General features: G+C 69.6%; 52 protein-coding genes and 2 pseudogenes. 35 read left to right on the top strand and 19 right to left on the bottom strand.

All coding sequences use genetic code 11. The features are described 5' to 3' along the window. Nucleotides 1–254: 254 nt before the first annotated feature. Nucleotides 255–389: a hypothetical protein gene (locus tag ACEPPI_RS19155; RefSeq protein ID WP_362856132.1), complete on the bottom strand. Its 135-nt coding sequence runs from the start codon at nucleotides 387–389 to the stop codon at nucleotides 255–257. Nucleotides 390–921: 532 nt separating this feature from the next. On the opposite strand from ACEPPI_RS19155, the gene ACEPPI_RS19150 reads away from it, so the two are divergent. The 3 genes from ACEPPI_RS19150 to ACEPPI_RS19140 all read left to right on the top strand — a co-directional run bounded on the left by ACEPPI_RS19150 (nucleotide 922) and on the right by ACEPPI_RS19140 (nucleotide 3,884). Further along, nucleotides 922–1,803, top strand: coding sequence for an amino acid--tRNA ligase-related protein (locus ACEPPI_RS19150; RefSeq protein WP_373916440.1), 882 nt, complete (start codon nucleotides 922–924; stop codon nucleotides 1,801–1,803). A gap of 29 nt (nucleotides 1,804–1,832) precedes the next feature. Further along, nucleotides 1,833–2,675 carry a TauD/TfdA dioxygenase family protein gene (locus tag ACEPPI_RS19145; protein WP_373916439.1) on the top strand — a complete coding sequence of 281 codons (843 nt, stop codon included), beginning with the start codon at nucleotides 1,833–1,835 and terminating at the stop codon, nucleotides 2,673–2,675. Between the two features lie 81 nt (nucleotides 2,676–2,756). Then, nucleotides 2,757–3,884, top strand: coding sequence for a hypothetical protein (locus tag ACEPPI_RS19140; protein ID WP_373916438.1), 1,128 nt, complete (start codon nucleotides 2,757–2,759; stop codon nucleotides 3,882–3,884). Nucleotides 3,885–4,067: 183 nt separating this feature from the next. Here ACEPPI_RS19140 and ACEPPI_RS19135 read toward each other — a convergent pair whose 3' ends face one another. Further along, nucleotides 4,068–4,448 (bottom strand): HIT family protein, encoded by a 381-nt coding sequence (locus tag ACEPPI_RS19135; RefSeq protein ID WP_373916437.1) that lies wholly within the window; start codon nucleotides 4,446–4,448, stop codon nucleotides 4,068–4,070. A 236-nt stretch (nucleotides 4,449–4,684) separates the two neighbouring features. Between ACEPPI_RS19135 and ACEPPI_RS19130 the strand changes: the two genes are divergently transcribed. The 17 genes and pseudogenes from ACEPPI_RS19130 to ACEPPI_RS19050 all read left to right on the top strand — a co-directional run. After that, complete coding sequence (locus ACEPPI_RS19130; RefSeq protein ID WP_373916436.1) at nucleotides 4,685–5,635, top strand: LD-carboxypeptidase; 951 nt, start codon at nucleotides 4,685–4,687, stop codon at nucleotides 5,633–5,635. 37 nt (nucleotides 5,636–5,672) lie between these two features. Further along, on the top strand, nucleotides 5,673–6,389 hold the full coding sequence (locus ACEPPI_RS19125; RefSeq protein WP_373916435.1) for a 2'-5' RNA ligase family protein: 717 nt from the start codon (nucleotides 5,673–5,675) through the stop codon (nucleotides 6,387–6,389). A 604-nt stretch (nucleotides 6,390–6,993) separates the two neighbouring features. Then, complete coding sequence (locus ACEPPI_RS19120; RefSeq protein WP_373916434.1) at nucleotides 6,994–9,009, top strand: ATP-binding cassette domain-containing protein; 2,016 nt, start codon at nucleotides 6,994–6,996, stop codon at nucleotides 9,007–9,009. 152 nt (nucleotides 9,010–9,161) lie between these two features. Next, the gene (locus ACEPPI_RS19115; protein WP_373916433.1) at nucleotides 9,162–9,821 is read left to right on the top strand and encodes a PolC-type DNA polymerase III; all 660 of its coding nucleotides are present in this window, start codon (nucleotides 9,162–9,164) and stop codon (nucleotides 9,819–9,821) included. 428 nt (nucleotides 9,822–10,249) lie between these two features. Beyond that, a complete protein-coding gene (locus tag ACEPPI_RS19110; protein ID WP_373916432.1) occupies nucleotides 10,250–10,810 on the top strand; it encodes an NUDIX domain-containing protein in 561 nt (186 codons plus the stop codon). Beyond that, on the top strand, nucleotides 10,807–12,180 hold the full coding sequence (locus tag ACEPPI_RS19105) for an MFS transporter (protein ID WP_373916431.1): 1,374 nt from the start codon (nucleotides 10,807–10,809) through the stop codon (nucleotides 12,178–12,180). Before ACEPPI_RS19110 ends, ACEPPI_RS19105 begins: the two co-directional genes overlap by 4 nt. Continuing rightward, nucleotides 12,177–13,436: a protein-L-isoaspartate O-methyltransferase gene (locus ACEPPI_RS19100; RefSeq protein ID WP_373916430.1), complete on the top strand. Its 1,260-nt coding sequence runs from the start codon at nucleotides 12,177–12,179 to the stop codon at nucleotides 13,434–13,436. Before ACEPPI_RS19105 ends, ACEPPI_RS19100 begins: the two co-directional genes overlap by 4 nt. Then, a complete protein-coding gene (locus tag ACEPPI_RS19095; protein ID WP_373916429.1) occupies nucleotides 13,433–14,284 on the top strand; it encodes a trans-aconitate 2-methyltransferase in 852 nt (283 codons plus the stop codon). The genes ACEPPI_RS19100 and ACEPPI_RS19095 overlap by 4 nt, the downstream gene beginning before the upstream one ends. Next, nucleotides 14,281–15,672 (top strand): phosphotransferase, encoded by a 1,392-nt coding sequence (locus ACEPPI_RS19090; RefSeq protein ID WP_373916428.1) that lies wholly within the window; start codon nucleotides 14,281–14,283, stop codon nucleotides 15,670–15,672. The genes ACEPPI_RS19095 and ACEPPI_RS19090 overlap by 4 nt, the downstream gene beginning before the upstream one ends. Nucleotides 15,673–15,701: 29 nt before the next feature. After that, entirely contained in the window at nucleotides 15,702–18,071 is a 2,370-nt protein-coding gene (gene fxlM / locus ACEPPI_RS19085) for a methyltransferase, FxLD system (protein ID WP_373916442.1), read from the top strand. Continuing rightward, complete coding sequence (locus ACEPPI_RS19080; RefSeq protein WP_373916427.1) at nucleotides 18,068–18,307, top strand: hypothetical protein; 240 nt, start codon at nucleotides 18,068–18,070, stop codon at nucleotides 18,305–18,307. The genes fxlM and ACEPPI_RS19080 overlap by 4 nt, the downstream gene beginning before the upstream one ends. 16 nt (nucleotides 18,308–18,323) lie before the next feature. Then, a complete protein-coding gene (gene hemC / locus ACEPPI_RS19075) occupies nucleotides 18,324–19,277 on the top strand; it encodes a hydroxymethylbilane synthase (protein ID WP_373916426.1) in 954 nt (317 codons plus the stop codon). 122 nt (nucleotides 19,278–19,399) lie between these two features. Further along, nucleotides 19,400–20,206: a hypothetical protein gene (locus ACEPPI_RS19070; RefSeq protein ID WP_373916425.1), complete on the top strand. Its 807-nt coding sequence runs from the start codon at nucleotides 19,400–19,402 to the stop codon at nucleotides 20,204–20,206. 58 nt (nucleotides 20,207–20,264) lie between these two features. Continuing rightward, nucleotides 20,265–21,149, top strand: coding sequence for a glycosyltransferase family 2 protein (locus ACEPPI_RS19065; protein ID WP_373916424.1), 885 nt, complete (start codon nucleotides 20,265–20,267; stop codon nucleotides 21,147–21,149). Nucleotides 21,150–21,199: 50 nt separating this feature from the next. Beyond that, a complete protein-coding gene (locus tag ACEPPI_RS19060) occupies nucleotides 21,200–21,964 on the top strand; it encodes a PIG-L deacetylase family protein (RefSeq protein ID WP_373916423.1) in 765 nt (254 codons plus the stop codon). A gap of 107 nt (nucleotides 21,965–22,071) precedes the next feature. Beyond that, nucleotides 22,072–23,124: an NUDIX domain-containing protein gene (locus ACEPPI_RS19055; RefSeq protein WP_373916422.1), complete on the top strand. Its 1,053-nt coding sequence runs from the start codon at nucleotides 22,072–22,074 to the stop codon at nucleotides 23,122–23,124. A 251-nt stretch (nucleotides 23,125–23,375) separates the two neighbouring features. After that, nucleotides 23,376–23,633, top strand: a pseudogene (locus ACEPPI_RS19050) (dipeptidase); the annotation flags it as partial. A gap of 74 nt (nucleotides 23,634–23,707) precedes the next feature. Here the strand turns inward: ACEPPI_RS19050 and ACEPPI_RS19045 are convergent. The 9 genes from ACEPPI_RS19045 to ACEPPI_RS19005 form a co-directional block, all read right to left on the bottom strand. After that, entirely contained in the window at nucleotides 23,708–24,115 is a 408-nt protein-coding gene (locus ACEPPI_RS19045; RefSeq protein ID WP_373916421.1) for a DUF6527 family protein, read from the bottom strand. Continuing rightward, nucleotides 24,112–25,275, bottom strand: coding sequence for a ThiF family adenylyltransferase (locus ACEPPI_RS19040; RefSeq protein WP_373916420.1), 1,164 nt, complete (start codon nucleotides 25,273–25,275; stop codon nucleotides 24,112–24,114). Before ACEPPI_RS19040 ends, ACEPPI_RS19045 begins: the two co-directional genes overlap by 4 nt. After that, nucleotides 25,250–25,510 carry a multiubiquitin domain-containing protein gene (locus tag ACEPPI_RS19035; protein WP_373916419.1) on the bottom strand — a complete coding sequence of 87 codons (261 nt, stop codon included), beginning with the start codon at nucleotides 25,508–25,510 and terminating at the stop codon, nucleotides 25,250–25,252. Before ACEPPI_RS19035 ends, ACEPPI_RS19040 begins: the two co-directional genes overlap by 26 nt. Before the next feature lie 106 nt (nucleotides 25,511–25,616). Then, on the bottom strand, nucleotides 25,617–25,901 hold the full coding sequence (locus ACEPPI_RS19030; RefSeq protein ID WP_373916418.1) for a DUF3892 domain-containing protein: 285 nt from the start codon (nucleotides 25,899–25,901) through the stop codon (nucleotides 25,617–25,619). Between the two features lie 152 nt (nucleotides 25,902–26,053). Next, a complete protein-coding gene (locus ACEPPI_RS19025) occupies nucleotides 26,054–27,079 on the bottom strand; it encodes an ImmA/IrrE family metallo-endopeptidase (RefSeq protein ID WP_373916417.1) in 1,026 nt (341 codons plus the stop codon). A 23-nt stretch (nucleotides 27,080–27,102) separates the two neighbouring features. Continuing rightward, nucleotides 27,103–28,008, bottom strand: a complete 906-nt coding sequence (locus ACEPPI_RS19020; RefSeq protein WP_373916416.1) for a hypothetical protein — start codon at nucleotides 28,006–28,008, stop codon at nucleotides 27,103–27,105. A gap of 80 nt (nucleotides 28,009–28,088) precedes the next feature. After that, the gene (locus tag ACEPPI_RS19015) at nucleotides 28,089–29,039 is read right to left on the bottom strand and encodes a hypothetical protein (protein ID WP_373916415.1); all 951 of its coding nucleotides are present in this window, start codon (nucleotides 29,037–29,039) and stop codon (nucleotides 28,089–28,091) included. Between the two features lie 264 nt (nucleotides 29,040–29,303). Then, entirely contained in the window at nucleotides 29,304–30,500 is a 1,197-nt protein-coding gene (locus ACEPPI_RS19010; protein WP_373916414.1) for a DUF3800 domain-containing protein, read from the bottom strand. 522 nt (nucleotides 30,501–31,022) lie between these two features. Next, nucleotides 31,023–32,078 (bottom strand): hypothetical protein, encoded by a 1,056-nt coding sequence (locus tag ACEPPI_RS19005; protein WP_373916413.1) that lies wholly within the window; start codon nucleotides 32,076–32,078, stop codon nucleotides 31,023–31,025. A gap of 132 nt (nucleotides 32,079–32,210) precedes the next feature. Here ACEPPI_RS19005 and ACEPPI_RS19000 point away from each other — a divergent pair. Beyond that, nucleotides 32,211–32,369, top strand: a pseudogene (locus ACEPPI_RS19000) (transposase); the annotation flags it as partial. A gap of 123 nt (nucleotides 32,370–32,492) precedes the next feature. Here ACEPPI_RS19000 and ACEPPI_RS18995 read toward each other — a convergent pair. Both ACEPPI_RS18995 and galE read right to left on the bottom strand, forming a co-directional pair. Continuing rightward, on the bottom strand, nucleotides 32,493–33,056 hold the full coding sequence (locus ACEPPI_RS18995; protein WP_373916412.1) for a hypothetical protein: 564 nt from the start codon (nucleotides 33,054–33,056) through the stop codon (nucleotides 32,493–32,495). A gap of 585 nt (nucleotides 33,057–33,641) precedes the next feature. Beyond that, a complete protein-coding gene (galE, locus tag ACEPPI_RS18990) occupies nucleotides 33,642–34,637 on the bottom strand; it encodes a UDP-glucose 4-epimerase GalE (protein WP_373916411.1) in 996 nt (331 codons plus the stop codon). A 530-nt stretch (nucleotides 34,638–35,167) separates the two neighbouring features. Between galE and ACEPPI_RS18985 the strand changes: the two genes are divergently transcribed. From ACEPPI_RS18985 to ACEPPI_RS18970, 4 genes are all read left to right on the top strand, one after another. After that, the gene (locus tag ACEPPI_RS18985) at nucleotides 35,168–36,079 is read left to right on the top strand and encodes a hypothetical protein (protein ID WP_373916410.1); all 912 of its coding nucleotides are present in this window, start codon (nucleotides 35,168–35,170) and stop codon (nucleotides 36,077–36,079) included. A gap of 979 nt (nucleotides 36,080–37,058) precedes the next feature. Next, the gene (locus ACEPPI_RS18980; protein WP_373916409.1) at nucleotides 37,059–38,162 is read left to right on the top strand and encodes a sporulation protein; all 1,104 of its coding nucleotides are present in this window, start codon (nucleotides 37,059–37,061) and stop codon (nucleotides 38,160–38,162) included. Nucleotides 38,163–38,803: 641 nt separating this feature from the next. Further along, nucleotides 38,804–39,193, top strand: coding sequence for a hypothetical protein (locus tag ACEPPI_RS18975; protein ID WP_373916408.1), 390 nt, complete (start codon nucleotides 38,804–38,806; stop codon nucleotides 39,191–39,193). Nucleotides 39,194–39,453: 260 nt separating this feature from the next. Beyond that, nucleotides 39,454–40,032 carry an AAA family ATPase gene (locus ACEPPI_RS18970; protein ID WP_373916407.1) on the top strand — a complete coding sequence of 193 codons (579 nt, stop codon included), beginning with the start codon at nucleotides 39,454–39,456 and terminating at the stop codon, nucleotides 40,030–40,032. Nucleotides 40,033–40,115: 83 nt separating this feature from the next. On the opposite strand, the gene ACEPPI_RS18965 is transcribed toward ACEPPI_RS18970, so the two are convergent. Then, on the bottom strand, nucleotides 40,116–41,399 hold the full coding sequence (locus ACEPPI_RS18965) for a multiprotein-bridging factor 1 family protein (protein ID WP_373916406.1): 1,284 nt from the start codon (nucleotides 41,397–41,399) through the stop codon (nucleotides 40,116–40,118). A gap of 231 nt (nucleotides 41,400–41,630) precedes the next feature. Between ACEPPI_RS18965 and ACEPPI_RS18960 the strand changes: the two genes are divergently transcribed. The 3 genes from ACEPPI_RS18960 to ACEPPI_RS18950 all read left to right on the top strand — a co-directional run bounded on the left by ACEPPI_RS18960 (nucleotide 41,631) and on the right by ACEPPI_RS18950 (nucleotide 43,426). After that, the gene (locus ACEPPI_RS18960; protein ID WP_373916405.1) at nucleotides 41,631–41,783 is read left to right on the top strand and encodes a hypothetical protein; all 153 of its coding nucleotides are present in this window, start codon (nucleotides 41,631–41,633) and stop codon (nucleotides 41,781–41,783) included. 9 nt (nucleotides 41,784–41,792) lie between these two features. Continuing rightward, nucleotides 41,793–42,908, top strand: a complete 1,116-nt coding sequence (locus tag ACEPPI_RS18955; RefSeq protein WP_373916404.1) for a methyltransferase domain-containing protein — start codon at nucleotides 41,793–41,795, stop codon at nucleotides 42,906–42,908. A gap of 200 nt (nucleotides 42,909–43,108) precedes the next feature. Continuing rightward, nucleotides 43,109–43,426: a hypothetical protein gene (locus ACEPPI_RS18950; protein WP_373916403.1), complete on the top strand. Its 318-nt coding sequence runs from the start codon at nucleotides 43,109–43,111 to the stop codon at nucleotides 43,424–43,426. Nucleotides 43,427–43,602: 176 nt separating this feature from the next. On the opposite strand, the gene ACEPPI_RS18945 is transcribed toward ACEPPI_RS18950, so the two are convergent. The 3 genes from ACEPPI_RS18945 to ACEPPI_RS18935 are packed head-to-tail and all read right to left on the bottom strand — an operon-like array spanning nucleotide 43,603 to nucleotide 45,281. Next, complete coding sequence (locus tag ACEPPI_RS18945) at nucleotides 43,603–44,340, bottom strand: restriction endonuclease (protein ID WP_373916402.1); 738 nt, start codon at nucleotides 44,338–44,340, stop codon at nucleotides 43,603–43,605. A gap of 54 nt (nucleotides 44,341–44,394) precedes the next feature. Further along, the gene (locus tag ACEPPI_RS18940; RefSeq protein ID WP_373916441.1) at nucleotides 44,395–45,027 is read right to left on the bottom strand and encodes a restriction endonuclease; all 633 of its coding nucleotides are present in this window, start codon (nucleotides 45,025–45,027) and stop codon (nucleotides 44,395–44,397) included. A gap of 50 nt (nucleotides 45,028–45,077) precedes the next feature. Beyond that, nucleotides 45,078–45,281, bottom strand: a complete 204-nt coding sequence (locus tag ACEPPI_RS18935; protein ID WP_373916401.1) for a hypothetical protein — start codon at nucleotides 45,279–45,281, stop codon at nucleotides 45,078–45,080. A 1,409-nt stretch (nucleotides 45,282–46,690) separates the two neighbouring features. Here ACEPPI_RS18935 and ACEPPI_RS18930 point away from each other — a divergent pair. The 6 genes from ACEPPI_RS18930 to ACEPPI_RS18905 all read left to right on the top strand — a co-directional run bounded on the left by ACEPPI_RS18930 (nucleotide 46,691) and on the right by ACEPPI_RS18905 (nucleotide 51,030). After that, nucleotides 46,691–47,869, top strand: coding sequence for a hypothetical protein (locus ACEPPI_RS18930; RefSeq protein WP_373916400.1), 1,179 nt, complete (start codon nucleotides 46,691–46,693; stop codon nucleotides 47,867–47,869). A gap of 44 nt (nucleotides 47,870–47,913) precedes the next feature. Next, a complete protein-coding gene (locus ACEPPI_RS18925) occupies nucleotides 47,914–49,089 on the top strand; it encodes a NucA/NucB deoxyribonuclease domain-containing protein (RefSeq protein WP_373916399.1) in 1,176 nt (391 codons plus the stop codon). Nucleotides 49,090–49,106: 17 nt separating this feature from the next. After that, nucleotides 49,107–49,637 (top strand): hypothetical protein, encoded by a 531-nt coding sequence (locus ACEPPI_RS18920; RefSeq protein WP_373916398.1) that lies wholly within the window; start codon nucleotides 49,107–49,109, stop codon nucleotides 49,635–49,637. A gap of 91 nt (nucleotides 49,638–49,728) precedes the next feature. Next, entirely contained in the window at nucleotides 49,729–50,280 is a 552-nt protein-coding gene (locus ACEPPI_RS18915) for a tetratricopeptide repeat protein (protein ID WP_373916397.1), read from the top strand. 96 nt (nucleotides 50,281–50,376) lie between these two features. Next, nucleotides 50,377–50,724, top strand: a complete 348-nt coding sequence (locus ACEPPI_RS18910; protein WP_373916396.1) for a hypothetical protein — start codon at nucleotides 50,377–50,379, stop codon at nucleotides 50,722–50,724. A gap of 3 nt (nucleotides 50,725–50,727) precedes the next feature. Continuing rightward, nucleotides 50,728–51,030, top strand: a complete 303-nt coding sequence (locus ACEPPI_RS18905; protein ID WP_373916395.1) for a hypothetical protein — start codon at nucleotides 50,728–50,730, stop codon at nucleotides 51,028–51,030. On the opposite strand, the gene ACEPPI_RS18900 is transcribed toward ACEPPI_RS18905, so the two are convergent. Beyond that, nucleotides 51,014–51,247, bottom strand: a complete 234-nt coding sequence (locus ACEPPI_RS18900) for a glutamate ligase domain-containing protein (protein ID WP_373916394.1) — start codon at nucleotides 51,245–51,247, stop codon at nucleotides 51,014–51,016. The two genes, ACEPPI_RS18905 and ACEPPI_RS18900, sit on opposite strands and share 17 nt — an antisense overlap. Before the next feature lie 188 nt (nucleotides 51,248–51,435). On the opposite strand from ACEPPI_RS18900, the gene ACEPPI_RS18895 reads away from it, so the two are divergent. Beyond that, nucleotides 51,436–52,329 (top strand): carbon-nitrogen hydrolase family protein, encoded by an 894-nt coding sequence (locus ACEPPI_RS18895; RefSeq protein ID WP_373916393.1) that lies wholly within the window; start codon nucleotides 51,436–51,438, stop codon nucleotides 52,327–52,329. Between the two features lie 936 nt (nucleotides 52,330–53,265). Here the strand turns inward: ACEPPI_RS18895 and ACEPPI_RS18890 are convergent. Continuing rightward, nucleotides 53,266–54,255 carry a phosphotransferase gene (locus tag ACEPPI_RS18890; protein ID WP_373916392.1) on the bottom strand — a complete coding sequence of 330 codons (990 nt, stop codon included), beginning with the start codon at nucleotides 54,253–54,255 and terminating at the stop codon, nucleotides 53,266–53,268. Nucleotides 54,256–54,347 lie beyond the last annotated feature (92 nt).

Genomic DNA, 54,347 nt, shown 5'->3' with positions numbered 1-54,347 from the left:
TCTGATGCTCTATCCGGTCCGGCACCCGGGGGGGGGGGGGGGGGGGGGGGGGGGGGGGCCCCCCCCCCGCGCGGCCCCCGCCCCCCCGCGGGCCCGCCCCCCCCGCCCCCCGCCCCCCCCCCCCCCCCCCCCCCCCCCCCCCCCACCCGGGGCCGTCCCCTTCATCCGGTTCCGAGCCCCGCACGGGCCACGCCGTCAGGCGCGCCCGCCCCAGGCGACAGCTTCACGAAGGAAGGGGGTGGAGGTGTTGCTGATCAGGCGGCGTCCGGACGGACACCGGTCTTCAGCGAGGCGTCCGGGCGGACCCCCGTCTTGAGGGCCGCGTCCGGGCGGACACCGGTCTTCAGCGGGGCGTCGGGGCGCACACCGGTCTTCAGTTCGACGTTCATGACTCTCCCTTCAGGGCACAGGCGTGCCCTGGGTTCCGTGGTGATCGGGTGGGATCCGTGCACTACGGACCGCAGGTGGATCCCTGGAGGTCCTCGGCACGGGACAGCACGCGGAGGGTGGTGCGTTCACGCGGAGAGCTGGGGCGAAGGGGGCAGGCCCACTCGTACAGGCCGCGCCCACAGTCCGGAGCGGTCCATGTGACCGCGGTTCCCGCCGGGCGCCGAGCCATCAAGCTAGGGCGGCCCTGTCCAGCCCGGCAACACCTCGCGGTGTCGCGCCGGACGCACGGCTGTCGCATCGAGTGCATCCGTGTGTTGCACGGGTGTTGCACGCTCAGCCCCTGCGACCAGGCCATGCAACACCGCCGGTCCATCCGCGTGCCGGTCGAGGCGGAGCCAGGCCGCCCGGCGCCGATTTCGCAGGGTTCTGCGCGACGCGGCAGCGCACTAGCGTGCCGGTGCCGACGACGTGCCGCGGAGCGCACCAACCCGCAGACGCCGGCCCTACAGCCCTGGGACCAAGGAGTGCTCCGTGTCCGGCGAGATGATCGCTCTCAAGTCAGACGTCCTGTTCAGCCTGCGCAGCACCCTTCACGCGCAGGGCTTCGTCGAAGTCGTCACCCCGACGGTCCGCAAGGCCGACCTCGGCGCCGGGCGCCGCCTTACGGTCGGACTCGACGAGGGCCGGTTCCTGAGGGCGATGATCGGGCCCGCACTGCGCGTGAACCTCGAACATCACCAGCGGGTCTTCGAGATCGGCCCGTGCTACCGGCCCGAAAAGCCCGACGAGCTCCACGCCAACGAGTTCACGATGCTCGACCTCTACGCCGCCAACCAGGACTTCGAGTTCCTCTTCAACCTGGCGGAGCAGCTGGTCACCCCGCACCTCCGCTACACCCCCCAGCGGGTCTCGGTCGCCGACCACATCCAAGACCTCTTCGGCACCGACCTGCGCAGCGAGGCTCTCGGTGATCTGCCGGCGCGAATGGCCAGCCACCTGCACCTGCCGGCCCAGACGCCGTTCAAGACGGTCCTGGGGCAGTTCGTCGAACGCGAGCTGGAGACGCAGAGCGCGGGGGCCGCGCTCTTCCTCACCGACTACCCGCTCGGCGGAGACGAGCCGTGCGCGCGCCTCACCCCGGGCACGACCGGCATCCTGAACCGCTTCGAGCTCCTGGTCGACGGCATCGAGGTCATCCACGGCTACGAGGACGAACCCGATGGCCAGGCCTTCACCGAACGCGCCCGCGCGGTGGACCTGTACGACGACGAGCAGGCCCTGGCCCGGGAGGCGATCGACGCCGGGCGGGTCCCCGCCGCGAGCGTCGGCCTCGGAATCGGCATCGAGCGCCTGTGCATGGCCATCGCCGGCATCAAGGACATCAGCCGCTTCCAGCAGTCCCGCCAGTTCTGAACAGCCCCCGCCTGCCCGGAGGACCCGCGATGCTCTCTGCTCTTCGTCCACTCCACGCGGACGGCTTCGGAGCCGTCCTCGACACGGACCTCACCGACCCGCAGACGCTCGGCCTGGCCGCGGACCTGAAGGAGGCCCTTCACCGCCACCGGGTGCTCGTCGTCCCAGGCCAGCACCTGAACCACGCCGACCTCCTGGCCACCGCCGCCTGCTTCGGCGAGGTGGACACCGACGTCGACCGCCGCTACGCCGTCGGTGGCTTCCCGGGCTTGACCACGATCAGCAACATCCTCGAGGACGGGCACCGCGTCGGGGTCTACGACGGCGACCATGAAGAGGAGTGGCACGCCGACAACTGCTTCAAGCCCAACCTGACCGGCGTGACCCTGCTGTACTCGGTCATCGCACCGAACCAGGGCGGGCAGACCCGGATCGCCGACGCCACCGCGGCCTACGCAGCCCTGCCCGCAGACGTGCGGCAGCGCATCGAGAATCTGCGCGCCGTCCACTCCATCCAGCACCTCGCCACCCTCCAGTACCAGGCCAGCGGCCAGTCCTCCGTAGCCGCCGGCACCCTGGCCCTCCAGCCCGAAGTCGAGCAGCCCCTCGTCCTCACCCATCCCGCGACCCGGGCCCGCTCGCTGCTGCTGGGCTCCATGGCCGTCCGCCACGTCGTCGGTCTCACCTCGCAGGAGTCCAGCAACCTGCTGGCCGAACTCCTCGCACACGTGACCAGTCCCCGGTACATCTACTCCCACCAGTGGAAGGCCGGTGACCTCCTGGTCTGGGACAACCGGGCCGTCCTGCACACCGCCTCGCCCTGCGACAGCTCCCGGAACCAGCGGCTCCTCTACCGCGCCGCTGTCCGGTGAGAACGGCCAGCCCGGCCACCGCGGCACGGCCCACGGCCGGAACCCGCATCCCGGTCCGCCCCTGGTCACTAGGGTCTGCGCATGACTGAGAAGGTCCCCCTGAAGGAAGCCGCGATCAACGCGGAACGCGTCACCCGAATCGGCCACGAAATCCAGGCGGTGTGCCCCGCTTTCGACGCCGACCAGTTCGCGCGTGAGGTGATCGCGGATCTCCCGCCACTGGCGCTCAAAGCACGGATCGCGCGTACCAGCGCGGGCCTGCACAAGCACCTACCCGTATCCGGAGCACAGGCGATCGACGTCCTGCTCCGGTCACTGCCCGCCACTCCGGAAGAGGCGGGCATCACCACGGACTTCGGCCTGCACCTCTACTCCCCGCACTCCGACTACGTCGCCCGGTACTGCCGCACTCACGACAACCTCACCAGCTCGCTGGACGCCCTCGCGCGAATGACCCGCTACTTCACCGCGGAGGACGCTGCCCGGTACTTCATCGCCGACTTCCCCCAGGAGACGATGGCGACCGTCAACGGCTGGGCGCAGCACCCTGATCACCGGGTCCGGAGGTTGGCCAGCGAGTCCACCCGTCCCACCCTCCCGTGGTCCATCCGCATCCCCCTCGCGATCGACGCAGCCATGCCCGTCCTCGACCAGCTGCACACCGATCCCAGCCGGTACGTGACCCGCTCCGTCGCCAACCACCTCCACGACATCAGCGCCGAGCGCCCTGACATCGTCCTTGCGACACTGCAGCGCTGGAAGGACGCCGGGCGCGCCACCGGCAAGGAGTTCGAGTTCATCGCCCGCGAAGCCCTCAGGACCCTGCTGAAGACCGGAGACACCGCCGCCTACGAGTTCCTCGGATACCCGGCCGAGCCGCCCATCACCCTGCCCTCCCTCCACCTGGAGCGGCATGAGCTACGCGAAGGCGAGACCTTGGCCTTCACCGCGGAACTGTCCGCCACTGCGCCGGCGAAGCTCCGCGTGAGCTACGTCATTTCCTCCACCACCCTGACCGGAAGCCAGAGGAAGAAGGTGTACTTCCTCAAGGACACCAGCGCGGAAGCCGGACAGGCCCTGAACCTGTCAAAGGCCCACCGCGTGCGGACCACCGCGACCAACACGATCCGGCCCGGCACCCACACCCTCACCCTCCAGGTCAACGGCCGCCGCTTCGCGCCCACCAAATTCCAGGTTCTCGAACCGTGACACCGACCGCCATAGGCAGGGCCGCGGCTACGGTCACGGCCCATAGCGCGGCCCATCCCCGAAACGACCCCGTGCACCGGGCGAGCCGTCCGCTCAGACCGGCCCGGTGCACACCCCCGCGCCCGCCTCCGTACGGTCGCGGTGGTCCGCGATATCACCCGCTGTCACGGTCGGGCGTTGGGGTCAGCGGTCGTGATGGCCGTAGGCCGCGAGGATTTCACTCTCGCTCTCACCCCGATGGAAGAGGTGCCAGTGCATGTGCTTCGACTCCTGGTAGAGGCCCAGATTGGTGTTGACCGAGCACGCGCCGTGCTCCTTCTCCACCATGGCCGCGACCTCTTGGACCACGGCCAAGACCTCGGCGAGCAGATCAGATCCGGCGCTTCCGAGGTTCGTGAGGGACGGGACGTGCTCCTTGGGGATCACCACGATATGCACCGGGTAGGACGGACGGGTGTGGTGGTAGGCCAGGACACGCTCCGTCTCCACGACCCGTTCGACTTCGACCCGGCCGCTGAGGACCTGGTTGCAGTAGAAGTCGCTGACCGCCGCACCTGTCGTCACAGTGAGCCGCCTTCGTCGTCAGGGTGTGATTGGACGCCACGGTACTGCCCTACGACGGCCAACACCGCACCTCCGTCAGGGCAGTACCGATCGCACACCAGTACTCATCTCGCCCCGCGGAGGGCCAGGCTCTCTCCGTCGTACAAGGCCTGGGCGACGAGGCCCTCACCCACCGCTTTCCGCCCCTGGCCTCGGCCTTCGGACGAGCCGCGCAACCCACTGAAGGAGACCACCGCTTGAACACCACACCCCGGCTTCCCGCTCGGCTGGGAAAGGGCGACCGGATCGGCATCGTCACCCTCTCCGCCCCCGAACCTGCTGCCGACCCGGCCGCCTTCGAGCGCGGGGTCGCCGCGCTCATGGCCCGAGGGTTCGAGCCGGTCCTCGGCGCCCACGCCTTGGGCCGGTCCGGGTATCGGGCCGGCAGCACCACCGACCTCCTGGACGATTTCCACGCCATGATCGCCGACGACACGATCGCGGCGGTGGTGTGCGCGGGCGGCGGCAAGAACGCCAACCGGCTCCTGTCCGGCCTGGACTACCCGCTCATCGCCGCGCACCCGAAGGCGATCGTCGGGGTCAGCGACCCCAGCCTCCTCCTGAACGCGATCACCGCCCGCACCGGGCTCGTGACCGTCCACGGGCCGTCGGTGATGTGGGACTGGGCGCAGGACGGGCCTGCCAAGACCTTCGAGCACTTCACCGCGGTGCTGTCCGGACGGCCCGACGCGGCCCGGATCGACGCACCCCTGACCTGGACGCGGGCCGGCGTGGCCGAAGGTCACCTGGTGGCCGGCTGCTTGTCCTCGCTGCGGTGCCTGCTCGGCACCCCGTGGGAGCCGCTCTGGGATGGTGCGCTCCTGGTGATCGAGGACGCCTTCAAGCCCACCGATCTCCTCGACCAGGCCCTGACCCACTTCCAGGACTGCGGTGTCCTGGACCGGATCGCCGGACTGATCGTCGGGGAGAGCGTGGGCTGCGAGCCCACGGCGGGGATCACGGTCGCGCAGATGGTCGACGAGGTGTGCCGGGACTACGGGTGGCCTCTGGCCCACGGGCTTCCGTACGGGCACACCCCGCTCAAGGTCACCCTGCCCATCGGGGCAACAGCCCGCCTGGACGCGGACGCCGAGCGCCCGCTCACGCTCACGTCCCCATGGACCGCTACCCGACAGGAGTCGCGATGACCACCAGCGTCCGAAGGAACTCCCGCAGGAGGCCGTGATGATGCTGGAGAAGGACCCCAAGGCGTTCCCGCCCGCGCCTCCGGCGTCGCTGGATGATGCGCGTGCGGTGCTGGAGGCCGACTGGTCGGCGTTCACCCGCATCGGCCGTATGAGCGACCACTGGGACCGGCCCGGATGGACGGCCGGTCACCACGCCTACTACTGGATGGTGACCTTCGCCGGCGCCAGCGGGCTGGTCGATGAGGCACTCTCCTGCCAGAACGCCCTGGCCGAGCTCGCAATGGACCCGGTGCCTGCGGACGGTCTCCACATCACCATGGCCAAGATCGGGAACCGTGACCAGGTCACCGGCCCCCAGCTGGGCGCTCTGGCCGGGGTCGTGCGCGGCACTCTCGGACGCCCTTTCCGGCTGCTAGCCCATCCGATGGCCGGGTCACGGGGCGCGATCCGGTTCACGCTCACGCCGTGGACGGAGCTGGTGGCGCTGCATGCGGCCCTGACGCAGGCCGGAGCAAGGGCAGGCGTGCCGGGAGGCCGAGGAACGCCTCTTTTCCGTCCTCACCTTGGCATTCTCTACAACAACCGTGACCGCGAGGCCGCCACTCCCATCCAGGCTGTTGCCGCACTGCGTAGCCGTTCACCCGTCGAGCTGACGGTGAACGCGGTGCAGCTGGTCGAGCTCCGCCGGGACGCACGCGCATACAGGTGGGACACCCTGCACGAGCTCGCGCTGGACGGTGCCGTGCAGCCGTAGTCGGGGAGCCGGTCACGCGCCGACTTCGCGCCCGCAAGGCGCGAGCTCGACCTGTCCGACAGCGGCCCGATCCAACCTGCGAGCGCCCGCCTCACGGTCTACGGACGCAGACCCAGTCCCCACCATCGCCCATGCCCACAGCCAAGAAGCCTTGGACCAGACGGCCCGCGGTCCGAAACGACCCGGCACACCATCCACAAGGGATTTCCCAAGGACCGGCCCCGCACCATCGGGTTCAGGCCAACCTCTCGTCTGCGCCGGCCTGGGAAGCCGGCGGCAGCCGGAAACGATCAGCGGCCATGGGAGGGGCCTCCGCGTCGCAAGGTCGGCCAGATCGCGCTGCTCCTCCCACCGGCCTGCGCTGTACTCACTGCCTCCACCTCATTCGCTCAGCAACCGCCACCTCCACAACCCGAGGAGGCGGCCTCCAACACGCCCTCCCGGAGGACCCCATGCATCCCACCCAGATCCCCCTTGCACCCCGAACCGTGCCCAGGCATCCCAAGAACAGCTGCGGTACCCCGCGCGCTCTGCTCCAGCACCACGCCGACGACGCGGCCGTTCAGAACCACCGCTCACCACGACCGGATACGGGGCGAAGCGAATGACCACACACAAGGACCCGGCACCGCAGGACGCGGCGGCGCAGAGCGTCTCGGACTCCGAGCGGCTGCTGTTCGGCGGGGAGCTCGCCTACGACGTCGGCTGGGACCAGCACGAGGGTGCCTGGCTGAAGCTGGGCCTGTGGACCATGGCCAAGGCCCTGCCCAGCATGGCCGCCACCGGCCTGAAGCTCGCCCATCTCGCGGACGCCCGCGCCCTTCGCGTGGTGCTCGGCGCCGAGGTCGGACGCGGCATCACCCAGGCTGTCGGGCTGGTCGCGGTCAACAGCGTCCTGGGCCACATTCTGGCCGGCGGTACGACGAACGACCGCCTGGCCCGGGCCGTGCCGGCACTCGTTGTGGTCGCGCTGACAGCGCTGCTGGGCTCGCTCCTTCGGTCCGCGTCGACGGCGGCGACCGGTGAGCTGGAGCCGAAGGTGCAGCGGGTCGCAACGGAGCGCTACTTGGGGCTGGTCCACCAGGTCGAGCTCTCGGCGATCGAGGACGACGAATTCCACCGCCTCCTGGATGCCGCCCGCTACGGCGCCGACTCCGCCCGCCGGATGATCCGCTACTGCACCAACACCCTCAACTCGGGGATCTCGCTGATCGCGGCGGCGGGCGTGCTGACCGTGCTGCACATCGCGCTCCTGCCTCTGCTGGTCCTGATGACGTTGCCGAGCGCTTGGAGTTCGCTGACGATCTCCAAGCAGCGCTACATCTCCTTCCACACCTTCGTGCAGCACGCGCGGGCTGGACACCTGCTGGGGCAGCTGCTGACCCAGCGCGAAGCCGCCGCCGAGGTCCGGGTCCACGGCGTCGGTCCCTTCCTTCTGGAGCACTTTAGGGAGATGGCCGAGACCAGCGAGCGCGAGCAGACCCGCCTCGCACGCAACGCGGCCCGGATCGGACTGATCGCCGACGCAGGATCCGGCGCCGCGACCCTGCTCACGTACAGCGCACTCGGACTGCTGCTGTGGAGCGGGAGGATGGACCTCGCTGTCGCCGGCACCGCGGTCCTCGCCATCCGCACCGGCGCCTCCAGCCTCGACGGGCTCGTCCTGCAGATGGCAGATTTGCACCAAGAGTCACTCTTCGTAGCGGATTTCGATCGTCTCTGTGTGGAGGCGAAGGCGCGGGCGATCCCGGCGACCGGCGAGGACCTTCCCGAGACCGTGCGGGAAGTCCGCTTCGAGAAGGTCACCTTCACTTACCCGGGCAGCAGCGGCGAAGTGCTGGAGCCGACCCTGCGGGAGGTGTCCCTGTCCTTCCCCATGGGCAAGGTCATCGCCCTCGTCGGGGCCAACGGATCCGGCAAATCCACGTTGATCAAACTCCTTGCCGGCCTGCACCTGCCCGACGAGGGCGGCGGCACGATCTGGTGGGACGGCGTCGATGCCGCCAAAGCCGACCGCAACCAGATCTTCGCCCGTATCGCTCTGATGTCGCAGAGCTTCTTCAGGTGGCCGTTTACGGTGAGGGTCAATATTGGCATCGGCAGGCCCACCGTCCCCATCGAGGACCAGGCGGTGCACGAGGCGGCGGCCTTCTCCGGAGCCAGCCGCTTCATCGATGCCCTGCACCGCGGCCTCGGCACGCTCCTCGGACGCGGCTACAAGGGAGGCAAAGACGCCTCCGGCGGGGAATGGCAGATGCTGGGGATCTCCCGATCTGTGTACAGGCACGCGAAAATCCTGGTGGTCGACGAGCCGACCAGTGCCCTCGACGCGGTCGCTGAGCAGCGGGTATTTGATCAGATCCGTGCGCTGGCGGCGGAGACGGGCCAGACGATCGTGCTCATCACTCACCGTCTCCATTCGGTGCGCCACGCGGATGTCATTCACGTCATGAAGGACGGCCAGGTCGCCGAGTCGGGCAGTTTCTCGGAGCTGATGGATGAGGCCACCGGTACGGGGGACTTCCGAACCGCTTACCTCGTACAGGCCTCCGCGTTCACCGACAGCCTGCCCGGCCAGCGTGATGCCACCACCGGCACCAAGACCGTCGGCCGGGGGTGACCACGCTGACGGACAGGCCTGGGCGCGCACTCGCCCCGGTGTCCGCAGCGGTTCGCCCCGGCCCTGGCCTGCGCCCTGGCGGATCACGCGGCGGGTGCCGCGTCCGAACCCGTCGCCGCCGTGACCATCAGGTACTTCAAGGAGGCCATCTCATGGGAGCTTTGACAGCCGACTGCCCGCAGTTCCGGGAGATCACGTTCGTGATCATCGACTTTGAGGGGACCACGCCCCGCGGGTATCCGCCCCAGCCGATCGAGGTCGCGGCCCTCGCCTTGTCCTTCCGGGCCGCGGGAGGGTGGGAGCGGACCGGGGCGTTCGAGTCGCTCATGAGGCCGCCCGCGTTCGCCCCGATCACACCGCTCGGGACCCGGCAGACCGGCATCACCGCCGAGATGGTCGCGGGCGCGCCCCCAGCCGGCGAGGCACTTGCAGCGCTGGATGCCCGCTTGACGGCTGGCCCGTATCTCCTGGTCGCGCACCACGCCAGCGTCGAGAGCGGCATGATCTTCCGCCATCGCGAGGCCTGCCCCGTGCTGGCCGCCACCGATCTGATCGACACGATCCCGCTGGCCAAGTACCTCCTGCCCGACCTCGGGAACTACAGGCTCGACACGCTCCTGGCCCACTACAAGATCCCCAGGCCCGCGGACCGGCACCGGGCGATGGCCGACGTCAAGGTCACCGCCGAGGTCTTTGGCCGGCTGATCGACGACGCCGACGCCACGGGCGCCTTCAAGACCCTCAGCGCCGTGAAGGAGACCGCGGGGTGCCGGGCCAAAGCCACGGAACCCGCCCAGAGCGGACTGTTCTGACCACCCCGGCCGCCACACGAGGAGGACCCCCGGGCCGGGACGCGGATCCAGGTCCGCCTTCCCGTATCAACAGCGGCGTTTCGGCCATCACCCCAGGGTGGCGGGACCCGCGCACGGAAAGGGTCGATGCACCCTGCACCAGGCCACGGCCCCGGCCGGATACGGAACCCCCTTCGGCTGGAACACGCACGTTCGATCATGCGGGTGTCGTCGTTGAACCCGACATCATCAGTCCCACGACAACAACCCCTCAGCACAAGAGCAGTTGACGCCTCACACAGCCGCGCACACCGGGCGCGCTAATCCCCTGGCGAGGCCGGCAGTTCACGCCACGCACGCAACCCTGCCTTCCCTGACACCGCCCCCGCACCGGCCCCAGTGCCGGACCGCACCGCGCTTCGCCCACCACCAATCCCCAGGAGTCCGGCATGACTGAAAACCCCGAGGAACCGCGCGGAACTGCCGCGCTCCTGGCTAACGGCGCCGGCCAGCACCTGGTCCGTCTCCGCGATGACGACAAGCCGCCGGCAGCCGGGGGCAGCCGCGCCCGGCTGAATGTCCTCGGTGTTCACCTCTACCTCGAGCGGGAGGACGGTCGGATCCTCCTCGGGCTGCGCCACCCCGACGTCGCGTTCGCAGGCCGGCACTACCACTTCTTGGCAGGGCACTGCGAGAGCGAAGGAGCGGTTGCCTGCTTGGTCCGCGAGGCGGAGGAGGAGGCCGGCCTCACCATCGACCCGGGGGACGTCGAGCTGGTGCACACCGTGCACATGGTCGACGAGGGCGGGGACGACCAGCCCCGGATCGGCCTCGTCTTCCGGGCCCGGACATGGGCGGGAGAGCCGCAGCTCCGGGAGCCGGACAAGTGTCTGGAGTGGGTGTGGGCGGACCCGGCCCAGCTGCCCGAACCCGTCGTCGCGTACACGCGGACCGCGATCGAGGCGATCGGCCGCGGCGTGCCGTACTCCGAACTGGGATGGTCGGCATGAAGCCCTCCCCCGGCTCCCCGGCCGCGGCGACAGGGGGTGACGTCAGGCCTTCGTTGTGGCGGCACCGCGACTTCCGCTGGTACCTGACCGGGCAGAGCGCCAGCGTGGCGGGCAGCTCGATCAGCTCCATGGCCCTGCCGGTACTGGCCGTCCTCGAACTCGACGCCACGCCCGGCCAGGTCGCCATGCTCGCGTTCCTCGGCCAGCTCCCGCCCGCGCTCCTCGCCCTGCACGCGGGGGCGCTCGCTGACCGGTACGCCAAGCGCAAGCAGATGATCACCGGTGATCTGGTCAGCGCTGCGGCGCTGGCGACGGTCCCGGTGGCCGCGGCCCTGGGGACGCTGAGTCTGGCGCAGCTCATGGCCGTCGCCGCCGTGCAGGGCGCTGCGGGGGTACTGCACGACGCGGCGGCGATCAGCTTGCTGCCGGGGCTGGTCGACCGGTCGCTGATCCAGCGGAGCAACAGCCGCGTCGGCGCGCTGTTCGCGGTGGCGGCGACCGGCGGCAGCAGCCTCGGCGCCGCCCTGACCGCACTGCTCGGCCCGGCCCGGGCCCTGCTCGGCGACGTCGGCTCCTACCTGTTCAGCGCCTGGTGCACGGCCAGGATCCAGGCCCGCGAGAGCGTGCCGGCGCCAGCCGCACGGCGCCGGCTGGGGGCGGAGATCGCAGAGGGCTGGAGGTACGTTCACGGCGATCCCCGTCTTTCGGTGCTCACGTGGGTCAACGCGACGACGTCCCTGGCGCTGGCCATCCTGAACACCTTGTGGGGCCTGTACCTGCTGCGATCCTTGGCGATGCCCCCGGCCGTCTTCGGTATGGTCCTGGGCTTCGGAGCCCTCGGCGCGGCCACCGGGGCCCTGTCCGCCCCGGCCGTCGCGCGTCACGTCGGGCCCGGGCCGATGATGCTCGGCGCGCTCGCACTCACCCCGCTGACGCAGATCCCGCTGCTGCTCGCGTCCCCCGGCACCGGCTGGGAGATCACGATCGGCGCCACCCTGTTCGTCCAGCTCGCGTGCGCGGGGGCGGCCGGAACGACCCAACGTTCGATCAGGCAGATGATCACCAACCGGAGCATGCAGGCCCGGATGCAGTCCGTGAGTACCTGCCTGACCTCCGGGGCCCGGCCACTGGGCGCACTGCTCGCCGGCGGCCTCGGCACTGCGGCCGGAGTCCGGCCCGCCCTGGTCACCGGTGCCCTGCTGCTCGTCGTGCCGCTCGTGGTCCTTGCCCGTTCGCCGCTGCGCGGCCTGCGACAGATGCCCGAAACTCCGGACCCACCCGACGTCCCCGACACGGTCGTACCCGCTCCCGGGCCGGCGGCAGCCACAGACGCCAGCCGGGAACGTTCGATGGACGGAGGAGCCCCATGAGCCGGCCGACCAGCCGGAACACCGAAACGGAACCCACCGCCCGTGCGGCGGCAGACCTGGGCTCCGCGGCCGGTCGGGCGGAGATGGTGGCCGGCCTGGAGGATTCCGGTGACCTTACGGCCGGACCGGTCCGTGACGCACTGCTCGCGCTGCCACGCGAGGTGTTGATGCCGCAGGCGTACGTGCGCCGCTCGGCCCCCGACGAGACGCCACCGCACTGGGAACTACTGGACTGGGCGCGACCCGAGGACAGGGACGAGCTGCGGGCGCTGCTCCACAGCGGGGGCAGCGTGCCGGTCCAGCACGCCGGTGAACCGCTCCTCGGGCGGGTCCCCGGCCCCCGGTCCGGGGGTTCGATGACCGCGATGTCGAGCACCATGGGCATGACCGCGCCCCTGCTCACCCTCCTGGACCTGAAGCCGGGCAAGCGCTTCCTGGACGTCGGCACGGGCGCCGGAGTCACCGCCGCCGTGGGGTGCTTCATCTGCGGCGACGCGGGCGTCGTCACCCTCGACATGGACGCGCACGTGGGTGATGCCGCACGAGCCCGCCTCGCCGCCCTCGGGTACCGGCCCGCCGTGGTCACCGGCGACGGGCGAGAGGGCTGGCCCGGCGGGGCGCCGTACGACAGGATCTTCGTCTCCTTCGGCCTACCCCATGTCCCGCCCGCGCTGGTGGCGCAGCTCGCGCCGGGTGGCCGCGCGTTGATGACGGTGGGCGCCACGTCGCCGTCCTGGCCCGGCCTCGCCGTCATCAACAAGACCGCGACCGGACAGGTGCGGGCCGAGCTGCGCGCGGTGGAGTTCGGGCACCGCGCCGGCGCCGGCTTCGACCAGGTGTTCCTGTCGGCCACATTCCGCAAACGGATCGCCACCGAGGACGGCCTGCGGACGCAGGCCAGCCGCCTCGAACCGCCGCCGGTCACCGACCGGGGCTTCTGGACGGCGCTCGGCGCCATGCGGCCCGGCCTCGTCCGTGACTTCGCCGCCGACGACCTGACCATCGGCGCACCCGCTTGCGGATCCTGGATGCGGGCGCGCCCGGCCGGACACCGCCGATGGGAGATCACTGTGGCCGGGCCCCGCGACATCTGGGAAGAGCTCCACGACGTCGCCGCCCTGTGGCGCACGGCCGGATCCCCCACCGCATACCGCCTCGAGTTCGCCGCCGACGGTACCCAGTGGGTGACCAGCCGCTGCGCGACCCTCACTTGGACTCTCCCCACCTCTTCACCCACCCCTGGAGACGACGCATGACCAGCAGTTCCGGTGAACCGGCCGCCGCCGTCCCGGGGGAGGCGCTCTTCGGTACGACGGCCGTCGACTACTCCCGCTACCGGCCTGGCATCCCGGACGCTGCAGTGCGCCTGCTCGCCGCGACCCTGCACGGCGTGCCCGCCCCCGCCCTGCTCGACCTCGGGACCGGCACCGGGCAGGTGCCGCGCGCGCTGCTGCCCGCTCTCCCGCGACTCGCCCGCATCGACTTGGTCGACGTCAACCCGGCCATGCTCAACCAGGCGATGTCCGAACTTCAGCCTCTCCTCGAAGGACGCACGGCCACGGCCTTGGCCGGCGCCGCCCACACCTTCGCTCCCCAACAACCCGAAGCCCGTGCCGATTTGATCACCATCTGTCGCGCCTTCCACTGGATGGACCGTCCGGCCGTTTTGGAGATGGCCGACCGGGTGGCTGCCCCGCACGCCGTCGTGGCGGTGATGGGCGACGGCAGCCTGTGGACCCACAGGGCCGACTGGACGACCGCCCTGAAGGAACTGATCCAGACCTACCTGGGCGAGTCCCGGCGTGCGGGCATCACCGGTACCTACACGCAGCCGGCGCGCTCCTACGAGGACGACCTCGCCGCCTCGCCGTTCAGTGACGTGCGCGAGTACCGGTTTCCGATCACCCGGGCGTGGCGCCCTGAGAGCGTCATCGGCTACCTGCGCAGTACCAGCTTCGCCCGCCCCGACCATTTCGCAGACCGGCTTCCGGCATTCGAAGCCGAGGCCCGTGACCTGCTCGTCGCGTACGCCAAGGGCGGGATCCTGCGCGAGGACGCCGTCTTCACCGTCCTGACGGCCCGCCGGCCCAAGGCCGCGTCATGAGTGGCCCGCAGCGACACCGCGAACCCGTCGACGTTCACCTCATCCTGCGCCGCGACACGGATGTGGGACCCGAGGTTCTGCTCTCCCGCCGCGCCGGCGACGTCTACGCATCGGGCATGTGGCACCTCGTCTCAGGTCATATCGACGGCCCGCACGAGGACATGCGTACCGCGCTGATTCGCGAGGCCCAGGAAGAGGCCGGGATCACCATCGACCCGGCGCAGGTCCGCTACGCGCTCACCGTGCACCACCGCGGTCCAGGCGGCCGAAGCCGAATCGGAGCGTTTTTCGAGGTCATCGCGTGGCAGGGCATCCCCGCAGTCCGCGAGCCGGCCGTGTGCGACGCCATGGGCTGGTTTCCCCTCGACGCCCTCCCGGAGCCCATAGTCGCCTACTGCAAGGCAGGGCTGGACACCTACCGGGCCGGAGAAGTGATGGCCCTCCACTTCCAGGAACCCGGAGACCCGATCGCCTACACCCCGGCTCTCGACCGCCGCCGTGGCCTTCCCTCCGCGCTCGGACCAGCCGGCCCCGTCGGACCCGAGAGTGCGGTGCGGGAGTTCGCCGAGCAGGCCGTCGGGCGGATCAGGACCTGGACGGACCTCTCCTGGACACGGGAGGCCAGCCGCGTGTGGCAGGCCGACGGCGTGGGAGGCGGCGTCTGGTTCGTCAAGATCCATCAAAACGACCGGTTCCACCAACGGGAGGTGGACGCCCTGCGCGGCTGGGTCTCCCGCCTGGGCGCGGCCGCCCCCCGCCAGGTGGCAGCCGAGCCGGCGCTGCGTGCCGTCGTCATCACCGCGGTCCCCGGCGACTCCCTGCACGGCGCCGTCCACCCGCCGCAGGAAGAGCAGCTGATCTTCCACCGGATCGGCCGGCTCGCGGCCGCCATCCACGCCAGTGCCCCGGCCCGCCCGGCCACCGGCCCGGTACTGCCCCTGGGGAAACTCGAGCGGCACCTGGACGGCGCGCGCCTGCTCCTCTCTCCAGGGGACGAGGAGTTCGTGAAGGCGGTGGTCGGGCGGGCCGCCGGCCTGCCGGCACTGGCCACGGTGCCAACTCACGGGGACTTCCAGCTGAGGAATCTTCTCTGGGACCCGGCCGCCAAGACCTTGCACGTGATCGACTTCGAGCGGAGCGAGGAAGGCCCCGGTGTCCGGGACTTCGTGCGCCTGGCCGATGCCTGGCATGGCCGGCCCGATCTGTTCGAGGCCCTGATCGAGGGATACGGGCGCCCGCTCACCCCGGCCGAGGAGCAGTACATGGAGGTCCTGGCGGTCCTGGACTCGGTGTCAGGAATCGCTTATGGCGCCGCCAACCACGATCCGGAGCTCATCGAGCGCGGCCGCCGCGCCCTGGCCCGGCTCCGTGCCGCGGTCCGCCCGTGAACAGCACACCATCCACCGCACCCGACCCGATGAGGAGCAGCACCGTGGCGTACGTCCACCAAGGCGAATGGGACCGGCACTTCGCCGGAGGTCAGGGATTCCGTCCCCTCGGTGATGTCGAGCGTGCCCTGCTCGCCGAGCACGTCCCCACGCCGGCCGGCGGCGGGAAGGCTCTCGATGTGGGCTGCGGAACCGGTGAACTCGCCACCTACACGGTGTCGCTCGGCTACACCGTGGACGCCGTCGACTTCGCGGCCAGCGCCATCGACCGCGCCCGCCAGGAACACCCCGACCTAAAGGGGGCGCGGTGGATGCGGCTGGACATCGAGGACGACGATCCCGCCGACCTGGACCCAGAAGGCTACGACCTGATCACGCTCCGCCTGGTGGCCCCGTTCCTGAAGAACCGCACGGGCACCCTTCACGGGCTCGGGGAGCGGCTGCGGCCCGGCGGCGCGCTGGTCATCATCACCCCGACCAGCGACCAGACCCCGGAAGGCCGGCGGGACATCGCCCTCGACGAGGCCGAGATCAGCGAGATTTCCGCAGGCTGGGAACAGGCCGTGCGACTGGACGCCGAAGGCCTTGCCGTTCTTGTCCTGCGGGGCGGCTGCCACTTGGATACCCGTGCGGTGGAGAAGCGGCCGCCGACCGGCCACGCGCTGACCGGGGCTGTTGCCGTGGTCACCGACACCTCGGGGCGTGTCCTGTTGGGCCGCTCGACCCGCGGCATGTGGGAATTGCCCGGAGGTAAACCAACCGGGTTCGAGGATTTCGCGTCGGCCGCGGTGCGGGAACTTGAGGAGGAGACGGGCCTGCGGGCTGAGGTGTCCGATGCGCACGTGGTGGCGGTGCTGGTCGACGACAGCCACGGCGTGCCGCGCCTGACCGCAGTGGTCCGCGTGACCGCCGTATCGGGAACGCTCACCAACCCAGAAGAGCGGCTCTTCGAACGCTGGGAGTGGCTCTCCCTCCACGCTCTGGCCTGTCTCGGGGATGTGTTCGCGCCGGCCGCGGCCGCGCTGGATGCGATCTGGCCCGGCATCATCCCCGGCCTGCCCGCCGTGCACGCCTACCCGATCGCCGGCACCCACCCGCCCGTACCCGGGGAGCCCGCGGAGGCCGTCCGGCTGCGCAACAAGATGGCCGACGCGGTCATCGCCGCCGGCTGGGCACCGACCGCGTCCGTCCAGGAAGCCCTCCGTACGGTTCCCCGGCACCGGTTCACCCCGGAGACGAACCTGCGAACCGCCTACGACGACGATCTGGCGGTCGTCACCCGCCGCGACGATACCGGCCAGGCCATCAGCTCGGTGTCCGCTGCATGGCTGCAGGCCGACATGATCGAAAGCCTCCACCTGCCGCCGGGCGCGCATGTGTACGAGGCGGGCTCCGGCGGCTACAACGCCGAGCTCCTCGCCCACGTCGCAGGGCCCCACGGCAGGGTCGTCACCGGCGACATCGACCCGTACGTCGTGCACCGCACCCAGCGGTTCACCGCGGAGGCCGGCAGCGGACGGGTGACCGCCTTCCAGGGCGACGCGGCCCTCGGCGCGCCCGCCCACCTGGTACCCCGGGGCGGCTTCGACGGCATCATGATCACCTACAACGTGTGGGACATCCCGCCCGCATGGCACAGCCAGCTGGCGCAGGACCGGTACCTCGTACTGCCCCTGGAAATCCACGGGTACACGCGTGCGATCGCCTTCCAGCGCGAAGGCGACGTCCTACACGCGAGAAAATCCACTCATTGCGGGTTCGTTCGGGCGCAAGGCTCCGACGCGCGGGCGGACCGGCCCGCTGCTCTCCTGGGCGGGGAACTGCTGCTGCGGTGCGAAGACGCCCGCCCGGTGGACGCCGGGGGCCTGGACGAGGCGTTGCGGGGCCCACGCCACGAGGTCGCCACCGCAGTGACCGTGCGCTCCGGCGAGTACTTCGGGTCCCTTCAGCTGTTCGCGGCCACGACTTTGCCAGCGTTCTGCCGTCTGGCGGCCACCGTGGACAAGGGCACCGGCGTCACCCAGATCGGGAAAGGCGCCGACGTACCGGCGCTCCTCAACGGCACCTCGCTCGCCTACCTCATCTACGTCCACCGGGGCGGGGACAACCCGCAGGATGAGGAGTGGGAGTTCGTTGTCCACGCCTTCGGCGAGCAGGGCCCGCGGATCGCACGGCAGCTGGCCGCGACGGTACAGGCCTGGGACACCAACGTGCGCGGCGCGGACGATCCGGCCCTGAGCGTCCATCCGGCGGGCACCCCCGACCACAGGCTGCCTCCCGGCGATGTCCTGGACCGCAAGCACTGCAGGCTGGTGTTCCAATGGCCGGGACGCGACGCCCTCCTCCCGGCCCCCGCCCACCCGCCGGCCACGCCCGCTCTGCTCCCGGAGCCCCGGTGATCGTCTGGATCAACGGCGCGTTTGGCGCCGGGAAGTCGACCCTGGCGGCAGGCCTCCACACGGCACTGGCGCCGGCGGTGGGAGCGGACGGCTTCGCTGCGCGGGCCGTCCCCGGGGTCGAACACGCCGCCACTGCATGGCTGCACACCGCCGCCCACGTCATCGACACCACCACCCTCACCCCCGGACAGACCCTCCAAGCCGCTCTCGCCCACCTCTTCCACACCAGCACCTGACCGGAGACCCGCCACCTTGACCACCCTCACAGCCCGAACCGTCCGGCTCGGCACCCGGCCCAGCCCCATGGCCATGGAACAGACGGACCGGTTCGCCCACGCCTTCCGCTCGAAGTACCCGGACATCACCCTCGACATCTGCAAGATCACCAGCGAGGGCGACGCGCACCACGGACCCTTGTCCCAGATCGGCGGCAAGGGCGCCTTCACCCGCCGCGCCGACGAGCACCTCCTCGCTGGGCAGGTGGACGTCACCATCGCCTGCGCCAAGGACCTGCCCAGCCCCCACGACCGGACACCGGGCATCACCGTGGCCGCCGTCCTGCCTCGTGAGGACGCCCGTGACGTCCTCGTACTGCCGGCCGGGCATCCGCGAGCAACCCTCGCTGAACTCCCGCCCGGCACTCGGGTCGGCACCAGCGCGCCCCGCCGCGCAGCACTCCTCCACGCCCTCTACCCCAAGCTCACGGCAGTCCCGATCCGCGGCAACGCCGATGGGCGGCTCGCCCGCCTGGACAGTGGAGAGCTCGGGGTGGACGTGATGATCGCCGCGCTCGCCGGCCTGCGCCGCCTCGGCTTCGCCGACCGGGCCGGCGAGATCCTCGACCCGACGCTGTGGCTGCCCGCCGCGGGCGCCGGGATCGTCGTCGTCGAGCACCGCGCCGGCGATGCCGCCACCGCCGAGCTCCTCGCCCCCCTCACCCACCCCGCCACACGGATCCTCCTCGACGCGGAGCGAGCCGTCCTGGCAGGGCTTGAAGGGGGATGCCTCACCGCGGCCTCCGCCCACGCCACTCTCGAGGACGGACGCGTGACCGTTCACGCGACCGTCCTCGACCCCGCCGGCGGCCCTGCCCTGCGCACCGACTCCTCGGGCCCCGCCGACCGCGCGGCCGCCGTCGGCCGCAAGGCGGCCCAGGGTCTCCTGAACGCGGGCGCGGCCCGCCTCCTCGCCGTCACCCCCGAATAGACCGAACAAGAACAGGCGGGACCGCGACCCCCAGGATCCCGGCCCGCCTGCTCTCCCCAACCATGGAGAAGGTGATGGAGCAACCTTTCGCACCGCCCCGAGCTCCCCAGGAGCAGCATCGGATGAGGCAAGCCCACCGGTCGGCGGCGCAGGCATTCCTCATGCCCGCGGCATCCGGGCCCGAGTCCTGGGGGTGGCAGGGCCGTACCATCAGCCGCCGAGTCGGCGACCGGTGGCTGCGTGTGGTCTCCCAGCCTCTGAACAAACCCACCGGCAGGCTGTGGGACGGCGCGGCGGCCGCCGACGCGAGCCTGCCGCGGACCATCCCCAGGCCGAGGCTCCTAGACGTCATCGACTGGACCGCGGGCGGCCACCGCTACCGGGCCGAGCTGTCCGAGCTCGTGCCCTGGCCGGTCCTCCAACGCGGCGGGCCCGTCCTGGAGCGCGAGGCCGACCTGCCGGACGGGTGGTGGGCTGAGCTCCGAGCCGCCCTGACGACCCTGGCAACGGTCTCAACCGACCGGGTCTCCGTCCGGCAAGGGTGGATCGACCGGAACTTCGCCACCTACCTCGGCATCCCCCCGATCCAGATCACCGCGTGGGTGACCGGTCACGCAGACCTCCACTGGGCGAACCTGTGCGCAGACCATCTGGCCGTCTTGGACTGGGAATCCTGGGGCGCCGTCCCCGCCGGCTACGACACCGGCCTCCTTCACGCGTACAGCCTGACCGTCCCCGTCACCGCTGCCCGGATCCGCCGCACTTTCGCCCACATCCTCGACACCCCGGCCGGTAGGACTGGGGAACTGGTCGCTCTCGCACAGCTGCTCCAAGTCGCCGCTCGCGGAGGACACCCCGAACTCGCCCCCCATCTGGCCCGCCGCGCTGAGCAGCTGACCGGCGCGCCCGTCCCATACAGCCCAGCCTGAACACCACTATGGATTTGGGCAGTTGGCAGTGCCGATAGCCCATCCTGAGGAGGAATGCGTGCTACGGCCCCGCATCGACGTCGTACTGCTCACCATGAACGACCGACCCGAAGAGGAGACAGCCGCCCAGGCAACCCTCCTCGCGCAGACAGGAGTCGACCTGCGGATCTGCGTGGTCGGCAACGGCTGCACCCCGGAGATCGTCCCCGCCGGGGCCCTGACGGTCACCCTGGAGGAGAACCTGGGCATCCCCAGCGGCCGCAACGCGGGCGCCCGCGCCCTCGCGGAGGCCGGTCGGGCAGGCGAGTACCTGTTCTTCCTCGACAACGACGCGACGTTCCCCACCGACGATGTCCTCGCCCGCCTCGTAACCGAGGCGGAGCACCACCCCGAGGCGGGCTACGTCCAACCGCGCCTCACCGGCCCGGACGACACCACCACGCCACGGCGCTGGGTCCCGCGCCTGCGCACCAGTGACCCTGGTCGCCCGGGCACGATCACCACCATGACGGAAGGGGTCGTCCTGATCCGCCGCACGGCCTTCGACGCGGCCGGCGGCTGGGCGGACCCCTTCTTTCTGTTCCATGAAGGCCTCGACCTCGCACAACGCATCTGGGCCCGGGGCGCCACCGGCTGGTACGCGGCCGGCATCCGCATGCACCATCCCCTCACCAGCCCCACCCGCCACGTCCTCTTCAACCGGCTCGCCGCCCGCAACCGCGTCTGGGTGGCGTACCGCAACCTGCCCATCCCTCTGATCCCCCCGTACCTCGTGCTGTGGATGACGGCCACCGCGATCCGGGCCGTTCGAGCCGGTGGGGCCCGAGAGTCCCTGCGCGGGTTCCGCGAAGGGTGGGCCGGCCGCCACGAGCAGGATCGCCAACCCATGAGCTGGCGCACCGTACTCCGCCTCACCGCCGCGGGACGCCCACCGATCATCTGACGCCCGCCAGCCAGCCGCCATCGCACCCCGCCACTGAACTGGAGAACCTTGTGCCGCTACCGAACCTGCTCGCCGTCTTCGCCCACCCCGACGACGAGTCCCTCCTGGCCGGCGGAGTTCTCGCGCAGCACGCCGCCGCGGACGCGGCGACCGCCGTGGTCACCGCCACCTGGGCCCCCGACAGCCACCGGGCCGGCGAACTCGCTGACGCCCTGGCCATCCTGGAGGCCGGGAAGCCACGGATGCTCGGCTTCGCAGACGCCCGCATCCCCGACTCCGCGCCCGGCCGGCCCCGGCTGTGCGACGCCCCACTGGATGAGGTGGTGGGGCGCATCGTCGAGCACATCCGCGCTGTGCAGCCTCAACTCGTTGTCACCCACGACGCCTACGGCCAGCTGACCGGTCATCCCGATCACATCCGCACTCATCAGGCCACCGTCCTCGCGTTCCACGCCGCAGGCCTCGAACACCGCTACCCGGATGCCGGAGCCCCGTGGCAGCCCGAGGCCCTGTACGCGGCCACGCACCCGCACTCAGGGGTGGGCCAGCTGGGCCCGCTGCTGGCATGCGTGGGGAAGAAGGTACTGAGCGTCCCGGACGAGCACATCACCGCGACGGTCGACGTGAGCGGCTGGCTCGAGCAGAAGTGGGCCGCGATCCTCGCGCACCGCAGCGAGGTCGCGCGCGAACGGCCCCTGCCCGGCATCCTTGCCCGCCTTCCCGAAGCCGACCGCAACCAGATCATCCAGACCGAGCACTTCACCCGCCTCACCCCCGGCCCCACGAAGGGCGACCCAGCCCAGTTGATCACCTGACGCCCCGGCCCCGTGCCAGCCACCCCTTCACCGCCCACGAGCAAGCACTCACCGATCGGAGAGAGATGACTACGACTTCTGCGCCCGACGAACTTCCCAGTGTGGCGATGACCGAGGATGCGTACGGGGCGCTGCGCGCCTCGGCCGCCCTGTGGGCCGGAACTTCCGTGCTGATCACCAACCAGCGAGGGCAGGTCCTGATCCAGCGCGTCACCTACCGGCCCACCCGCCTGCTGACCGGCGGCGCCGTCGACAAAGGCGAGTCCCCCGCCCAGGGCGCTGCCCGCGAACTGAAGGAGGAACTCGGCGTCACGGCGACCGTCACCCGCGGGCTGGCTGTCGACTGGGTCTCCCCCGCCGGCCGCACAGCGTCCCCCGCCGTGAAGTTCCCCGGCGAGCTCCTGCACGTCTTCGACGGCGGCGTCTGGGACGAGGACCAGATCGCGGCGATCCGGCCCGCACCGGGCGAGATCGAGGCCGTCGAGTTCGTCGAACCCGCTGACCTGCCCGCTCTGATGTCTCCGGGCGACGCCCGCCGCGCCCTGTCCGCGCTCCGCGCCCGCATCAACGCGGCCGGTCCCGCGTTCCTTCAGGACGGGCTCCCGATCGACCCCACCGTCCTTGACCGGGTCGGCGTCCTGCGCACCGCCCGAGCCTGTCACCACTTCCCCTTCCACCCCGGCCCCGTCCCCGAAGGCCTCACGGTCCGCCAGTCCTGGGCGTGGACCTTCGCCCCGGACGGGCGTGTCTTGGTGCTCCTCGAACCCGACACCGGCGCGGCCTGCCTGCCCGGCGGCACTCCGGAACCCGCGGACCACGCCGACCCCGAGACCACGTTGATCCGTAAAGCCCGCAAGGAAGCCGCCGCCGAGCTGGCCGGCACCCGGTATCTCGGGTACCTGTCCGACCCCGACGAACCCTGTGCGCGCGTCCGCTACGCCGCCGCCCTCATGAGCCTCGGCCCGGCCCCTGTCGATCCGGCCACCGGCCGTATCTACGTCCGGATCCTGGCCACCCCGGAGCAGGCCCTGGAACTCTTCGACTGGGGGCCATCCGCGGCCGAGCAGCTCCATGCGGTCCACCAGGCCCGCGTCCTCCTCGGCATTCCCCAGGCCGGTCGCCAGCCTGTCACCGAACTCAGCGTCCCCACCACCTGGTAGCTCAGCACCGCCCGAAGCGAAGCCAGCCGAATCGAGGAACGCCATGTCCGACGCCGTTCCCTCGGCCGACCAGCCGCTCAGCAAGAGACGATCCCATCGGGGCACCGTTTCCGGCCGGCGCGGCCGACAGCACCACCGCCCCGCCGGGCGAGGAGACACGCCCCACGAGGCGTGCGGGTCCGCACGCTGCCGACGAATCAAGGAGCCCTGTTGAACACGAACCCGCGAGATACCGTCGGTCCACTCATCCTGTCGACGTCCGCGGGAACCTGCTGGTCGACGACCGAAGGTCCGACCCGGCGGGCGCCTTCGCTCATCTCCGCCAGGGAGTTCTCAACCGGCTCCTTCACGCCCAGTCGCTCCTGCCCGCCGGCCTGCGCCTGCTGTTCATCGAGGGCTACCGCCCGCCTGACCTGCAACGGCGCTACTTCGAGGAGTACGCGGACGAGCTGCGCACGACCAACCAGGCCTGGACACAGGACCGGGTACACGAGGCCGCCAGCCGGTACTGGCTGTCGGTGAGCGGGCGCCCTGGATGGCCGCGCGCACGGTCGGCATTGCGGTGGGGGGCTCGCACGTCAGTCTACGGACGGTGCCAGAACCGGAGACGGCGGCCAATCCCTCCCCGTCGTTTCGGCTGGGGATCTCTGGTGTCGTGGACGGCCAGCAGGCGACCGTCCCGGTTCCGGTTCTGGTCGATTTCCGCCGGCGAGTAGCGGCGGGCCCAGCGGACGCGGCCGTCACGGATCCAGTAGTGAGACTGGCACGGGAGGGACCAGTTGCCGATCGAGGGGGTGAGAGAGGCGTTCTCGCCGTCGTAGGTGAGGGACCATTGGGCCGGGGAGAGCGGTGTGACGACTTCGTACCCGCATCCGCAGCAGCACAGGTGGCCGCAGGTGCGGTACGGGATCGAGATATAGAGCACTCCTGCGTCCATGGCCTGGGGGAAGGTCTCGGTGAAGACCGGGCGCAGGGTGTCTAGCGGGGTCACGGGAGGTCCTCGTTGGCGATCTCGTTGGTGATCAGTGAGTACGTGGTGTGGGCCTCGTCGGTGGCGTCGGCGTAGATGCCGAGGGAGCGTTTCCATCGGATGACGGCCAGGACGGCGTTGAGCGCGTTGAGGTCCGCGGTCTGGATGTTGCTTGCGTAGGCGTCGCGTTCGGGTGCTGGCCGGGGGATGCGCTCGCGGGGCGTGTCTCGGCGGCCGGGGAGGCTGGTGGTGATGCGGAGCAGTCCGCTGAGGCGGCCGTCGATCTCTTCGATGCCCATGCCGACGTCGATGAACGGCACGTCGTGGGCTTCGAGCCAGTCGATGATGGCCGGCTTGCTGACGGCGTCGTCAGAGGCGAGGAACACGAACGTCGCCCCGGTGAGGAGGTCGAGGTTGTCCTCGTCGAGGTACTGCGCGCAGGCGGTCACGCCCTGGTGCATGTTGGCGTAGATCGAGGCGAAGTGGGTCGCCTTGGGTGGGCGGGTGCGGAGGGTGTCGAGGGTGGGGGCGCCGGGTGCGCGGAAGGCGTTGTGGTTGTCGAAAGTGTCGCCGTCGATGAGGAGGATCGAGTCGACCTCGGTCTTGGCGACCTGGTCGAGGATGTAGCTGCCGCTGCCGCCGAGGCCGACGATCACGATCCGGTGGCCCCGGAAGCGGCGGTTGATAGCGGTGATGCCGGCGCGGGAGGTGGCGGTGTCGCGATAGGCGAAGGGGCTGTCGTCGTCGATCTCCTGCCACGCGGCGCCGGGGGTGGGCGTGGCTGAGGGGTCGAGGGCGTGGGCGTGGTCGGCGATGATCCGCGTGTACGCGGTGATCTTCGTGTACTGGTCGGGGTAGCCGTCCGGGGGCTTGCTGGAGAGCATGAAGTTCGCCTGCATGCCCTCGGCGATCACCCGGCTCTCGGGGGTGGCCAGGGGCAGGGGGTGGCCGTGCTCGGTGCAGGGGGTGGAGCCGCCGAACCAGATGCGGTGGTCGGTGCCGGAGACGAGGCGGTCTCCGCTGACGGTGATCGGGTGGGCGAGGAAGCCACGCTCAACAGTGCCGTTCTCGGTGACGTACGGGATCCGGACGATGATGTGGCCGGCGTGGACGGTGATGGCGTAGCCGTCGTCGATGAGGCGGGACAGGTCGGGGTCACGAGCGAGAAGTGCGGTAGACATCGAAGACCATTCCCTCCTTCACTCGGACGCTGTGGCCGGTGGTGAGGCTGCCTGTTCCGTGGCCGTCGTGTCCGCGGCTGTAGCGGACGGTGTAGGTGTCCTGGTCGTTCGGCGGCTGGCCGGGGTAGGCGAGGTCGACGACCTGCTCATACGCCATCTCCTTCGCCTCCCAGATGTGGGGGCGGGCGTTGACGATGATCGTGACGGGCTTAGGCCCGTGAGTGTCGTGGGACATGGGGTCCTCCTGAAGTGGGGAGCGCGTGTTCGGACTGTGGATGCCGGGGTACCCCGGCGCGCCGCTGCGGGGGTGGCGCGCCGAGTGCCCGGGGGGTTGTGGCGGGTCAGCGCCTGGGGAGGGCGAGAAGGTTGTTGGTCCATACGCCGTCGGCGTGGGTCCGCAGGTACTTCTCGCCCCGGGTGGGCGTCACCACGAGCACTTCCGTGCTGCGGCTGGCTGCGTCACTGGTGTAGGCCTTGCCGGCCTTGTTCTCGATCCAGTGGACGATCTCGGCCCGGGTGTTGTCGCCGGTCTTGCCAGTCGCCTGCTCGGTCCACCACAGGTGGGTGATGTGCTCGTGCGCGGTTCCGCCGGCCGTCAGGCGCACTGCGGTGATCTGGATAGCCATGTTGCTGTTCCTGCCGGCGACGTTCCTACGGGTCCCCGCGGCCGGCGCCCGGGTTCCGTTCCGTGAGCACCCTGGGTGGGGTGCTTCGCCTGGGACAGACGACGTAACTCGCGGGTAGGGAGACGCGTGTGGCTGGCGGGGCCGGCGGGGTGTCAGGAGCAGTCGAGGCAGCGGTCGCTGTCCGGGGCAAACATCGCGGGCGGGTGCTCGAGGAAGCAGCCGGGGCAGGAGCGGCCGGGGGTGCGGGGCGGGCAGGCGCAGCGGCTGCATTCGGGGCAGTGAGGGACGCGGCAGCGCAGGCAGGCGGGTTCGAAGGAGCGGTAGTTCTCGTCGCAGTTCGCGCAGATGTAGTCGCGCGACCGGGGGCCGGTGTCGGTGGTGGGCGGGGTGAAGGCGCGCCAGGGGGCGGAGTCGGTAACGAGGACGGCGACGATGTAGCCGTCCATGGGAGCAGTATCGGTGTGCAGTTCGCGTCCGAGGATGCCGTCGCGGTAGCGGACCTGGGTCCGTCCTTGTACGCGGCCGGGGCCGGCCAGGGCGCGGTCGACCACGGGGATGTCGCCTTGGAAGCTGCCGCGCCGCAGGGGCGGCAGACCGTGGGAGGCGGCGAAAGCGAGGTGTCCGACGGAGTCGAGGAGGAGAACGTGACCGGGGGCGGGGAGGCGCTGGGCTGCTCGTACGCAGACGGCCATGCGGGAGGCGTTGCTCGTCTCCCACAGGAGGGTGATCGCTGAGGCGGTGGGCCCTTTGGCGTCCAGGTGCTGGTCGACGAGGTGTGCAGGGAGCAGGATCTGGGCGGCGAACGCGTCGCAGGCGGCGTCTTCGAGGAGGACGCCGCGGTCGGCTTCCTTGCTGAAGGGCTCCATGAGGTCGAAGCTGTTCTTCTGCAGGTGGTGACCGAGTTCGTGCAGGGCGGTGAACTCCCGCCGTGCGTGGCTGTTGGAGGTGGCGACGGACAGGCGGGGTGGGGGGCCGTAGTCGTACGCGCCGGCGACGCTGCAGCCTTGGGCCGCCTCGTTCTCGGGGACGTCTTTGACGGTGAGCTCGGGCCAGGTCCGCAGTTCCGCGAGGGCGCCTTGTGCCAGGAGTTCGACGGCGCCGGGGCGGGCCGTTTCGAGTTCTGTGATCATGGCGGCGGCCTGGGTGCGGGCGGCGCCGGCGAGCACGTAGTTGACCACTCGTGGGTACCCCCTCTTCTCTATTAGTCCAGGAGGAGTTCGAAGTAGCGGTCGGTGCGTGCGGTCCAGTTCGGCTGGGTGCGGTTGTCGTCGCGTGCCGCGAGCGTGTAGACGCCATAGGCGGCGCGCAGACGGGCGGCGTGTTCGGTCTCGTCGTACTGGGCGGAGAGCTTCTTGACCTGGCTGCGCCGCAGAGGCCGGTTGAGTTCGTGGACGACGGCGGGTGGCAGGGCGGGGTTGGCGTCGAGGAAGCGGGCTGCGGGCTGGCCGAGGAGTGCGGCGAGCGTGGCGGCCTGTTCGGCGGTGAGGGGCTGCTGGCCCCGCCACACGTCCAGCGCCAGAGGGGGTGGCAGTTTCAGTTCGGCCGCGAGCTGCTTGACGGTGATTCCGTGCTCACCAAGGAGCTCGGAGAGACCTCCCGATCCTTGCGGGGCCCACCATGCGGAGCCGAGGACCTCAAAGTGGCCGGTGAGAACGGCGCGGTACTCGTCTGCCGCTGAGGACAAGACGGTACAGCTTCCCCACTGGGCGCCGGTCACTGTGTCGGCGAGCGCACGGGAGGTCAGGTTGTCGGGGCGGCTTGTCAGCTCGCTGACCTGCCGGTCCAGCACACACCACGGCACGGTGGTCTCCAGGCCCCACCACAGGGCCAGCGGCTGCTCCAGGGTGGTCGCCTGGGCGGGCAGAAGCAGGGTGTCGGCGTCGGCGTACCGCTCGAATGAGGCCGGCACGACGCGCGCGGTGTCGTCGTCACCGGCCGTGGTGATCAGCAGCAGCTGGATGGTGTCCTCCCACATCGCGCGCCAGATTTGGCCGGGGCGGGGGTCCTGGGGTGCTGCGGTGGCCACTCGGTGGACGGCGTCGGGTACTTTCAGGCTCGCTGCGGCGGCTAGAAGCCTCTGGTAGGCAGTGGTGTGGACAGAGCTCATGCCGTCTCCCCCGTCTCCTCGGCTGTGGTCCATCAGCGCATTCTCTTCTCACTGGGTCAAGACGACGTAACTGGGGCTGTTCACGACGCAGCCTCGCTGCAGCGCCGCAACAGGGCAGCCATGACGACCTGGGGGGCACTGTCAGCGGAGATGGCATCACGGAGCATTGTCTTGAGGTTGGACAGGACAAGCGCCGCATGGCCTTGCCGGATCTCCAGTAGTTGCGCCGCGTGGTGGGCGTCCTTGTCGAGGTAGGGAAGCAGCAGACGCTCGTTGGGTGAGAGACGCTGCCAGATGTCCTCGGCAACCCCTTCGACCCCGGTCGGGTCCGGTGCGGTGGTGGCTGCATGCTGCTCGACGATGGCGGCCACGGTCCCTTCGTCGGCGAACAGAGGGGTCATGCGGGCCGGTGCCAGAAGCCCGAACCGGGCCTCGAGAACCTTGGCGAGGTCTTCCTCCCGTACCGCTCCCTGTGCGCACTGCAGCACGGACAGCAGGATGGCCATCAGGGCGTGCACGGTCTGCTGGGGTGTGGGGCCGGAGTGGTTCCAGCGGGTGATGCCGACGCCTTTCACCTGTGCGGCCTGGGCGATGAGATCGTCAAGATCTCCCTGCCATACGGCTCCTTCGGCGTGGTCGGCCAGTGCCCAGCGCGGCGGGGAACCCTTGAGCTTGCGGTAGGCCGCGTCCTCGCCCATCAGCCGGGCGATACGGCGCCGAAGCTTGCCTCGCGGTGTCTTCTTCGCCTCGTCGATGAGGAAGTTCTTGATCGATGTGAGAAACAGTCGTTCCAGAGAGGCTTGGTCGGCGGCCTGGGTGAAGCAGACGGTCACGAACCGTTGTCCCGCTCCTTCCTGGGACAACATCGCGCTAATCACGTCGTAAGCCGCGTCATCGCTCCACACCGTGTGCCCCTCCGGGGGCGGAAAACCGGTGCCACGGCGGACCTGGTGAACCAGCCTCCGCAGCAGTTCGAACGTGGCCGGCCCCAACCGGCCGGTCTGTAGCTCCTCGTACGCGCTTTCTGTCACGAGCCCCACCCCGATCCCTGCCCCCGCCGGACGTCTACGGCCGCGGGGTCTCACGCCTGCTTACACGAGCATCCACCTCCCTCGCATGCGACACGCGCATATTCCACTTGCCGTGCGGAAGGGCTCGTCGACTGCTGGCCGGGCACGGGGCATCAGCTCTCTGCGCGGCGGCAGGGGCAGCGGCAGCGACGGCACAGCACCTCGGGCGGGCAGCGTCCGATCCGGTGCTCGAGCCGCAGGTGACTCTGCGGCAGCGCACGGCGTTCAGCGGCGCTTCGCGCGGGCGGTGTCGACTCGCGCGAAATCGTCGGGCTTCTCATCCATGAGCAGACCGCCGGGATCGACTAGTGGCGCCACCATGGGGTGGAGGTCTTGTCCGGCGGGGTCGTCCTGGCCGTCGTGCCATCGCGCAACCGCCCGGCCGGCGCCTGCCACCAGGTCGGCGAGCTGGAGGGAGGGGTGGTCCACCGAACGGCCGCGGACCAGGCTCTGAAGGTGGCTCTGCTTGATCAGGCCTTGCACCAGACCCACGGCTGTCGCCCCACGTTCCAGGACGTCGAGTTTGTCGTCGGTCAACAGCCGTTGGTCGTCCGCGAGGACCTGGAGCTTACCGCCGTGTCGGATCGAGGCGTGGAGGATGACCGTCGGCACGGCGGTGACGAGGGGATCGGTGGAGTCGTCGAGCAGCCCGAGCTCTCCGGTCGGAGTGGCGTTGGCCGGACGTTCACGGGCGAAGGCTTCGGCTTCGCGGCGGGTTTCTCGCAGCATCTCCAGGACCGCTGTCGCCTTCTTCGCCTGCGGGGCTTTACGGCGGCGGGCGTAGGCGTGGCACTGCTGGATGACGGTGAAGAGCTCGTCGACGGTGACATGGTCGCCCGTACGGTTCCTCTTGGAGAAGAAGCCCACGGCGGTGGCGATGAGTCGGTCGAAGCCGTCGCGGCCCATCGCCCGGGGGCCTTCGGTGGCCAGGTCCAGGGCGAACTGCCTGGCGACGCCGTTCATGACGATGTCGATGCCCATGGCGTTGAACCGCTCCTCCAGCAGGAGGTCGACAAGTTTGGCCCCGACGAAGTAGTGCTTGTCGATCGCGTATACCGAGGCGCGGTCATGGAGCGGACCACCGGGTGCCAGCAGGTCGCCCAGGAGGTGACGGCGCCGGCCCGCAGCCGGGCCGGCGAACATCTTCTGGAACTTCAGCTCTGTCGCGGACTTCTGGATCCCTGCTTCGACACGCAGGGTGTCCACGATGGCGGCAGCATCGGCGTCATCAATGGCCACCGAGCCCAGGATCATGTAGCGGTCGCCGCCGTGCAGCTGATCGCCGTGGTAGCCGGACTCGTCGATGGCGATCCACCGCCCGGCCCCGGCCCGGTCGTCGGTCGGTTCCAGACGGCTGCGACGACTGAAGTTCGCTCCGAGCAGTCCCGTCCCGGCGTTCGGCGCATGGTCACGTTCGATCATCCCGCCATCCTCGGCGCACGACGCCACACCGACAAGCTGCCCGACCGCTCCACCCGACTCCCGTGCCTGCTGCTGCGCTGCAGGCATGACGAGCATGCCGGTGAAGCCTCTTTCTCGCAGCCGGGCAGGGATGACGGTGCGTATCGCAGACGAGGGGTGCGCCGCGCAGTTGTAGCGTCGGTGTACCAGTCCGTGGAGGACCGGACCGGGTGCAGGAGACATCCCGGATGCTCCGTGGCGCCGGCAGAAGGTGCGGCGCACCCGCTTCGCCCTTCATGATCGTTCTTGATCCGCATCATGTGGTGCTCCAGCCGGCCGGACAGCGCCGAAGGACCCACCGTGCCCTCCTCGCTCCGCCGCCGGGCAGACCACCTCCGCGCCGCCGGCGAGATCCGTTCCCTTGCCTGCGCCGGCATCGCCGGCACGACGTCGACGCTCCCGATGCAGACCGCGGTTTGGGGCTCGGGTGCAGGCCGTATGCCGTGAGCTGCTCCTGTCGGCCTGCGGGAATTGCTGTGCAGGTCAGCGCTGCATGAACCGGATGTCGGGGTACTGGCGTTCGTCGGCAGGCCATGGAACGGCCCACGGCTGGTTGTCCCCGTCCCGCAGGAGGGTGACGATGTTGCGTCCGTCATACAGCTCCTCGAGGGGATGACCCGTGACATGGGCCAGAACCTGTGCGTAGTCGCCCACATCGAAGGGATCGAAGACGAACTTGGTGGACATGCCCTGGAGGGGCAGCGTCATGACATCGACGTGGTTCTCACCTGCATACAGAAGGTGCTTGGGGACGCGGTTGAACAGGGTAGTCATGTAGGCAGCCAGGGCAGCCACCTCACGGAACTGCTGTGGGTGGAGCACGAGTTGTCGGGCCGCCTCGAAAGCTGGAACGGTCACAGCCTGGGCGAGCGCGCCCCAGTCCTGGAGCACGGCGACGACGGCGGTCGCCCCGACTCTGATGGCGAAGAACGGGAAGTTGATGATGTCCACGTAGTCGAAGCGGTGGCGCGGGTCGGTGGGCTCCTGCGCCTGGAAAACGAACACGGAGGCCGGATGCTGATCTTTTTGCCAGCGTACGGCGCCGCGAGCCGCCTGCAACAGCAGGTGGTGCATGCGGAAGGTGGTCAGGAATTCGGGCGAGACGATGGAGCCGCCCTGCGGGTCACGCCGGTCAGCGAGGAGCGACAGTTCCCGGAACATGAGGCCGTAGTAGATCTTGCCCATCCACAAGAACAGGGTGGTGGCGTCCAGGGCCGCAACCGCTTCGGGGCCCTCGGCGAAGGCGTCGCCCACGGCTTGTTCGATGCGGGACAAGTGTTCGTTGTTGCAGGTGCTGCAGCAGGGAATTTTCATCTGCTTGTACGGCATCAGGGTGCCGTTGAGCAGTGTGATCTTCTCGTTCCACAGGTCGCACCGCCGCAGCAGCCACTGGGGGAAGACATGCTCGTCGGTCCGGCCTCCGGCAAGGTCGACCCCGCACAGGAAGCATCGGTCCTGGGTGAGCGCCTGGTCGCGGTCCCACTGGTAGAGGAACCCTGGTACCTCGTTCTGAACGTCCTGATCGTCGGTCTGTGACACGGGCCGACCCTAGACCAGTTGGCGAGCCTTATGGGCAGGGCGGCGTCGCGATCGGCCGCGCCAGACGGTTCAAGGCTGCCGGACACGTCGTGACAAGTTCCTTGAACCCTTGGCGTCCGTCCTACAGATTCGTATCCCGGGCGGCTTCGCGTTCCGGACCGAGCGGCTCCCACGGGCATCGTGTACGTCCTGCGGACCGGCGTTGCCTGGCGCGACGTCCCGGCCGAGACCGTGGGCTGCTCCGGAGTCACGGCCTGGCGCCGGCTGCAGGACTGGACCAAGGCCGGCGTCTGTCGTACTGGCCCGCAGGTGGGTGGTAGAGCGCACGCTGGCTGGCCCCCTCACGCCGCCTCAACCGCGACCACGAACCCCGCCTCGACCACCACGCCCAGATGGTGTGGTGGGCCGCCGTGATCAGGCTGTCCCGGCGTCTGGCCGGGGATGCTCCGCACTGGCCGGAGAAGCGCCTCGGCCGACTGCTGCGGGCGCGGGCATGAACCGTCCGTCCTTCGCCCGCGCCAGCCAGCCCCGCTTCTCCAGCTCATAGGCACGGTGACGGATCTTCTCCACATCGTTCTTGATCTCCGCTTCCCGGCCCACCGCCCGCGTCAGCCCCACCCCGTTCACCGGCCCCGAAGCAGCCACCACCGCGGCGAACACCTCCCGATACAGGCCGCTGAGCACCTCCTCACCCATGCCCGACCGCCACACCGGCGGCCGCACGCCAGGCCCCACATTCGAGCCGCCCGCTCCCACGGCAGCCATCTCACCACCAGACGGCACGGAAACCGGCATATCAACCGGGCGCTCCTCGGCCAGCACCGATACGCCCTCCCCACGCCCCACCCGAGCCCGCTCGACCCGCTCCCTCGCTGCATCCACCTCCGCCTGAGCCTGCTCCAGAACCTTCGTCCAGGACTCCAGACCCTGCCTCGCCCGAGCCTCACGCTGTTCCATCAACCCCAGCACCGACGGCATCGCACCCTCCTCGATCCACAACAAGCCGTTCGCTGCCTGCCCCTACCCCTCCGCGATCATTCCCCGCACACGAAGAAGCCCCTGCTCATCGAACAGGGACTTCCTTTGCCACAATGCACCAAGCCTCAGATCGGAGGGAGCGCTCTCCTTCGTGGTCGGCAGTGCCCGCAGGCGTCAGGCGCTGACGCTGGCTACGCTCCGAGGACTGGCAGCAAGGTGACTGCTGTCGGGCCAGCGCTTCCCGCTGCCCTCCCTGCCGATGCCACCACCCGCCGGATTTCGCGGACATTCGGCCAAACTCCACCTCAGGACATCCGGCACGGATGGTTCGCCGATCGCTCCTACGTCCCCTCGGGCGGCCCGGCGGCCTCCAACTCGGCCCGCAGACGTCGCTGCCGGTCTGCGGGGAACATGCTCAGCCGCAGCCACGACCCGACCTGCACGTTCTTCCCGGGTACCAGCCGGCGGGGGCGCAGGGGTGCTCGTGGCCCTCGGCGATGGCCAGGAGGTCGGGCCCGGCCGCCTCCCTCGAAGCCGGCATGCGCTGACGCCAGGTCCACCTGAAGGGGTGAAAGCGAGAGGGACTCAGTCGTTCAGCATCTCGTCGCGTACCGGGATCCAGTCCAGGGCTGACCGGATGCCCTCCTCCAGGGACAGCTTTGGCCTCCACCCCAGCAGCTCGGCCGCCCGGTCGCTCTTGGTGTAGCCGCCAGCGACGTCACCGGGGCGTGGATCGGTGTCGACGGTGGCCAGGGGCGTGCTGACGACGTTGTTGAACGCGTCGCACAGCTCCCTCACGGTGGTGCCGGAGCCGGAGCCCAGGTTGATCGCGATCGAGCGCTTCGACTCCGGGAGGATGGAGTCGAAGCGCTCGATCGCTGCGACGTGTGCAGCGGCGAGGTCCCAGACGTGCACGTAGTCGCGGATGCCCGTGCCGTCGCGCGTCGGATAGTTCGTGCCGGTGATCGGGAACGGCCGGCCTTCCTGGTGTGCCTGGATGAGCACGCCCAAGGCGTGGCTAGGCCGCTTGAGCTGAAGGCCGGTCCGCAGCTCGGGGTCGGCCCCGACCGGGTTGAAGTACCGCAGCGACAGCACCCGCATCTTCCCGGCTGCGGCGATGTCGGCGAACATCTCCTCGCACACGGCCTTGGTCCGCGCGTAGGGGCTCTGCGGCGCCAGCGGCGAGTCCTCGTTGACGGGCGAGCCGTCCTCGGCCTGATAGATGGAGGCCGAGGAGCTGAAGATGATGCGGTCGCAGCCGTTGCGGTGCAGATGGCTGATGAAGGCCAGGCTCTTGCTGACGTTCGCCGTGTAGTAGCCGATCGGGTCCGCGACAGACTCCGGCACGACGATCAGCGCCGCACAGTGCACCACGGCGGAGATGCCCGGGTGCTCCGCGAAGATCCGGTCGATCAGCGCACCGTCCGAGATGTCGCCCTCGTAGAAGGTCCGCCCATCGGTAAACTCGGCGCGGCCCCGAACAAGGTTGTCGAGGATCACCGGGGTGATGCCCGCTTCCAGACACGCTGAGGCTACGGTGCTTCCGATGTAACCGGCTCCCCCGGCGATGAGGACAGACATGGCGATTCTCTTCCCGGCCTGGTTCCAGACCCAGTAGGCGACCGGCCGCAGGCTAGCGGAGAAACCGGGCATGGGAGTGTGGCTTCCCACCGCGCCCCGACGCCCTTGCCCGGCTGTGACAACGCAGCACAGCCGGCAAAACAGCACCCGTGTTGACAAATGCCGAGGAAGACGCCATCGCAGGCGACGGACCCGGCCGACGACCGGGCCCAGCGCCCGGAGGCGGTCCTCGACCGCGCTCGAACCCGCTGGGCTCTCGGGGCATCGGACCCGGGCCCCCTACCCGGCTGCTTGCCCCGTCCCGACTGCCCGCCACGGCCGCCGGGCTGCAGCGGTGTGTTCATCGCATCCTCATGTCCTGCGGTACAACGGTCACATTGGCAACAAGAGGCCGGGGGAACACCATGGTTCGCAGGGCAGTTGGCAGTGTCCGCTACAGGAAGGGGGGCGCCAACAGGGTCCTGCGGCTAGCGTTGTGGGAAGCCTGGGGTTCGAAGTGCTACTGGTGCAGCAAGCCGGTGGAGCTCAACGTGACCCAGATCGACCACATCATCCCCCAGGACGTCAGCGAGCTCCGCTTGCACGAACTCTGGAGCTCGTACAGTCTGCCGATCGACTTCGACATCCACGACCCCCACAACCTCGCCCCGATCTGCATCCCGTGCAACGGGGTGGAAAGCAAGGGCAACGCCACGTACGAAGCGCCCATCGTGATGACCCGGCTGAAAACCGCCGAGAAGCGCCGCTCCACCGTCATCGCGCGCGTGCAGAAGTTCGGCCAGTCCGGCAAGGTAGCCGAGCATCTATTGCAGGCCAGCATGGCGGATCTCAGCGATCCTGACATCCGGCAGGAGTTCATGGATCACGCTCCCGCCGTCGTCCAGATTCTGGCGATGACAGACCAGGGGCTGGGGGACTACCACTCCTTTCGCCTGGTGGAGGTCGCTGTCTGGGAGGAGGTGGGTAACTACCAACGCGTCGACGTGGCTCTGGACGGTCGAGGGCGAACCGCGGTGGCGTTGCTGGAGGAGGTGTGCGAGTCAACTCTCGACGACGTGCTCCACGACCCCGTCATACAGCTGGTCGAAGAGATTCGCGACCGGGTGACAGCCGCGTTCGAGGCCCTGGAGTCAGACGATCCGATCACCGCGGGGGACGCCACCAGCGACTTCGTCACGATCAACGTTGACTCGCTCGACTTCCGTCGCTTCGCCAGCGCGGTCGAGTTCACCTTTGGCGGCGACTTCGAGGCCAGCCTCTCGGCCTCCTTGGTCCGCAGTGCCCCCGACGGCGACGGGACGGACGAATTCCAAGGCGATGCCGTGGTCAGCGGCGCCTTCTCCATCGTGGCTGTCTGGGAACTCACGGCTGACCCAACCGGTGTGGCTGCGGGCGACTGCATCATCGAGGCCTGGACCCAGGACCTCCACACAGCACGGTAGCGGGCCCCGGCATCCGCGCCGACGCCAGAGTGCTACTCAGCACCCCGCGCTCGCTCCGAGTTGGCCATCGCTGCTTGACCACACTGAGCTGTCCTCGGACGGATCGCCGAGGACACCGGCGTGCAAGCAGATCGCCGCGTCAGCTCCTCACCGGCTGGAGTCGACTCTCCGACATCACGCCCAGCCTCCATCCGTTTCAGGCAGCGCCATTGGCTGCGCCGGGCGGTTGCGGCCGACAGCTCGGACACATCTCGGCGCAGCCGTGTCTGGCCTCTTCTCGGTGGGCATCCTTCAGCGACTCGAACGCACTTCAGTACAGCTGCCGCTCCCCCCCTCGTCTAGGTGCGACCAACAAGCCCCGGGGTCCACGTCCTCCACGAATCCAGCTGGCCACTCGGCCGCCTGGCGGGTACAGGATATTCCGTTGGCCCGGGCCCGAATGCAGTCCGGTTTCACCTCCGGCACCCGGCCACCCCACAGCGGAGATACGAACCGCACCCACTCTGCAGGCAGTTCCCGGCGTCGGCCCACCGGCCGCCGCACATCGAGGTACAGACGCCCACTGACCCCCAGCTGACCGGGTACCCGGCTGACAACGGGGCGACGCCGGAGGTCGCCCAAAGCCCGGCCTGCCAGCCCGGCCGTGACCTGCTGCAGCATCTCCTCGTCAGTGGCCAGGACTTCCACCGCCACCACCCCAGCCTCGTCCGGCACATGAGCTCTCATGCACGACAAGGCAGCTTCCAGGTCGCCCGGGTTACGCCCCCGCCGTGAGGTTCACCTGCCCGTGGCACGGCGCGGCCGCGGGTCCGTGCGGCCTTATCACCCCCATGAGCACCAGCCTCGCCAGATGGGTTTCAGCCCTGATCCCGCGCCGCCGTGTACCCGAGTTCGTGGCCGCCGCTTTAGCGACCGCCTCGACAAACCCGCGAACGGAAACGAGATCGGCATGTACAGCAGGTCCGGTGGAAACCCTGACATGGGGTTGGAATTCGCCCGCGACCCCGTCAGTACCATCCGCGTCCCCGCGACCTACTGGAGAACCGTGGACCGCTCCCGCCGCCAGCTCATCAGCAACGGCTTCGCCATCGCCGCCTTAGCCACCCCCGCCACCCGCTGGCTGACCAAGCCGACCGACGCTCCCGTCTCCCACGAGGGCGGACGGCAGGTCGGCCGGAGCGACCTCGACGAACTGTGGAGGGCCGCCGATGAGGCCCGCCTGTGGGACTCCCGCTACGGCGGCGGAAACTGGAAGGCCGACTCCGTCACCAAATGCCTCCGCCTCAACGCCGCGCCGCTACTGACCCGCACCTACACCGAGAACATCGGGCGCGAGCTGTTCGCGGCGACCGCCGAGCTGTCCCGGGTCGTGGGCTGGTCAGCAGTCGACACCGGCCACCACGACACCGCCCAGCGCCACTTCATCCATGCCCTGCACCTTGCGCGGGCCGCGGGCAACGTGGAGAGCGGCTGCTACGTGATGGCCACCATGGCCCTGCAGGCCTTCCTTCGCGGCAACCCCGAACAAGCAGCGGACATGGCCGAAGGTGCCTACGAACGCGGCCTCGGCCACGCCGCACCCCGCGTTCTCGCCTTCGCAAAGCTGGCCGAAGCCCGCGCCCACGGCCGCACCGGAAACGCCCAGGCCGCGAAGGCCGCGCTCGGCCGGACCGAAGAGCTACTCGACTCCATCCGACCGGGCAGCCACGACCCGGAGCAGCTCGCCTACATGACCCACGCCCGGCTCGCCGCTGACGCAACCGAGGTACACCGCGACCTCGCAGACCCCAAGGGGGCCTTCGCCTGGAACTCACAGGCCAAGCCCATGCCAGCTGACCGCTTCACCCGAGCCACTGGCATCCGCATGGCCGTTCTGGCCGCCAGCCACCTCCAGGCCCGCGAACTCGAGCGCGGCCTCGTCGCCGCGAATATCTCACTCCGGATCCTCAGCAACGTCCACTCCACCCGCGCCCACAGCTACCTCCACGACGTCACCCGCGCCCTCGCACGCTGGAAGACCCGCCCCGAGGTAGCCGACCTCATCCGGCGCACACGCACCGAGCTCCCCACCACCGCAGCCTGAACCCTTGCACGGTCGTGGGTTCACCGAGGAGGTCTGATGGTCAATTCTGTGCCGGCCGACACCAGTGGATCTTCGCCGCCACGTGGTCGATTCGGTCCTCGGCCCTGTGGAGCAGGGCTTGGACGTCCGCCTGGACCCGGTCAACGTGGTGCGTAAGCGCCGCTCTCTCAGGGCCCGTACGGACGGGGGGCGTGGGTTCGGATCGAACGCCGGGGCTTCGACCGGATCGGTGAGCAGGGCTGGAACTGTATCGAGGCCGCTGCGGTCTTGCGGGACGTCGTTATGCCGGAGTGGTACCAGGGGGTGGCATGGCGGGAGGCGGGTGAGCCGGTGATGTGGCTGGCTGACGAGCTGGAGTTGGACGTGACGCTGTTCCCGCAGGCGGCGGAGGCGCGGACCAGGCCGGCTGGACGTCCGGGCTAATCCGTAAGGGCTCAGCCAGCTCTCGGAACAGCCGTCCGTGTGTCGACCTGTCCGAAATCTTCCCTTGCGGCCACGGGCACTGGCCGACTCGACGACAGTGGCATGGGGAGGTCCTGCTCTCGGATGTGAAACTGGTCTTTGAGCTTGTCAGGCCCGGGTTCGACCTATGACTGCCCACCCGGCTCACCGTCGTCGGGTCACGGATTGGAGACTTCTCGGTGGCTACTTCACGGCGCTGGCATCTGCTGGGCTCTCCCGGATTCGAGTACTCCGGCGAGGATGCAGGCCAGTTGCTCCGCCACCGTCTGGATTGGGGAACCCAGGAGACGTGGTTCGAGGATGGGCGAGCCGCCAACCTGGCCGTGGTCACCAACGGCGAGCGCGCGATGGTCGGCCTTCTGGATGATGAAGCCGACCGAGCGGAACACCTCGTCGATCCGCGGGGAAGCGGCAGCTCTGGCGGCTATCAGCTGGCCAATGGGCAGGTCGACGTCTACGCCGACCGGGATACCGTCACGTTCGAAGCTGCCGGCCGTGCCGTGGCGTACTTCGTCGAGCACGCTACGTGGCCCGACGACGTGAGCGTCGAAGACGACCGCAGTTCCTGACCTTCGGCATCGACCGGCTGCGGCAACCCGAACGCGGGCGCGCGAGATCCGCTCTGGATCGGATCGCCCGCTGGGCGGCGGGGGCATAGTGACAGCCTGGGCGACTCCCAGACGGAACGGCCTTCACTCTGACGTTGGCCCGTATCCACGTGGCCGAGTAAGAGATGCTGGGTGCATCGCCTTCCGGCTCAGCAATCAGCGGAGCGCCCCCTGGCCTCCGTCCTGACTCGTCGCGATTCCCACTACTCGGAGTGCTGCCCGTGCAAAGCCGCATCGCCCTTGTCGCCGTCGTCACTGGTCCACCTGGGACGGGGAAGACGACGCTCGCCCGCGCCCTTGCCCAGGAGCTTGGCTGCCCGGCCATCATTCGCGACGAGATCAAGCAGGGCATGGTGATGAATGTGCCGAATCACCAGGCCAACGGAGACGATCCCCTCAACATCGCGACGTTGGAAGCCTTCTTCAACGTGATCACCGTCCTCGTCCAGGCAAGGGTGACCCTCGTCATTGAGGCGGCCTTCCAGGACCGGCTCTGGCGCCCTGGTCTGGAATCCCTCATGGGCTTTGCAGACCTGCGGATCATCCGTTGCACCACGGCCACCTCGACGATTGTCGAGCGCATCGCGAATCGGGCCGAGGCCGACAGCCACCGGGCCGCCCACGGCGACACGGCCCTCCTCGCGGACATGGATGCAGGCACCTACGACCCGGGGAAGTTCGAACCCATCAGCCTCGACGCGCCCACCTTGATCGTGGACACGTCGGACGGCTACTCGCCCGGAACACCAGAGATCCAGGCGTTCCTGCGCGCACCACGAAAGTCGCTCGGCCTTCGATAGGGCTCATCACCTGAACCCGAGCACCGGGCGGCGTCCAAGCCGTTAACGACTTCCTGTGCGAGCGTGTCGAGCAGGCGGGGCGTCTACGCGACGCTCACGGCGACGAGCTCCCGGACGCCGCTGACCCTGGGGTGCTTCGCGTAGAGGTCGTCCACGATCTGCCGGATCGCGGGCCGGTCGCGGACCTCTCCGGGAGCGAGCCGGGCCGCGGCAAGGAGTTCGCCGACCGTCTGCTCGGGCTTGGACCGCTGCCACCAGGCGCGTGCGAGGTCGGTGTGCATGCGGCCCTTGCGCTCGATGGTCGGGAACTGGTCGGCGTGCAACTTGCGGCCGGCTTCGAGGGCGGTCCCGGCATCGCCGAGGGCCCAGTGGACGCCGACGGCGTAGAGGTCGACGGCCGCCGGGGTGACGGGGAAGAGGCGTCCGGCGGGGGCGATGTCGGGCAGGTCGCGGGCCGCGCGTGCGGCTTCCCGGATCATGACCAGCGCCTGGTCACGGTCTCCGGCGATGGCGGCCGTGTAGGCGGTGCTGCACAGCATCTGCGCGAAGGCGGATGCCTGCGCATCCGTGGCGAGGCCGGTGGCCTCCACGCGGGCGACAGCGGCTTCGATGTGTCCCTGGGCCGCTGCTTCTTGGCCCTGGTGGCGGAGCACGGCGGCGAGTTCGCGGGTGGCGGCGGCGGCGGCGAGCGGTGAGCCGGACACCTCGGCGTACAGCGTGGCCCGGTCCGCGGTCAGCCGTGATTGCTTGTATTGCCCCAGCTTGTTAAGGAGCTGGGAGGCGATGGTGTACGCCGAGGACAGGCGTGCGTAGTCGAGGTCTCGGCGGGTCTCGGAGGCTGCCTGGTGGGCATCGGCGAGCAGGCTCGGCAGCGTGCGTAGGAGTCCGGCATGGGCGGCGGCGTCGAACTGGCCGCGCGCGGCTGTCAGGCGGGCGTCAAGGGTACGGGCCGGGGCGCCGCTGGGCTCGGGTGTCGAGGCGAGCGCGGCTTCCATCCGGGTCATCAGGCTGAGCGGGACGGCGAGCGCCGCGGCGGTGATGAGGGGGCGGCGGCGCATGGGGTCCTCCTCGGCCGATGTCCTGTCGACGATAACTCTAGTTGCTGGTGGGGAACTTAGGCCTAAGGACGCGTTCAGGAGTGGCACGGGGACACCGACCTCGGCTGCGGCCTGTTTGAGCAGCGGCAGGTCGAGGAACCGGTCCTGCTCCAGGCGCGAGACGGTGGACTGCGAGCAGGCCAGCCGGATGCCGAGGTCCCTTTGCCGCCAGCCACGCGCCTGGCGGCCGACGCGGATGAGCGAACCTGCGCGCCGCCTCTCGGCGTACTCGAGGACGCGGCGGGAGCTCCAGAGCGGGTCAGTGCTCACGGCGCCCTCCGTCGGTAAGCGCTGGGTCTGCCGCCCCCACTCTAGGGGCTGTGATCGGGTGGGCACACTACGTATGCAGAATCTGCATACGCGATGCCGAACGTGGGCAGCGAGGTCCGCAGGATGTACGGATGTGGTGTCGTGGTCATCAGCACCAGACCCGCGGGCTGCGCGGCGGCCGCCCGCTCCGGTCAAGTCCAGCACCATCAACCGAGGTGAGGGGAGCACGTCATGGCGGACAAGAAGCCCAGTGACAACGGAGGCGGCGGGGGCGGCAGCCACTCCAAGCCGGACGCGCCCCTCTCCGGCGGCAAGCCGCCGCCGGGGAACTCCGACGGCCAGGTATCCAACCCGGGCTCCGGTTCCGGCAAGCGCAGGAAGTAGCGCGACGACATGTACCTCGAAGACCGCCAGCGGGAGCTGACGGAGGCCATGGACACCCAGGGCCTTTGGCCGGCGGACTCCCCGTGGGTCCGCCGCGCCATCCTGGACACGGTCCCCCGCCACGACTTCGCCCCCGACCAGTTGTGGACGTGGAATGGGCGCGACCAATACGTGCCCGTCGACCGCGGTCGCGACCCTGACAGGTGGGCCGACCACGTGTACGCCGGTCCCGAAGACTCCGCGATCACCCAGATCATGGACGGCCTGCCCAGCTCCAGCCTGTCGTGCGTCGCCGTGGTCGCGGACATGCTCGACTCGCTGATGCTGGAGCCCGGCCACCGCGTGTTGGAGGTCGGCACCGGGGCCGGGTGGAACGCCGGACTACTAGCCGCCCGCGCCGGCGCCGGAAAGGCCACCAGCGTCGAGGTCGACGCCGAGCTCGCCGACACCGCCCGCGCCCGCCTGACCGCGGCTGGGTTCGACGTCGCCGTGCACACAGGGGACGGCAACGCGGGCTGGCCCGCGGCCGCGCCGTACGACCGGGTGATCGCCACCTACGCGGTAGACGAGATCCCGTGGACGTGGATCGAGCAGACCAGACCCGGGGGCCGCCTCGTCGTCCCCTGGGGCCGCCTCGGGCACGTCGCGCTCACCGTCGCCGACGACGGCAAGTCAGCGACCGGCTGGGTACAGGGCCTCGGGATGTTCATGCCCAGCCGGGGCACCGACCAGGGCCGCGAGTACCACGCCATCCGTGGCGACGGGCCGCCCGACCGCACGGTCCGCGTCGAACGAGACCTGCGGCCGCTCGCCGACGTGCACCTGGTCTTTGCACTCAGGGTGTCCCACCCGGACATCCGGATCACGACCGAGGACACGGGGGAAGGCCTCACCGTCCGGCTACACGACGGCGACAGCTCGTGGGCCACCGCCACCACCGACCAGACTGGCACCGTGGCGGCGTACGAAGGTGGCCCCCGCCACCTCCTGGCGGAGGTCGACGCCGGGCGCCGGCACTGGGAGGAACGTGGCTCCCCGGGGCTGTGGGACTTCGGAATGACTGTCGCGCCCGACGGGCAACACGTCTGGTCCGGCACCGCCGATGCCGGACCGTACATGCCCTGACGGTTGTCGGTGCCCTACGGCAAGCTGCCCGGTGGGGTGTCCTCCCCCTCCTCACGAGTGGTCACGCGGACCCGAAGGACTGACCACTTCGGGTGGGATTCCTGGTTCTGATGGCGGCGGATGAGGCGCCATCTCTACGCTCGAACAACATCGGGCCGGGCCGCGTGGCCGGCCATGGACGAACTGGTGCAGGAGAGTATGTGCTCACCGAAGGCAAGCTGGTACGGGACCTGATTCCTGAGATCATTCGCGCGAACGGAGCCGAGCCGGAGGTCTACGTGGCAGACCCGGTCGAGTACCGGCGGCGGCTCCGCGAGAAGCTCGGCGAAGAAGTCTCGGAGTACATGGAGGCGGACGAGACCCACGCTCCCGAGGAGCTCGCCGACGTCCTCGAGGTCGCCTATGCGCTCGCTGCCGACCACGGCGTCGACCCCGCGCAGTTGGAGAAGATCCGTGCGGCCAAGGCCCAGGAGCGGGGCGGTTTCGCTGAGCGCATCGTATGGACCGGCAACCGCTGACCTGCGGTCCGGTATCCGGTTCAGCGCGCTGGCCTGGACAGCAGGATGTGCCTCACCCCGGGCAGCGGCAGCGAGGCCGCGGCCGCCAGAGGGACGCGGCTGGCGCGGTGGGCGAGCGCGGTGGTCTCCTCCCCGCGCAGATCGACCCCTGAAACCTGCGCGCTTCGCAGTGCGGACTATGCCGGGGAGTGCTGTTCGTCGACGACGGCGTACAGGTGCTCGCCGTGCGCCCAGCGCTTGAGCTCCGGCCGGCCGATGAGGACGATGTTGTGCCTCTGGGCGAAGTCCGTTGCGGGCTTGGTGAAGCCGTTGAGGGCGACGATGACGGCGACGTCCGCGCTGTGTTCGGGAACCGCGGTGCCATTGAACTTCTGCACCGCCCCTGACGCGACCGGGGTGGTGTACTGCTTGCATTGCACAACGATTTTCCTGTCGTCTGGGTCCCAGGCCACGACGTCCGCGCCCAGGTCTCCGGAGCCGCCGACTCGGCGGGCGCGCACGAACCCGTCCCGGGCCAGCAGGTCGGCGCACGCTTGCTCGAAGCCGTCCGCGCTCATCGCGGTCAGCTGCTTCATCCGGAACGTCAGGACACTGGGCGCCTCGGTGACCGGCGCGGTGGCATACTCCTCCTCCGTGTCTTCGGCGTCGCTGTAGTCGACGTAGACGGTGCGGTCGGAGAAGACCACGAAGCACAGCAACACCAGGGTGCCCAGGATGATCAGCGAGAACCACCAGGGGTGCCCGATCAGCCAGCCCCACACGTCCTCGCTGACCCACCCCCATACGTCCACGCTCACCCAGTGCCAGACGTCCTCGGTCAGCCACTGCCAGGCGACCTTGGCGATGGCCACGGCGAGGATGAACCAGAGGATGAATTTCAGTACCGGGTCCAGCGACCCGTCCTCGTCGAACAACGGCGTTCCCCCTCTTTCCTCTTTTGTCTCTCCGACAGCCGGCCTCCGGCGGGTCTATGCGGCGCGTCGCGCTCCTGTCCTGCGCGGTCGGCGGACGGGCAGCCGCAGCAGGTCGTGGAGCGGGACGCCGTCTTCAGCCCACTGCCGCAGCCGTTCGCGGTCGACCCAGTGGACCTGGTGCTGATCGCCCCACGACCTGGCGTCACGGGTGAAGCCGCCGTTGGTGACCACGACCGCGACATCGGCACCGTGGACGGGCCCGGCGGTCCCCTTGACCTGGTACATCACCTTGGAGTCGACCTTGCCGCCGACCGTGGTGTGCTTGGCCTGCAGCACGATCCGGCCCCGCTGGCCATGCCGGCCGATGACGTCGGCGGCCTGGTCGCCCTTCTGGCCGACCTGCCGTGCCGACCACCCGTCGCGGATCAACAGGTCCCGCAGCGCGAACTCGAACTCTGAATCATTGAGCGCGTCGATCCGAGCGAGCGGAATCTGCAGCACTGCGAGCAGTTCGGCCTGCGCCCGCCGGCGGCGTACGGCTCGGAGTTGCTGCCAGCCGAGACCGGCCAGGCCCGCGGCGGCCAGCACGGCAGCGACGGGCCACCCGCGAACCGCCGCATCCCACACCGCGCCGACCACCTTGGCCAGCATGGTCACGACCGCCACGGCGACGAGGGCGGCTGCCATCTGCTCGCGGCTACCGCGGGGCCTGCGCAGCCGCAGCCGGATTCCTCCCTTCACCGGTTCGGTGAAGCGGACACCGACGGCGCGGGGGAGGCCGGCTTGTCCGCCTCGGCCTCGCCGAACCCGAAGACCTGCCCCCACAGCCAGACGAAGGCGGCGATACCGGCGATCGTCCAGCCGCCCAACTTCTTCCCGCGCGACCCCCTCGGATTGCGGCGGATGTGCTGACGGACGACGTGGAACCCCTCCGGCGGCATGCCGTTCCCCCTCCTCTGACCTGGCAACCTGATGAGGCTGCCCTCCTGGACATGGGTGTATCAGCGGCCACTGACAAAAACTGATGGATCATCACGATGATCGGCACACAGCGACGACAAACCGGCCAGAGGGGCACCACCGCCCCCGCGTGCGGCGGGATGTTCTCCGTACGGCGCTGTGACCTTGAGATTTCTCACCTCATGCGGCACCAGCTCACGCCGCCTGCCTGGTGCGGCCGACGCCGACTCGCTGTCCGCCAGAGGCGGACTACCTGCGTTAACGCCCGAGGGACTGCCCCTGGGAAGCCGCTCGCAGTTGGCGAGAATTGCGGCTGACTTTTTCGAGTAGGGCGATCTTGGCAGTGGTGCAGCACCGGGTCCTGGTCCCGTCGAACCGGCCGTCGTGCTCGAAGTACCGGTTCGCCGCGTGGGCGCCCCCGCAGAAGGCGAAGGCGGGGCATGTGGCGCGGCAGGCATCCACGCCATGCCAGAACTCGGGGATCCAGGGGGCGTTCCTCGGCCTCGGCCACGAGGACGTCCAGGCCGTCCTTGAGCACGTTGCCAGTGGTGAAGTCACCGAACCGGGTGTCGGTGAACCCGGCCAGCTCGGGGGGAGAGCATGACGGCCCCGCCGTCGTAGGCGATGGTGGGCATCGGATCCCAGGGCGCAGAGGACGGCGTGGTGGCGGTGGTGTGGCCGCCGAGAATGGCACCGGCGAAGTTGAGGACTCGCTGGATCTCCCGCAGCCGGATGACCGGGTTGGCCTCCAGGCGTCCGCGAGGGCGGCCTCCGTAGTAGTTCCCGGAGGGTCCCGGCAGCCCTGCCGCCTACATCCCGGGCGCCCGGGATGCAACGAACGGAGCAGGGTGAGCACACTCGCCTCCGCCCCACCCAACCAGCTTCAGCGCGCCCTCGAAGCGGATGCTCGCGGACGACGCCTGCCACGGCACAGTCCGGCGAGGTCGCGCGTGGAGACCGCGCGGGCGTCAGCGTGCTCGGCCGCGTCGAAGTAACCCACCCACTCCGGGACGCCATCGCCGGGCCCGCCCGCCAGAACTCGTCGCCATGATTGGCGGCGCCGGCTGAGCTCCCGCCTGGCAACCACTGTCTGCCCGCAAACGGTCTCCGAGGAGTCCCGGGGCGGTGGTTGAGCCAGCCTTCCTCCGGTTCCGGTCAATCCGGCGACAGACCGGTTGCTGCATGCATCGATTCGATAGGTTCGCCTGGTCATCTAAATGATCATGTTTAAGTAGGGGGAATCTTGCATTTACGGGGAAGGCTGCTCGCGGCTCTGTCGGCGGTGACGTCGGCCGTGCTTCTGCCACTGGCGGCGGCATCGCCTGCCAGCGCCAGCGCACCGGTGCAGAGCTGTAACGAGACCCATCAGGCCCGTATCTTCTTCTGGGCGGTGGCATGCACCCAGCCCGGTCAGCCGGTGATCGGTGCGTTCGGGACCTGGCGGAACGTACCCATTACCTTCGGCAGCGGCGGGGACGCCGGGTCTGCGCAGGCGTCGAACTACCTGCGGATGGTCCCCAACACCGAAGGGGGGATGTTCGCCAACTCCATCGAGGTCGGTCTCTACGCCGAGAAGACCGGTCCGACGGCCAGCACGTACGGGCCGCGATGGACCGAGCTGGGCAACAGCGGGGGCAAGACGAAGGCCATCACGGCCGGAATCAACCCGGCGGTCGCGGACAACATGAACCACACCTACATGACGGTCCGCCAGGCCAGTGGTGACCAGTGGGACGTGCTGTACGACTTCAACTGGGTCGGCAGCACCACCGACCAGCTCAAGGTCCCACGCGGGAACTCCAACCGGATCGACATAGGTCTGGAGGTCATGGGACCACAGCACGTCACCGTTCCGGAGATCGCCAACCGGGTCCAGTTCATGGCGGAGAACAAAGCCTGGTCCCGCGCCGCGACCGCGGACACCGCCCAGGTCACCACGCTGGGAATCTGCGGACAGTCGAAGGGACTGCCCTCCGACCCGACGGCCGTCTACACCGCCCCGTACTGCTTCAATGCGAAGCTGACGGACGCCACGAAGTTCACTCAGTGGACCGTGAGCAAACCCGGCACCACCACCTCGCAGGCGAGCCCGCTGCCTCCCCGGGCGACAGGAACGCTCAACGGCGTCGACCAGAAGGCACTGTCGCGGTGCCTGGCAACCGACCCTGACGCCTGCCTGACCTCCGTCCCTGGCCTGTCCGCATGCGTGCAGACCGCCAAGGTCTGTAACGCCGCCGCGCTCCGGAGCGCCCCCCGCTCCTCCGCGCGCGCGGACAGCGCCCCGGGGGAAGTTGCTGACATCGGCGCCAGCGCTGCGGCGTCCTTCGGAGTTGCTCAGAACACCCTGCGCGTCACCACAGGAACCCGAGCCCCCGGCGCCACAGCCACGTTCGGCCTCAGCTCGCAGTCACCGGCCGCCGCCGACACCGCCGTGGTGACCGTGGAGTCATCGGCACCGAACCACGGACTGGAGCAGCGTGGTCTGACCTTCCAGGGCTTCCGCGCCACCTACTCGGCCAGCACCGGCCAGCTCCTGGATGCCTGTTGGGGGCAGCTGTGCCGCTCCTGACCACCACCGCCGTGACCGCCCCACCCATAGCCGAGGAGCCTTCCGTGCCTGACGGTCGCCCGCCCCTGCCCGGCCGACCCCGCCGGCGCCGAACCGCGACGATGGTCCTGTCCACCGTGCTCATGCTCGCAGCCGGCCTCGGAACAGCTGGTCCAGCCAATGCAGAAACGATTCCGCATGGTGGTCCGAATGCCACGGCCGCAGTCGGCCAGCAGGAGAAGGACCTGCGCACCGAGTGCGCCGCCCATCCGGAGGCGAAGACCCGCAAGGGCTGGGTCAAGAGCCGCTTCGAAACGTGCGTGCACCAGCCCGTCTACCTCAAGCTCATGGACAAGGAGCGCCGCCTGAGGGGCGAACTCTGGTTCGACCTGTGGATCCTCGGTTTCTCCTACGACGGATCCCGCCGTGTCGACTACACCAGCAGTATCGAGAACATCCGTACCAAGGCGGTTGCCGGCGAGAATCCGGCGACGTGGAAGATCGACCAGAACTTCAGCCACACGATCAACGCCTCGGCCAGCGGCCCCAACCCCCAGATGACCAAACCGGCCGTCACCACCCGCAGCGAGAACATCGCGCAGTGGACCACGAAACCCTTCTGGCAGCTCAACTACACCTCGCCCGACACCGGCAAACTCGACCCCGCCAACACCCAGGTCGTCACCGGGATGATCACCCTGGACATGCGGGTGTCCTCACCTACCGCGGTGCCCTGGACGGATCCCGTCATGGCCTACTCCAGCGTCCGCTTCGACTACGCCGGGCCGACCGCCGGCAAGCACAAGGGCACCGTCTTCACCGAAGCCCGCGTCGAACTCGTGATGAGCCTGAAAGACCCTGCCGTCGACCAGAGCGCCAGACACATCCTCGACGCCCAGCAGCTTCCCGAGCGCACCTTCCCCTCCTGGGCCGGTAAGACCGTGCCCGGAGCCACGGAACCTCTGCACCGCCTCATCGACAAGGAGGAGCAGAAGAAGAACCGCGCGAACGCGATCGCCACATGCAACGATGTCTGGGGCGACTACAGCGGGACGAAGCTCCAATGCGACGAGTACCCCTTCGCCTCGACGAAGGAAGGCGCCGCCGCCCCGGGTAAACGATTCTCCGCCCGGCTCATCGAGGGAACCGACAACGAGACAGGCGGCCGCCGCCTCAACGACATGTTCACCCTGAACCGCGTCCTCGACGGAGACGCGTTCTACGTGAAAATCACTCCCTGAGCAGTGACGGAGCCCCCGTGTCCCTCATCACCGAGTACACCACCACCGCCCGACCGGACCGCAGGACTGTGGAGGTCTACGACTCTGAGGCCTACCTTGGCGACGACGAGGCGTTGCAGCAGTCGAGGACCCAGGTAGTCGCCGGGAACGGCTATCACCTCTACCTGCACAGCCTTCAACCCGACATCGAAGTGCAGGTCACCATCAGGGTCTGGGATACCCCCCAGAAGCCCCTGGAAGACGCTGAGGGCACGGTCCCTGTCTCCCTGGAATCGGAGACGGGCCAACTTGTCGTCAACCAGCTCACCTTCGGGCCGGCGGGCATGATGGACCTGCCCCGACCCGGCGTCTACGACGGGCACGCGACATGGAGGGGACGAGAAGCCACGGCCTCCTACTACAACACGTGCCTCCAGCGCGCTGTCGATGAGCAATGGGGCGCGGAACAGATCGGAGCAGCCTGGAAACAGTGCTCCACGGCTGAGCAGTACACCCTCGACCTCTGGTTCGTAAGGGAATCCGAACCCGAGGACGAGGACGACGAATAGCCTTGGGGACTGCTCCCCCAGACACGAGATGGGGCCCGTGACTTCCATCCACCCGCGCGGAGGCACGGGCCCTTTCCCCAGGTCGCCTGCTATGCCCCACCGAGCCTGGGGGACAGCTCTTACGCCAGATCCGGCGCGGCGCCCGCATCCTGGCGAGCAGGGCCGCTGGATCGAGACGGACGCCCTAGCCCGCGAGGCAGTTCGCCTCGGCCAGAGCGCGCTCGGAGCCGGCCACGACGTCACCCGCGGTGCCCTGCTGGCGAGTGCCTGGCTGAAGGTGAAATCAGGCAACGCGCACGCGGACACACTGGCCCGTGCCGTCGTCATGGCCCTGGACGGTTCCACCCACGCCGCCTCCGCCCGCAACCTCCTCGTCACCGCCCTCCGCAAGAACGGCCAGTACGAGGAAGCCGAGCGAGTGGCCCGCGAAACACTCGTCATGCGCGAGGAGCAGCTGGGCCCTGAGTACCCGCACACCCTGCTCCTGCGGTCCGACCTCGCGCTCACCCTGTACGCCGCCGGCCGCACGACCGAAGCCCTTGCCTTGGCGGAGGAAAACCTGGCTGCCGGCGAGCGAGCCCTGGGGCCGCACGCCCCGTGCACGGCACGACTACGCAAAGCCCACGAGACGATCGCCGCCTGACCGGCTCTCGCCCGGCTCGCGTCATCGGTCCCGTGTCGGCCGGTCTGATCGAACGAACCGGCAGCCCGTTCGTCAGTCCAGTGGCAGACTCCCCCTATGGCCACCATCGACATAACGGGACTGGAACCTGCCGCCGTTGTTGCCGCCCTGTACAACCACGCCCGGCCAGTCGGGCTGGGCGTGGGGGTCGATGGCAGTGATGGACAGCTGAATGCTGCCGAGGTACGGCGGCTGCTCGATGAGGTTCCAACGATCTCTGTACGGCAGGCGCCGCCCTCGGACCTGCCGTATGCCGACATCTTCGGCAATCTGTTCATCAACTACCTTCAGGGGCGCCCGCTGTACGTCTCGATCACTGGCTCCATGCTGGACACCGACCGCTACGACCGGGATCACGGCGCCAGTGCCGCCGAGCGCATCGTGGACAACCTGAAGTGGGGGTGACGTATGGCCGCCTTTCCCGGGACCCGTCCGCTGACCGGTGACGCGGTCCAAATCACCACCGAGGCCGCCTCCGTGACGATCACTGGGCGCATCACGTCCCAAGGCGTCCTGCGCGACGGCTGCGGCCTGGTCGAACTCACGCTGCCCGACGCCGACCCGCAGCAGCGGCGCGACCTGGAGTGGAGCAAGCGGTACCAGTACAACCTCTACGTTGGCGGCGCCCTGCTCTATTCGTCTCCTGAGCTGGAGGTCCGGGAGACCCGGCGGGCGGGTGACGGGGCGCTGATCGTCAGCGGATCACCGTGACCCCTACGGCTGTGTCCGCCGACACGCGCCGGCGAAGGCTCACCGTCGGCCAGATCGCCTCCTCGCCCAGTTCCTTCATCTCGCCCAGGACCGCGACCGTGCGTCGGCCGCCGGCCATCGCGGACAGGGCGGAGAGGGCTACCGCCATCGATTCGGGGTTCGCGTTGAACGCGTCGTTGACGATCCGCAGGCCGTCGCGGCGGTCGAGGACTTCCATGCGTCCGGCGGTGAGGTTCCTGGCGGTCGAGAGCGCGGCGGCTACGTCGGTCCAGCGGGCCGGGTTCCGGCTTCGCCGGGGCCGAGAGGTCGCGCCGTCGAACAGTTGACTGCTTGCATCCGGCCAGGGATGGCCTGGGTCCGCCGGGGGTCTGGCCGTGGATCTGGGCGTGCCGTACCGTCCACGGCGTGGCGAGGACATTGCGGTTGGCGGTCGCGCAGAGCACGGTGCCGGAGGACCCCACTGAGCGAGGAGCGCTGCGGGCGGCCGGGGAGGAGATCCGGGCTCTGATGGTCGAGGCCGCCGGGGCAGGTGCGCGGCTGGTGCAGTTCCCCGAGGGGGCGATCGTCTACCCGAGCAAGCACGTGATGGCGGCCGGAGCGGCCGGCGAGCTGGTCCCGGCCGACTGGAGCCGTGCCGCGTGGGATGTCCTACTCAAGGAAGCGGAGTCGATCGCCACGCTGGCGGGGCAGCTCGGCCTGTGGACGGTGTTCGGGTCGATTCACCCGCTGACGCCGCCGCACCGGCCGCACAACAGCCTCTACATCGTCTCCGACCGCGGCCGGCTGGTCGCACGGTACGACAAGCGGTTCCTTTCGGACACCGAGGTCTCCTACCTGTACTCCCCCGGGCAGCAGCCGCTCGTCTTCGAGGTGGATGGCATCCGGTTCGGTTTCGCGCTGTGCATCGAGGCTAACTTCCCCGAGGTGTTCGCCGAGTACGAACGCCTGGACGTCGACTGCGTCCTGCTGTCGGTGATGGTCGACGACGCGCCCCGGGCCCGCGTCGCCCAGGCGTACGGAACGCTCTACAACTACTGGCTGGGCTACTCCGTCCCGGCGCAGTTCAGCGCTACGGTGCCGTCCGGGATCGTGGGGCCCGGGGGACGGTGGCTGGCGCGCTGCCCCGCAGACGGACGTCCAGCCCTGGCAGTCGCGGACATCGACCTCGACTCGCAGGAGAAGGCCATCGACGTCGCCCTTCGCTACGCCCGCCCATGGCGCCGCTTAGCTCGCGCTGGGCTCTACGACGAGCAGATCCCAGTCGGCGACGCCCGCAGCGACACCCGCACAACCTTCTGAGACCGCCCGGCCACTGGCGGCCAACCCAGATATCCAACGCCTTTTGCGCCGCTCCTTGGCAGAGGATCGCAGCCGGACGCAGGCAGGAAGCACTGGCGATGGCTGCGGAGGCTCTGACCGCCAGCGAGGAAGCCCTGGGTGAGCAGGCGCCTATGCAGCGTGCGCCTGCGCACGACGAAGGAACTGATCGCCGCATAGGCTGCGACCCGATGAATCAACGCGACTACGGAAGGGGCCGATGCGCCGCATCTCGGAGAATGGTGACGGTGCATCCGGTGGTCTTCCTGGGTATCCAGGCCATCTCCTTCCGCCCCGCCACATCACAGCTTCCCTAGGCCGGTGAAGCCTCAGCACCGTGCTGGCCGCCGCACGCCCGCCGGGCGGCATGCCGCGCTCCTCCCCCCGCCCTTCGCGCCGCCCAGCCCGCAGGGCTGGCAGGAGAGGACCGGGGACATCCTCATGGTCAACCCTATTCCGCAGAACGGGGCAGCTCTCCTCCACCGGCTGATCAAGAGGCTGCCTGAGCGGCACACTTCACCCTAGTCACAGGCTGGTGGGACACCGCGGAAGACTTCCCTCCGTACCCGACCGTGACTTACATGCCACGGACATACGACATGGGCACCCTTTACACCGTCCACAGGCTGCTGCTGGTGCCTTCCTTGGTGTAGGACGCCTTCCCCCTCGCCATCGTCGAAACCGCCCTGCACGACCTGCCGGCCGTCGGCTCGGCGCGCGGTGGGATCCCGGAAGCAATAGGCGACGAAGCCCGCTGCCCGCCCGTCGAGGAAGAGCAGCCCTGGATCGAGATGATCCAGGCTCTCGACGACGACCGCCTCCGCACGCTCGGTCGGCGGGACCGGCGGCGGGCACAGTAGTGCCTGTATCCGCTCCTGCCGAGACTCGCCGCCGAAGGGCTACTGCCCGGTGGTCCGCCTACCCGCCGGCGGTGATCGATGCGCGAACCTGCGCCCGCTCATCGGTCCACCAGGCCAGCAGGCGTTCCCCGGTGATCCACAGCTCGTCCGGGCCGTGGTCGTGCTTGTCGTAGTGCCACTGCAGCTGCCAGAAGTCGCTCGCGCGCTTCCACCACAGCCGGGCCTCCGCGTCTTCCAGAGCCGCGTCGTCCAAGGGCACCATGCCGCGGTAACCGGCCACGAAGGCGCCCACGCGCTCCAGGTCGAGCCGGCCCTCGGGCAGGGTGAACCACACCTGCGCCGTACGGACCACCTCCTCGGCGTAGGGCCTCACCCCGAGACGGTCCCAGTCCAGCACCGCCGCAACCTCGCCGCGGTCCCACAGGATGTTCAACGGCTGCAGGTCACCATGGGTCCAGCCCACCGGCCCCAGCGGCACCTCTGTCGCCGGGCGAGCCTCGGCGAACCGGGTGATCAGGTCCTTACGCCGGCGCAGAGCCTCACTGGTGAACTCGTCGAACGGCGTTCGGACCGACAGCGCGCTGATCGTGGCCAGGAACTGGTCGGCCTCGGCCACTGCCGCCTGCGGCGCCACCACCTTGGCCCGGGGCACCGCCCCAGGCTCCGGCAAGCCCGAGTCCGCCAGCGCCCGGTGCATCTCTCCGACCAGCGCGCCCAGAACCCGAACCTCGGCGGCCGTCAGGTCAAGGGCCCTCCGATGCGTCCCTTCGATCCACGGCAGCAGGCAGTACGTGTGGGCACCGATCGATGCCAGGACCTCACCCGATTCCGTGGGGCGGGGCGCGCACACCGGCAGCCCCGCCTCCGCGAGGGGCGTCAGGGTCTCCAGGCTCCGGCGTGCCTTCGCCGCTGGGACGTCCTGCAGCTGCTTCAGGGCGAACACCCCCGCATCGCTGGTCAGACGCCAGTTGCGGTTCATCATGCCGGCATCCAGGAACCTCAGCTCCTGCAGGCTCCCCAGACCAAAGGCTAAGGGCTTGCAGATCATTAACACGTTGTCTCGATCTTGCTTTCGGGATCGCTGCTCTGGGCGAGGACCCGAGCCTGGAGGGGCACGAGGGCAGCGGGTGGGGTGGTCGC

Source organism: Streptomyces sp. AB3(2024) (assembly GCF_041862025.1).
Taxonomy (GTDB): Bacteria; Actinomycetota; Actinomycetes; order Streptomycetales; family Streptomycetaceae; genus Streptomyces.
The sequence above is the reverse complement of the archived record's forward strand: the minus strand, read 5'-3'. Positions and strand labels throughout refer to the sequence as shown.

Coding starts and splice junctions, on each gene's coding strand:
- ACEPPI_RS19155 (WP_362856132.1), bottom strand. CDS start 389: ATGAACGTCGAACTGAAGACCGGTGTGCGCCCCGACGCCCCGCTGAAG.
- ACEPPI_RS19145 (WP_373916439.1), top strand. CDS start 1,833: ATGCTCTCTGCTCTTCGTCCACTCCACGCGGACGGCTTCGGAGCCGTC.
- ACEPPI_RS19140 (WP_373916438.1), top strand. CDS start 2,757: ATGACTGAGAAGGTCCCCCTGAAGGAAGCCGCGATCAACGCGGAACGC.
- ACEPPI_RS19125 (WP_373916435.1), top strand. CDS start 5,673: ATGATGCTGGAGAAGGACCCCAAGGCGTTCCCGCCCGCGCCTCCGGCG.
- ACEPPI_RS19120 (WP_373916434.1), top strand. CDS start 6,994: ATGACCACACACAAGGACCCGGCACCGCAGGACGCGGCGGCGCAGAGC.
- ACEPPI_RS19115 (WP_373916433.1), top strand. CDS start 9,162: ATGGGAGCTTTGACAGCCGACTGCCCGCAGTTCCGGGAGATCACGTTC.
- ACEPPI_RS19110 (WP_373916432.1), top strand. CDS start 10,250: ATGACTGAAAACCCCGAGGAACCGCGCGGAACTGCCGCGCTCCTGGCT.
- ACEPPI_RS19105 (WP_373916431.1), top strand. CDS start 10,807: ATGAAGCCCTCCCCCGGCTCCCCGGCCGCGGCGACAGGGGGTGACGTC.
- ACEPPI_RS19100 (WP_373916430.1), top strand. CDS start 12,177: ATGAGCCGGCCGACCAGCCGGAACACCGAAACGGAACCCACCGCCCGT.
- ACEPPI_RS19095 (WP_373916429.1), top strand. CDS start 13,433: ATGACCAGCAGTTCCGGTGAACCGGCCGCCGCCGTCCCGGGGGAGGCG.
- ACEPPI_RS19090 (WP_373916428.1), top strand. CDS start 14,281: ATGAGTGGCCCGCAGCGACACCGCGAACCCGTCGACGTTCACCTCATC.
- fxlM (WP_373916442.1), top strand. CDS start 15,702: ATGAGGAGCAGCACCGTGGCGTACGTCCACCAAGGCGAATGGGACCGG.
- ACEPPI_RS19070 (WP_373916425.1), top strand. CDS start 19,400: ATGAGGCAAGCCCACCGGTCGGCGGCGCAGGCATTCCTCATGCCCGCG.
- ACEPPI_RS19055 (WP_373916422.1), top strand. CDS start 22,072: ATGACCGAGGATGCGTACGGGGCGCTGCGCGCCTCGGCCGCCCTGTGG.
- ACEPPI_RS19040 (WP_373916420.1), bottom strand. CDS start 25,275: ATGTCTACCGCACTTCTCGCTCGTGACCCCGACCTGTCCCGCCTCATC.
- ACEPPI_RS19035 (WP_373916419.1), bottom strand. CDS start 25,510: ATGTCCCACGACACTCACGGGCCTAAGCCCGTCACGATCATCGTCAAC.
- ACEPPI_RS19030 (WP_373916418.1), bottom strand. CDS start 25,901: ATGGCTATCCAGATCACCGCAGTGCGCCTGACGGCCGGCGGAACCGCG.
- ACEPPI_RS19020 (WP_373916416.1), bottom strand. CDS start 28,008: ATGAGCTCTGTCCACACCACTGCCTACCAGAGGCTTCTAGCCGCCGCA.
- ACEPPI_RS19010 (WP_373916414.1), bottom strand. CDS start 30,500: ATGATCGAACGTGACCATGCGCCGAACGCCGGGACGGGACTGCTCGGA.
- ACEPPI_RS18995 (WP_373916412.1), bottom strand. CDS start 33,056: ATGCCGTCGGTGCTGGGGTTGATGGAACAGCGTGAGGCTCGGGCGAGG.
- galE (WP_373916411.1), bottom strand. CDS start 34,637: ATGTCTGTCCTCATCGCCGGGGGAGCCGGTTACATCGGAAGCACCGTA.
- ACEPPI_RS18980 (WP_373916409.1), top strand. CDS start 37,059: ATGGGGTTGGAATTCGCCCGCGACCCCGTCAGTACCATCCGCGTCCCC.
- ACEPPI_RS18960 (WP_373916405.1), top strand. CDS start 41,631: ATGGCGGACAAGAAGCCCAGTGACAACGGAGGCGGCGGGGGCGGCAGC.
- ACEPPI_RS18955 (WP_373916404.1), top strand. CDS start 41,793: ATGTACCTCGAAGACCGCCAGCGGGAGCTGACGGAGGCCATGGACACC.
- ACEPPI_RS18940 (WP_373916441.1), bottom strand. CDS start 45,027: ATGGCAGCCGCCCTCGTCGCCGTGGCGGTCGTGACCATGCTGGCCAAG.
- ACEPPI_RS18935 (WP_373916401.1), bottom strand. CDS start 45,281: ATGCCGCCGGAGGGGTTCCACGTCGTCCGTCAGCACATCCGCCGCAAT.
- ACEPPI_RS18915 (WP_373916397.1), top strand. CDS start 49,729: ATGCCCCACCGAGCCTGGGGGACAGCTCTTACGCCAGATCCGGCGCGG.
- ACEPPI_RS18910 (WP_373916396.1), top strand. CDS start 50,377: ATGGCCACCATCGACATAACGGGACTGGAACCTGCCGCCGTTGTTGCC.
- ACEPPI_RS18905 (WP_373916395.1), top strand. CDS start 50,728: ATGGCCGCCTTTCCCGGGACCCGTCCGCTGACCGGTGACGCGGTCCAA.
- ACEPPI_RS18900 (WP_373916394.1), bottom strand. CDS start 51,247: ATGGAAGTCCTCGACCGCCGCGACGGCCTGCGGATCGTCAACGACGCG.
- ACEPPI_RS18890 (WP_373916392.1), bottom strand. CDS start 54,255: ATGATCTGCAAGCCCTTAGCCTTTGGTCTGGGGAGCCTGCAGGAGCTG.